Raw genomic sequence first — 57,671 nt, 5'->3', positions numbered from 1 at the left:
TCCTTGATGACTTCCATATGCGGTAGCGGGGTGATGGTGACCTCGCTTTTGCAATCTTCAATCGCGGTGGTGCAGGCTAGGCCATTCTTGCCATCGATGTTCATGGAACAAGATCCGCAAATGCCTTCGCGACATGACCGACGGAAGGTTAGCGATGAATCCTGTTCACCCTTCATCTTGATCAACGCGTCGAGGACCATTGGACCACAGTTATCGGTATCTACCTCAAACGTGTCGTACCGTGGGTTCTCCCCGCTATCGGGATCATAACGATAGACCTTGAACTTTTTAGTCTTGCCGCCGGTTTTAGCAGCGTGAACAGTGCCCTTCTGGACTTTACTGTTCTTAGGGAGAAAGAAATCGGCCATATCAATATCCTGTGGACTCTAACGACTTAGTATTCCGTGTGAGCAAGTGCCCTAACCAAGCGATTAAGCAATCACAAGCCCTCAACTGCGTCTTCTCTGATTGCCTTTTCTGCAAGTCGGACACGAAGCTTGTCAATTTTACGGCCGTCCATGTCGACAACTTCAAAGCGCCAGCCTTGATCGGTGAACGCCTCACCTTCAGCGGGGAGATGTCGCAATATATGCAAAACATGCCCTGCCGCCGTCGCGTAATCGCGGTCCTCAGGCAGGTCGATGGATAAAGCCTCGGCCATGGCGTCAGCCGACATCGATCCTGAAACCAGCATCGATCCGTCATCCAGCTTCACGATATTGGGCGCGCTGCCCTGCGCTTGGTCGGACGCAAATTCACCGGCAATGGCAGCCAAAAGATCATTCGGCGTCACAATGCCTTCGAAATGGCCATATTCATCATGTACCAAGAGCATGGGCACATCGGATGAACGTAAAATCTCCAGTGCGTCCATGGCGTCAAGCTGATCCGGAATAATCTCGGCACGGCGCATCAAACTGCGAATGTCCAGCACTTCACCACGAATTTGCGCCGCGACGATGTCGCGTGACTGAACGACCCCAATAATATCGTCGCCGTCTTCGCCTGTCACAGGCAAGCGGGTATGGAGTGAGTTTAAGAGCGAATCGCGCACCGCTTCTTCAGATGCATCGGCGGAAATGCGGTCCACATCGGTACGCGGCGTCATGACTTCACGCACTGGACGGTCGGCAAGGCGAACAACGCCCGCAATGACCTTATGCTCATGCTCCTCAATGATGCCCGCATGGGTTGCTTCAGCAAAGACCATGCGCAATTCTTCGGCGCTCAGCGCGTCGCGCGTGTCACGGCGAAGCCCAAGCGCGCGAAAGATGGTCGCGCTTGATTTGTCGAGAGTCCACACGATGGGCGCAGTGAGCCGCGCCAGCAACTCCATCGGGCCAGCCATGATAACGGCGATTCGCTCGGGCGCAATCAGTGCAAATTGCTTTGGAACCAGCTCGCCTACAACCAAAGACGCGTACGTGGTGACGCTGATCACGATGCCGAAACCCATGGTTTCTGACCATTCACGATCGACGCCCCATAAGGCAATCCGATCAGCAACTGGCCCTCCGAGCGTCGATCCTGAATAGGCACCGGCAATAATGCCGATGAGCGTTATGCCAATTTGCACAGTGGACAGGAATTTTCCGGGGTCGCGCCCAAGTCGTAACGCTGCCGAAGCGCCGCGTTTGCCGTCCTCCGCCATCGCTTTCAACTTGGCTGTTCGCGCCGAAACAATGGCAAGCTCCGACATTGCGAACACGCCATTTAGGGCAATGAGCGCTAATATAGTTGCGGCATCAAACCACGGGAAAGGATCAAGATGTTCCATAAGGACGTTTGCGCCATAAAGCGAAAATTTGGGTTTTGGCAACAAAATGCGTAAAAACAGGTTATGGGATATAGATGCAACCGTTTGAGATAATCATCGCAGGTTCATCATAGGTGTTGTTTAAGCGACGCCTTAGTTGAAAGGGACGATAATGAAAAAGAACCAAATGATTACACTGACATTATTGGCGGCGATGCTCCCGCTGTCCGCGTGTGTGACAGATCCCGAGACTGGAAATCGTACTATTTCGAAGGCAGCTATTGGCGGCATTGGCGGGGCATTGGGTGGTTATCTAATTGGCGATTTGGTGGGCGGCCGTCGTGACCGCAGCGAAAAGATCTTGGGCGCTGGTATTGGCGCATTGGCGGGTGCTGGCGTTGGTTATTATATGGACGAACAAGAACGCAAGCTGCGTCAGCAGACGGCGGGTACGGGCATCAATGTCATTCGTGACGGCGATAATCTCGTCCTTGATATGCCATCGGAAATTACTTTTGGTGTCGACAGTGCAAATATCGACCCGAGCTTTCGCAGCACGCTTGATGAGGTTGCGTCGACACTGATTCAATATGAGAAAACCTATGTTGACGTGTTAGGCCACACCGATTCCACCGGATCTGACGCTTATAATCAGGCCTTGTCAGAACGCCGTGCATCCTCGGTAGCCGATTATTTGTCGTCACGCGGTGTGCAGTCTGCGCGCTTGGCTACACGCGGTTATGGTGAAAGCCAGCCAAAGGCGAGCAATTTGGATGCGGCGGGGCGCTCGGCCAACCGACGCGTTGAAATCCGACTTGTTCCAGTAACCTAAGTGTGGGCGTACTTTAGACAGTAACACCCTGAAGCATTTTTGGCAGAGCGCCACTTTCGCCCCGTGCTTCGGCCATGAAAAAGGCCTTAGCCGGGGAAGCGCGCTGCACCATCGCCATCCCGAAACGCCGGACCGCAGATGCGGTTTTCCCAGGTATGGAAAACAAGCGGTTTAGTCCGTCTGTCGAAATGGCAATCAGCAACGTATCAATACTGCGCCACCGGCTGTAACGGTCAAGCAACTGCGCATCGCCAAAATCGAGACCAAGGCGCATACCGTCTACCAGAACTTCAGTTAGGGCTGCGACATCGCGGAGTCCCAAATTCAGACCCTGACCCGCGATTGGGTGAATGCCGTGTGCGCTATCCCCGATCAGGACCATACGCTCAGCCGTAATCGAAGCTGCATGGTGGAAGCCCAACTTGTAGGACGATAAAGGCGCAGATAACTCGACCTTGCCCAGCAACCCACCCATGCCCTTTTCAAGTTCCGCCGCGTAGCCGCGTGGCGATAATTTTAGGTAGGCAGCGGCATCTTTGGTTTCAACGGACCAGACAAGCGCCGAACGGTGGCGGCCTTGTTCATCATCCAACATTGGCAGTAAGGCAAAGGGTCCCGAGGGGTAAAAAATTTCATAGGCAATATTGTTATGTGGCCGCTCATGATAAATCGCGCCAACAATCGCGTGATGGTCATATTGCCACTGGGCGATATGGATTCCAGCTTCTTCCCGAGTTTCGCTCTTACGGCCTTCGGCAACAATCATCAGGCCTGCGGTCAACACTTTTCCGTCGTCAAGCGTCACTGTCACTGCGCCAGCATCCCGCGATTTTTCGATGATGTTTGCGGGCATATGTAGTTGGATTGCCGCATGTTCTTGCGCTGCTTTGTAAAGCACACCACGCAAATAACGGCTTTCAAACATTTGACCTAAAAATCCATCATCTTCGGCTGGCGCAAAATCAAGAGACCCTGGCTTTAAACCGTCACTCACCCAGATCTTTTCAATCGGGCAGCCTTTACCGACCAAAGCATCGCCAAGGCCCATCGCTTCGAATAATTTATAGCTTGAGCTTGAGATCGCAAAGGTCCTGCCGTCAAAGCCCGCCTTTAGCATGTTGGCTTGGTCTGCGCGGTCAATGACATGGCTGGTAATGCCTTGCGATGCGAGCGCCAGAGCTTGCGTGAGGCCAATGAGACCGCCACCAATGATGATTACATCTGCCTTGTTTTTCATATTGCCCTTATGGCGCAACAACGCTTGTGATTCAAAGCAGGATTTTGAACGTATAAACCTGTCCCTCGCCCTTTTGCCGTCTAATACTTGACGAGGAGTCCGCTGACGCCGAAAAGGGACGCAGTCGGTCCTTTGCGACTTCATCCAAAATACATATCGGCATTCGTAACATGGCCTTACACATTTCAAAATTTAGCCCGAAATCGAACCTTGGTAATTGGCGGCAGGTCATGCGTGCGTCATTGATCCGCAGTGGCGCATTGTTTGGTGCGGCAGCCTTGGGATTGGTTGCTATTTTTTACGGGCTCGCGGTGCTCAGTTATTCGGCAGGCGACGCGTCATATAATAGCGCGGCAGCCGATGTTCAGCACAATTGGATGGGGCAAAGCGGTGCTTATGTTGCTGATGCGGCGCTTTTCTTGTTCGGCGTACCAGCGATTTTTTTGTTTCCGCTGATGCTGGTGTTCGCGCGGCGTTTGTGGCGCGATGTCCCGCAGCCGCAATGGAAACGACAATTATCCTTGTGCCTGATTGGTATGTTGTTGCTCGGTTTTGGCATGGCTTATTGGCAACAGGGTAGTGACATTGGGCTTCCGGCTGGATGGGGCGGGTTGATTGCTCTGCTATTGGGCAATGCTGCCAGTGCACTCTTAAGCCAAGTTCAGGGTTTATTCGGAACATTGCTTCGGGTGTCCGTTATACTCGGTGCTTTGGTGGGCGGGTTAGCATTGGCTATCCGATCGCTTCAGCTAGAACGGCCATTGCTGCGTATCCCGACATTGACGATGCCTAAATTTGGAGCCGCAAATGTAGGCATTTCGGCCTTAGCGGGCGACGATATACCTGCACCCCAGATTATTGAACCCAAGCCACCACGCAAGGCTGTGGAGCCGGATCAACGCAAGCCGCCGGTGATTGAGGACCGCACGCTCGCGCCAAAAAAAGCCGCTTTTTCAACGGGTGCCCGGCAAGGTGATTTTTTTGGTAGCTTTACTTTGCCATCGCTCGAGTTGCTCGATCCTCCTCCCGCGATTTCAGTACCTAAGCTCGATAAGGCTGCGTTGGAGGCTAATGCACGGTTGCTCGAGTCGGTGCTTGATGACTTCCATGTGAAGGGGCAAATTGTCGCGGTTCGCCCTGGCCCTGTCGTCACGATGTACGAACTTGAACCAGCGGCGGGTATAAAGTCGAGCCGTGTCATTCAGTTGGCCGAAGACATTGCACGTAACATGTCCGCGCTCTCCGCGCGCGTTTCGACCATCCCCGGCAAGACGGTGATGGGCATCGAGCTTCCCAATGCGCACCGAGAGGCTGTTGTGTTTCAGGAAATGGTGGGCTCTGATGCTTTTGCGGAGCTAAAAGGCGCATTACCTATAATCTTGGGCAAGAATATTTCCGGCGACCCCGTTATTGCTGATCTAGCGCCTATGCCACATCTGCTGGTCGCAGGGACGACCGGGTCGGGTAAATCGGTTGGCTTGAACTGTATGATCTTGTCGCTGCTCTATCGCCTGACACCGGACCAATGCCGGATGATCATGATCGATCCCAAAATGCTCGAACTGAGCAGCTATGACGACATTCCGCATCTGCTGTCGCCCGTGGTGACCGAGCCTGCAAAGGCTATCCGCGCCCTGAAATGGGCAGTTGAGCAGATGGAGGAGCGATATCGTATGATGTCCTCGCTTGGCGTGCGTAACCTTGCGAACTTCAATGAAAAAGTGCGCAATGCAAAGGCGAAAGGTGCGCCATTGGGCCGCAAGGTGCAGATCGGTTATGACCCGATGACTGGCCAACCACAATATGAGGAAGAAAGCCTCGCTTACGAACCCATGCCGCAGATTGTTATCATCGTAGATGAGTTAGCCGACCTGATGATGACCGCAGGAAAGGAAGTCGAATTCCTGATACAGCGTCTGGCGCAAAAGGCGCGGGCGGCGGGGATTCACCTGATCATGGCAACCCAGCGTCCCTCAGTCGATGTTATCACGGGCGTTATCAAGGCAAATCTGCCAACCCGCATTTCCTTCCACGTCACGTCCAAAATCGACAGTCGGACTATTCTTGGGGAACAAGGCGCAGAACAGCTGCTGGGCAAGGGCGACATGCTTTATATGGCTGGTGGCCGCGGATTGATCCGTATTCACGGACCCTTTGTCTCCGACGATGAAGTGCGCCGCGTTGCCGACCATTGGCGTGGCCAGGGGCAGCCTGAATATATCCAGGCTGTGACGGAAGAGCCCGAAGACGGCGGTTTCGACTTTGGCGGCATAGGCGGTGACGACAGCGAAGAAGATTCACAATATCGTAAAGCGTGCCAAATAGTGTTCGAAAGCCAGAAGGCCTCAACAAGCTGGATCCAACGGCAATTGCGCATCGGTTACAACAGCGCTGCGCGGCTGATTGACCGGATGGAGGAAGATGGCTTCATCAGCGCGCCGAACCATATTGGCCGCCGGGAAGTACTGCGCGACCGCAACGGCGACCCAGCTTAGCCGTTAAGACGGGGTTCAAGGCAGCCTGAATAGTAATTGTTGCCACCCCATCCCTAGGAAACAAAGATGACTTTTTCAAAATTTGCCTTGTTGTTCGCGCCGGTTGCGCTCGTGGCAACGACACCTAGTATTGCGCAGTCCTCGTCCGAGCAGATGGCCCGGGTGGTTCAGCATATGAAAGCTGTGGCTACGATGTCAGCCACTTTTTCGCAGACAGATCGGAGCGGTGGAACGCTGACCGGCAAGTTGCTGTTGAAGCGGCCTGGGCAAGTGCGTTTTGAGTATCAAAAGGATGTACCCTTATTGATTGTCGCAGACGGCCGTGCGCTCACAATGGTGGATTATGAGGTCAAACAAGTGCAGCGTTGGCCGATCCGCAACAGTCCGCTGGCGGCCCTTCTTGACCCCGGTCAGGACCTTGCGCGCTTTGGCAAGATACTTCCAACGTCTACTAAGGAGGTTATTAGCGTCGAAGTCCGCGACCCAAATCGGCCCGAATATGGTACCATCACTATGATATTCGTGGACAAGCCCGGCGCGCCCGGTGGATTGACTTTAAATGGCTGGGTCGCGCTGGATTCCAAAAACAACCGCACCACCATTCGACTCAATAACATCACCTATAATGGCGCCATCGCAAAAAACGCCTTCACGTGGAAAGATCCACGACCCGTCAGGCGAAAATCGTAATATCTGGCGATGAACGGAAGCGCACCACCGACAAGCTGCGGCCTGCGCGTAAGTTGTTCATCTGAACGACAGGAAAGCCACAGTATAAACGACTCATCAGTGGATGTCCGTACGTGTGGATTTCCCCCTGTTGCCCGCGACTTAAAACACCGCTGATATCCGCGTGACGAACGCAAGCTTAGCCCTCATCCCCAATGCCCCCGGGATGGGGGCTTTGCTTTTTTGTCTGAAATGACTTCACCGGCTTGCCCCTGACGCTTCAGGCATCTAGGGCTTTTATCTTATGTCTCAGACCATACGCATCGCCTCGTGGAATATAAACTCAGTCCGCGCCCGCATCGACATTGTCGAACGCTATTTGAAGGAAGAGGCGCCTGACGTTTTGTGCCTTCAGGAAACAAAAGTCATCGACAGCCTGTTTCCCGAAGGATTGTTTCGGCAATTGGGTTACCGACATTTTGTCATTAACGGGATGCCTATGCACCATGGTGTTGCAATCGTCAGCAAGCTGCCGTTGATCAACCGCAGGGTTGAGGATTGGCAAGCCAATGGCGAGGCGCGCCATGTCGGTGCAGAGTTAAACATTGACGCAGCCAAGGGCGTACGGATCGACAATGTCTATATTCCTGCAGGTGGTGAGGTTCCGGACAGTGAGGTTAATTCCAAATTCGGCCAGAAACTAGCGTTTTTGAAGCGTATGGCGGAATGGTCGCGTAACGTTACGCAACCGACAATCCTCACGGGTGACTTCAATGTTGCGCCGCTTGAGAAAGATGTCTGGAGCCATAAACAATTGGTAAATGTCGTCAGCCATACCAAAATTGAAATTGAGCATTTGGCGGAAATTCAGGCCGCAGCAGACTGGGTGGATGTTGCGCGGCACTTTGTTGAGCCGTCGAAAAAATTATATACATGGTGGAGCTATCGCGCACAGGATTGGGAAACATCTGACCGTGGACGTAGGCTCGATCATATGTGGGTTACACCTGATCTGAAAGAAAAGGCAAAGGCGCATATCGTGCACAAACATGTGCGCGGCTGGGGCAAACCATCCGACCATGCACCGATAGTCACGGAATTCACCTTTTGATCGGGGGGAGCGCAGCGTTGGGAGACTCACGCCGCGCAGCAATGGCGATTGATGCCTTGCGCCGCGGATGGCCAGTCACCGTTGTGGATGTGGATAAAGCGCTGACTGTACTTGCGGTCGAAACGGCGCAGGATATTTCCGGCACGCATGCGATATTGCTATCAGCAAGTCGCGCGGCGACGTTGAAATTAAGCAACCAGAGTGCCGCGGCCGATGGCGACCTTCCGGTGCTCATTAAGGCCCCGTTCGACTTGGACCTCAGACTCGCATTGGCGGTAGCTGACCCAAGCCTCGACCTTGCCTATCCGATGAAGGGACCCTTTGCCGCGTTGCCATTGGATGATGGGCCATCGGCGACGGCCGCTATCGAACTTGCGCGTTTGGCTGGCTTGCTGCCCGCGTTTCTGGTGTTGGCGGATGCGGACGAAAACACCGTTAATGTCAGCCCGCAAGATGTTATTGCCTTTGACGATAGCGGCGCGTTGCGCATAGCTGCGCGGGCCAAACTTCCGGTTGCCGCCAATGCAGATGCCGAAATCGTCGCGTTCCGGACAGTCGTAGATGCGTCCGATCATGTTGCGTTGCTGATGGGTACGCGCGATACCTCGCCGCCAGTCGTCCGGCTGCACAGTGAATGCCTGACGGGCGATGTTCTCGGCAGCCTGAAATGCGATTGCGGACCGCAATTACATGAAGCGTTGCAACAAATTTCGGACGCAAGTTGGGGCATATTGTTATATTTGCGACAAGAAGGACGCGGCATTGGCTTGATCAACAAGCTGCGCGCCTATGCGCTGCAGGATCAGGGGTTTGATACGGTCGATGCCAATACCCGATTGGGCTTCGCCATTGATGCGCGCGACTTTTCTGTCGCTGCACGGATGCTCGAATTGCTTGGTGTGGAACGGGTGCGCCTGTTAACTAACAATCCCGAAAAAGTGGATGGCTTGCAAAAAGCGGGCATTGCGGTCACGGAACGGCTGCCGCTTCAAATCGCCGCGAACCCACACAATGCCCATTATCTTGAAACCAAAAAAAGCCGGACTGGTCACGCACTTTAAGTTTTTCAGGACGCAAGCTGTCAATGCGGATTGCCCTGCGCGTCTTCCGGCGTGAGTTATTAATCGCGTCGACCGTTTAAGGCCCTTTCGATAAACGCATCATCCAGAGGCTCCGGCCCCGGTTCTGGCGCATCATTGGGGTCTTCCATTAGGGGTGCGCCTTCAATCGGCATCCCGTTTTCGTCGAATAGCAGCATTTCTTCCCCGTCGAGTAATGTCTCCTCGCCTTCAAGAGCTTCTGGGAACGTCACCTCTGTTGCAAATTTCTCCACGGGACGATCGGATACCGCGACACGCATATATGCTGCCCAGGCTTGCGCAGGGGCGCGGCCGCCTTCAAGGCCACCAATTCGCCTAGCGTCGTCGCGACCCATCCACACGCCGGTTGTAAGACCGCTGGAGAAGCCCAGGAACCATCCGTCCTTGTTGCTTGAAGTCGTCCCCGTTTTGCCCGCAACGGGTCGGCCGATATTTGCAGCCCGCCCGGTGCCCGTAGCAACAGCGCTTTGCAACAAATCGGTCATTGCGCCTGCAACCCAATCGTCAACCAACTGCACAGAGCTCGATGGCTTCGCCGCATATAGAAGCTCACCATCAATCGTGGTGACCTTTGTAATGCCATAAGGCATGACACTTCGCCCACCTGCTGCGACTGCTGCGAACGCCTGGGTCATATCGATAACGCGGGTATCCGATGTGCCCAGAACCATCGACGGTTCCGTGTTGACAGGGGTGGAGATTCCGAACCTGCGCGCCATATTGGCGATGCTACTGGTGCCAACATCTTGCCCAATTTGAGCGGCGACTGTGTTTTTGGAATAAGCAAAGGCGGTACGAAGTGAAATCGGGCCCGCAAATTTGCCGTTACTATTCTTGGGTTGCCAGCCTTCAATTTCGACTGGCTTGTCTTCTACCATGTCTTCGGGGCGATAGCCCGCTTCCAACGCGGCGAGATACACGAATAATTTCCAAGCCGACCCTGGTTGGCGCACAGCGGTAACCGCGCGATTATAAATGCTGCTATTATAATCGGTGCCGCCGACCATCGCCTTCACAGCGCCGTCGCGGTCAATCGACACCAATGCGCCTTGAGACCCGCGGGGTGCATTCGCCGCGATTGCTGCGGTTGCGGCGCGCTGCATTTTAAGATCCAGCGTCGTCCAGACATCAATGGGCTTTTCGGTTTCGTCAATCAGGCCGTCTAACTGCGGCAAAACCCAATCCGTGAAGTAACGCACGCTGTCTTGAGGCGTTTCAGCTGCCAATCGGACTCCGGCTAACTCAACATTTGCGGCCTCAGCTGGGGTAATCATCCCGGCATCTTGCATGACTTCAACCACTACCTTCGCGCGGTCCAAAGCGGCCTGCGCGTCGGCCGTAGGCGCATAGCGTGAGGGTGCCTTTACTAGACCTGCGATAATAGCTGCCTCAGCAAGGTTGATGTCTTCGGCGCCATGGTCAAAGAAACGGCGACTTGCCGCATCCACCCCATAAGCGCCGCCACCAAAATATACTTTATTCAAATAGAGCTCAAGGATCTGGTCCTTGGAGAATTTGGTTTCCATCGCCAACGCAAGGATGACCTCGCGAATTTTACGGCCAAACTCCTTGTTGCTATTAAGATAGATGTTGCGCGCCAATTGTTGCGTGATGGTCGAGCCACCTTGCGTCCAGCGACCTTCAACGGTCCGAACATACACGGACCGTGTAATGCCAATAGGGTCGACACCGGGATGCATATAATATCGGCGATCTTCAACCGCGACCATCGCATCCTTCATCTCGGACGGCAATTGGTCGATGGTTAGCCAGCGTCCGAAGCTCGGGCCAAGCGATTGAATAACAGTGCCATCTGCGGCACGTATACGGATCATCTGCCCGTTGGGGGACGCTTTCAGATCTTCGAAACTGTCAATTTCGCTGCGTGCAATCGCGACGAAAATGCCAAGGACCATGACGCCCAGCAACGCTGCGATGACGCCCGCTTTGGCGATGCGGAATATCCATGTTCCCATTGGGCCACGTTCTTTCGAAATCTTGCCTGCGCGTGCCATGCTTTGCGTGTTACCCAGTCCCGTAACCGCCGACAAGCGCCTTGTTATTCAGGATCGAATGCAAGCGCTGCGCTGTTGATGCAGTAACGCAGGCCTGTTGGTCCCGGCCCATCGGGAAAGACATGACCCAAATGCCCGTCACATGCAGCGCAGCGCACTTCGATGCGGACCATACCGTGCGATGCATCGCGATGTTCTTCGACGGCATCATTGTCTGCAGGCGCGGTAAAGCTTGGCCAACCTGAACCGCTGTCAAATTTCGTGTCTGAAGCAAACAGGGTAGTCCCACAGCCAGCGCAGCGAAATTCGCCTTCGCGCTTTTCATCGGTTAGAGCGCCGGCAAAAGCACGTTCTGTGCCAGCCTCACGCAGGACATGATATTGAATGGGGTCCAATTCTGCCCGCCACTCCGCGTCGGATTTGATTATTTTTTCCATGAAAAGGGACCTTTCGTGCGTTTGATGTGGGAGTAAAAACAAAATGGTTCAAGGTACTAACGCAAGAGTGGCGCCTTGGAACTGTGTAAGTCGCATTATTGATTAACCGCGGCGTGCTGCGGCACGGGCAATGCGGACAAGCTCTTCTTCCAATATGGTCACGGCAAGCCCGTCGCGGACATGCATCAATTTTGACTCCACCTCAAGCAAATGGCCGTTGAGACCAGCAAGCCGGACCGATGGCCAGCGCATCAATTGCTGTGCGTAGCTGTCTGCATCTTTCCAAAATATCGAACGCGTTGCCTTAACCACCGCGCCGGGATTGGCACCATTGTCGACTTTTGCCCGCATCGCGGCGAGCATTGTCACGCGGCGTTGCATGGCGCGGATGATGCGAATGGCATCCACACCCATGTCGCGTGCGGCGGATAGCTCGCGACCTGTGCCACGCAAGTCGCCGCCCATCACGACATGGACGAGGCCGTTAATATTTTCCTCACCGGTTTCCGCTGATAACGCTTCAAATATAGCAATTTCCACCGTGGCGGGACGCTGCGGTGACGCATCATAATATAGAGACAGCTTGTCGATTTCTGCCTGCGCCAGCTTGCGGTCTTGCCCGGTGTAACGCGCGATACGGACGGCAAGTGGTCGATCGATTTTTAAACCTGTGGTGGCAGCATAGGCCATGACTGCTGCTGCGGCGTCGCCTTCCTCAGGTAAATAACAAATATGGGCCATGGCGCGGGGATGCGCCTCTAGCAACTTTCGTAATTTGCTAGCCTTGGTCAGATTGCCGGCGGTGGCAATAACCGGGCTAAGGTCCCCTTCCAACTCCAGCAGATTTTCTACTGCGGCGAGCCCCTCTTCGCGCCGGAAATTAAGACGAATATGCCTTTTGTCGCCGAACAGCGATAGGGCAGATGCCTCATCTACCAATAAAGCCGGGTCATTGCGGATACGGTCGCTGTCGATTTCAATGCGTTCTGAGCCTGCTAACTGAGCCGACATTTGCCCGGCAATATCAGCCACAGCCGATTCATCCTGCCCAAATATGAAAAACAACCGAACATCAGGGCGGGCGCTGATGGCATTGATAAAGCTACGTTCTTTTGCGCTACTCATTCGCCGCGCGCGTAAATGGAAAGCCGCGTGACAATCTGATCCGCAACCTTTTGGGTCAAGTTCTCAAGTGCGCTGTTTTCGCCAGCGATCGTTGCATATTCCGAACTGACCACGTCAATGCCCGCGTCCGATCCGGCTGTGGTATCCAGCACAGTCTCGCCCGTCGCGACCGAAACAAGCTGATAGCGCGCACGCAATGTCCGGCGTTCCCGCGTGACCGTATCATCGGCGCGCACGCCAAAACCTTCAATTTGGTCATCCAGGACAACAATCAGCCGGAATTGCGCAGAATTGCTGTCTTGAGTGCCAAGCCGGTCGGTCAATGCATTGCGCATCAGCCAACCATTTTTGCCCTCGATTGGCACAACACTGATGGTTCCCAATGTTTGCGCCACCACCCCATTTGACCCACCGCTATACAAGGGTTGCAAACTGCACGCAGGCAGCAGGAAAGCAAGCATCAAGGGGGCGATGAAACGGTTCATAGGACGATGTTGACCAGCCTGTCGGGAACGACGATGATTTTCTTTATATCACCGCCGTCAATGGCATGCTGAACCTTTTCGCTGGCCAGCGCAAGCGCCTCCATTTCGGCTTGCGGTAAGCCCTTGGCGACCGTGAGCGTGTCACGCAATTTGCCCCTGACCTGAATGGCGATGGTAACCTCGTCTTCCTCAAGAAGGGTCGGGTCTACTTCTGGCCATGCGGCGTCGGCAATCAAGCCGCCGCCCATGTCCGCGCCAAGCTGAGTCCAAGCCTCTTCAGCCAAATGCGGCACCATGGGTGATGACAGCAAGAGAATTGTGCGAATGGCAGAATCGCGGCTGGCTGAAGGCGCGGCTTTTTCAATGGCGTTGGCCAAGTCATAAATCTTGGCGACGGCCTTGTTAAAGGCCAGCGCCTCAATATCTGCACCGACGCCAGCAATTATCTGATGCGTTTTGCGGTCCAAGGCTTTGTCCGCGCCATCAGCACCGCTGACCTGCGAAGTTAGGCGCCACAGACGCTGCACAAAGCGCCAGCAGCCTTCTATGCCAGCTTCCGACCATTCCAGATCGCGTTCGGGCGGGCTGTCGGATAGCATGAACCAGCGCACGGCATCGGCGCCATATTGATCCACAATGTCATCGGGATCGACGACATTCTTTTTCGACTTGGACATCTTCTCGATACGGCCAGCAACTGCAGGTGCGCCGCTGTCGATGATGGTCCAGACGTCGCCCTCGCGTCGCACCTGATCAGGGCTTAGCCAGGTTCCTTTTGCGTCTTGATAGGTTTGGTGCGTGACCATGCCTTGCGTGAACAAAGATGCAAATGGCTCCTTCACATCAATCAAGCCGATATGGCTCAATGCGCGCGTCCAGAAACGGGCATAAAGCAAGTGCAGAATGGCATGTTCTACGCCACCAATATATTGGTCCACCGGAAGCCATTTTTCCGCAACTGCGCGATCAAATGGCTTGTCATGTGGTTGGCTCGCAAAGCGGATGAAGTACCAGCTGGAATCGACAAAAGTATCGAGAGTATCGGTTTCCCGACGCGCTGGAATGCCGCAGCTTGGGCAATCGACTTTGCTCCACGTAGGGTGTCGGTCGAGCGGGTTTCCTGGGATGTCGAAGCTGACATCTTCGGGTAAAGTCACGGGCAATTGGTCATCCGGCACCGGCACCGCGCCGCAGGTCTGGCAATGAATGATCGGGATCGGAGTACCCCAGTAGCGTTGACGCGAAACGCCCCAGTCGCGCAGACGATATTGCGTCTGGCCCATGCCCCAGCCTTCAGCCTGCGCACGTGCGATGACATCGGCTTTGGCCTGATCAATCGTCATGCCATTCATCCAGTGTGAATTGACGATTGTGCCGGGGCCAGTGAAAGCAATATCACCGACAAAGACGCTATCGGTCACATCGCCATCGGCGACAACGCGAGTGACGGGCAAATCATATTTGCGAGCAAAATCAAGGTCGCGTTGGTCATGCGCGGGGCAGCCAAATACGGCGCCCGTGCCATAGTCCATCAATACGAAATTCGCGACATAGACGGGCAAATGCCAGCTTGGATCCAGTGGATGCTCGACGGTTAGACCTGTATTAAACCCACGTTTTTCTGCGGTTTCAATGTCGGCAGCGGTCGTGCCGCCTTTGCGACATTCTTCGATAAAGGCCTGCAAATCGGGTGCGTTACTCGCCAATTTTTGTGCAACGGGGTGGTCCGCGGCAATGGCGACAAAGCTAGCACCGAACATGGTATCTGGCCGCGTTGTAAACACATCAATGCCGTCATCGCCACCTGGGAAACGGAAGGTGCATTTTAAGCCTTGCGATTTGCCGATCCAGTTTTCCTGCATCAACCGAACCTTGTCAGGCCATTGGTCCAGCGAACCAAGGCCGATCAGCAATTCATCGGCAAAGTCCGTGATTTTGAGGAACCATTGACTCAGCTTGCGGCGCTCGACAGGCGCGCCGGAGCGCCAGCCTTTACCATCTATGACTTGTTCATTGGCCAGCACGGTCATGTCGACCGGATCCCAGTTTACCGCAGATTCCTTGCGATACACCAAGCCAGCAGCGTATAATTTTAGGAACAGGGCCTGCTCATGGCCATAATATTCGGGCTCGCAGGTCGCCAGCTCGCGTGTCCAGTCAATCGCAAAACCAAGCCGTTTCAGCTGTGCTTTCATGTTCGCGATGTTGTCGCGCGTCCAGCCACCGGGGTGGACGTTCTTTTCCATCGCCGCATTTTCGGCTGGCATGCCAAAGGCGTCCCAGCCCATGGGATGCAACACCTCATGACCCGTCATCCGTTTGTAGCGCGCTAATACATCGCCCATCGTATAATTGCGGACATGGCCAATATGGATGCGGCCCGACGGATAGGGAAACATCTCAAGGACATAAGCGCGGGGCTTGGGCGAATTGTCATCCGCAACGAAGCTGCTGCGTTCTTCCCAAATATTTTGCCACCGCGCGTCGGCGACGTGCGGGTTAAAGCGCTCTACATTGGACATAGAAATTACCCGGAGATGGATGACCGGCGAAGGTCACGCGCCTTAGTGAGAATCACAGCTTCCAGCTTTTGCACTGTAGCAGCGCGCAATGGCGCCGCGACCCACTGGCCATTTTGCGAGACTTCGCGACTACCGGCCACGCGCAAAGCGTCAGCACGAAGGTCTTGGTCAAGGATCGAAATCGTCAACTTCACGCGCTCGCCAGGGCTTTGCGGATTTACATACCAATCGGTGACAATGACGCCGCCGGAGGAATCGGTTTGCAGCAACGGCATGAAGGACAAGGCATCAAGCGATGCGCGCCACAAATAGCTGTTGACGCCAATGGTTGTAACTTGGCTGGCCGCGAGGTCCGCCTTTGGACGCTCCCTGCCGCCGCAGCCAGAAAGCATGCTTAAGCTAATTAAGCTGCTTGTCGCAACGATGAGTGCCAGGCGAGTGGTGCGCATAAAAAATCCTTGAACAATGGAATATCGGAAACCTCTATAGTGGCTTGCTGTCGGGAGCAAGCTTTCTGGCGGCTGAACGGCGCGCAATTAATGCTGCAGTCAGTTTTCCTGCGCTATCCGATTGTGGACATCATGCAACAACTCGTGACAAAACGTGTTATTGGCATGATTCTGAAATTACGCCTCTTTTGAATCTCTAAAATCAGGCGTATATCGACAATGAAGAAAAAGAATCGCTGAAAATAAGGCTATGATCGTGAAGCGGGTACAGAAAGGAAAATATGCGACCTTTGCAGCAGTGATGCTGGCAACGGGCTCGCTCGTCCTTTCGCCGATGATTGTCCCTGCCTTTGCAGCAAAGGCATCTGGCCTTGAACAAAATGCTACACCTTCGTGGATAGCGATGTTCACGCCTGCTGGCGGCGATAGCGTTCTGGCCCAGAAATTTTCCGCCACGCAAATTGCACCCAATGTGCGGTTCCCATTTACGCCCGCTAGCGCTGGTGAAGGGCGCAGCCGCACGATTACCGTTGCAGCACGGGCGAACTCGCGCCTGACGGCTGGCGCTGTATCGATACGCAATGTCATCGCACCGGGCGCAGTCGGCGCAGGCAAGGGACTTCGTCTGGCCGCGGTCGATTATCGTTTGACTGCCTCGAAAGGTTGGCAGGACTTTGCTTTGCCCAAGGCACAGGCACGTGCTGTAACAGCACCTTTGAGCGAGCTTGGAAAAGGCGGCTTCCGGCTTGATGAGCGGGCGCAGAAGCCAAGCAAATTCAGCACCAATATTAAGCTCGACCAGAATAAAGAAATGGCGCCGCCCGCACGTGGTAGTGCAGCTTCGGGCGATTATAAGCTGGACGTTGGCGGCAGCTTCTCGATCAGCCACAAGATCGACGTTACCGCAGGCGTTCGGTACGCCAGTGAGAATGATCGCGTCATTCCTTTGGCGGACAATCGCAAGGACAGCGAAGCTGTCTATGTTGGAACCAAAATCCGCTTCTAAGCGGGCTTTTTTCTGAAAGCATCAATTGCCGCCCAACCATGGACGATCCGTGGACCGAGCATATGCGCGCTTTGACGGGTCATGCCGCCTAAGGCGACGATGCGCTTTGGGCCACCAAGCTTTGCGAGTCGTTGAAACATTAAGGGGCCGAGCGGTCGTGCGCCTGGGTGGCTTTTGGTATTGAAAAGCGGGGAGAGAAATAAGAGGTCGGGATTGTCGCGCTTTACCTCTGCGATTTCCCGCGCATTGTGCACAGGCGCGCTGTGTAGCAAGCCTGGGTGGCCACGTCCGCGTTGATGAAAACCGTCGGCATGCCAGCGTAAAGCGGTCCGCGCATCACCCGCCAACAGCAGGATATGCCCGCGCCGACGACAAATACGCAGCACTTGGGCGAACAATGCGCGACGTTGTAGAGTAGCCAAATGATAATGGCGGAAAACCACGCCTGATCGCGCAGGCAGCTGTTGAATAGCGCGCAGTTGCTCATCACCGAAACGCGCATCGGTCATGAGCCAGATTTTCGGCAAGGGGTGGCTTCGCGGCATGCAAGTGCCTATAGCGATCCGCTATGCAGGAAGCGACAAGAGAAACATCCGCCGACCGTTTGACGGCCATCCGCACGCGCATGGCCGCCGCCGCCAAATTGGCGCGACGTCCGGCGGAGGACATTCACCTTATTGCCGTATCGAAAACGCGGTCGGCGCAAGACATTGAACCGCTCATCTTAGAAGGCCAAAGACTGTTCGGGGAGAATCGCGTTCAGGAGGCGGCCAGCAAATGGCCCGCACTGAAGGCACAACATCCGGAGGTTGAGCTGCACCTCATTGGTCAGTTGCAATCCAACAAAGCCGAAGAGGCGGTCGCGTTGTTTGACGTGATACATTCGGTTGATCGGTTGTCGCTTGTGACGGCGCTGGGCAAGGCGATGGAGAAACTGGGGCGCGCGGTGCCGTGCTTCCTTCAAGTCAATATTGGCGCGGAAGAGCAAAAAGGCGGCTGCTCGGTGGCGGATCTCCCCGACCTGTTGAAGGCTGCGCAGGATGCGGGCCTTCCGGTGGCGGGCCTCATGTGCATTCCGCCTGCGGAACTGGAGGCCGCGCCCTTCTTTGCGCTTTTGGCCGAATTGTCCGCGCGGCATGGCCTAATGCAATTGAGCATGGGTATGTCCGATGATTTCGAAACTGCCATCATGCTGGGCGCAACATATGTCCGCGTCGGCACCGCCTTATTTGGCAAGCGTCCCAGTTTTGTTTAAGGCAAAACGCGCATAGCCGCTTTGCATGGGGACCAAGGCCTCAACCCCCTCGCCATCGGCGAGGTCGCATGCCTTTATGATTGCAACATCCTGCACATCTAACCCACCGGTCAGCGCGCCAAAGGCTGGCATGATCATCTTGCGCGGGGTTTTTACAAAACAACGCCGTTTTACCATCCGCCCGCGCAACACCTGCCGGAACTTAGGATGGAAATGTCCGGAGATTTCGGGATTGGGATCGCCGCCTAACGCTTCGTGGCGAAGGGTGATGCCGGACAGCGTCAATTCGTCAAACGCCTTGCCACCCCATTTCCCTGACACTGTCCTGTCATGGTTTCCCGTAATCCAAATCCATTCGGTATCGCGGGTCAAATCGACCAACAATGCCGCAGCCGATTTCGCCAGCCGCTGCTCCCCATCATCGTCATGAAAATTGTCACCCAGTGATATGATTTTGACTGGGCTATATTTGCTGCACAGCGCCGCAATATCCTGCAGCGTCGATACGCTGTCATAAGGCGGCAGCATTTGGCCGTATAAGGCAAAGGCGCTCGCCTTTTCCAGATGCAGGTCGGACACCAATAACGCATCTTGCGCGCGCCAATATAATGCTGCCTCTCCGGCTATCTCAAATTGCTGCCCGCCAAATTCGAAGCTTTGTGTCATGGCCGCAGGCTATGCGGATTGTGATGCACGACTGCAAGCGGATGTGCGCAGTTGCCTTTGGCCTAATCTTTAGGCGTTCACGGCGTCATCGCTATACTCGCCAAACTCTCTGCCTCCATCAACAACGCGTCGTCCACAGACCCTTGCGCCACACTCTCGCGGCCAATCATCACCAGCAACGGCACGGCCAGCGGGCTGACACGCTCCAGATCGACGTGCAGCATCGTATCGGCGGCGCGGTCCAGTAAGTCGCCGAGCCGTCCGACATCGGTCAATCGCGCCCGCGCATCGGCCCATGCCGCCTCTAGCAATAGATGGTCGGGTTCATATTTACGCAGCACGTCGTAAATCAGGTCGGTGGAAAAGGTGACTTGCCGGCCCGTCTTGCGCTTGCCGGGATGTTGCCGTTCGACAAGCCCGCTGATCACCGCCACTTCGCGAAAGGCGCGTTTAAGCAAGTAGCTCTGCTCCACCCAGTCCACAAATTCATCGGCCAATATGTCGGCAGAAAATAAGGGCCGCGGATCTGTGATGGGTTTGAGGCTCCACACGCCCAAGGCATAATCGCTCGCCACAAAACCCATGGGCATCAGGCCACGGCTCTCCATCCGCCGCGTGATGAGCATGCCAAGCGACTGGTGCGCGTTCCATCCTTCAAACGGATAGGCCACCATATAATATCGTTTGTCGTGCGGGAAGGTTTCGACCAGCAATTGTCCAGCCTTCGGGATTTGGCTACGATAGGCTTGCATCTCCAACCATTCGCGCACTTCATCGGGAAAGCGGGCCCAGCCTGGCCTGTCGGTCAACATCTGCCGCACGCGGCCCGCGAGATGCGTGGTCAGCGGCAGGCGTGCCCCCATGTAGCTTGGGATATTATTTGCAGGCTTGGTCGCCGCGCGGACGATGAGGTCGAGGTCCTTGATCGATTCGACCTCCAGCGCCATGCCGGCAAAGGTGAAGCAGTTGCCGGGGCTAAGCGTTGCGGCGAAAGTTTCCTCTACCTTGCCCAATTTGCGGCCATTGCGGAACCGGATTTCCAGCATCGGCGCATCGACAATGATGCCCGCGTTAAATCTATGCTGCGCAGCAAATTGCGGGTGTGATAACCGCCAACGACCATCGGGGTCTTTGACCAATTTCTTAAAGCGGTCATAGGCTTTGAGTGCATATCCACCCGTTGCAATAAAGGCGATGACGCGCGCAAAGCTTGCCGCATCAACGCCCGAATAAGGCAAAGCCGATTGAATCTCCGCCAGTAATTCAGCTTCGTCAAATGGACCTGCGCAGGCTAGCCCCATGACATGTTGTGCCAAGACATCATAGCTTCCGGGGCGGAAGGTTTCACCATCGCGGACGCCTTCGGTCACCGCGTCAAAGGCGGCCTGCGCCTCCAGATATTCGAAGCGATTGCCGGGGACGAGAATGGCCTTACTGGGTTCGTCCATGCGGTGGTTCGACCGGCCAATACGTTGCAGCAAGCGCGACGAACCCTTGGGCGCGCCCATTTGAATGACGCAGTCGACATTGCCCCAGTCAACGCCCAGATCAAGGCTGGCGGTGCAGACTAAGGCGCGCAATTTGCCTTCGGCCATCGCGCCCTCGACCTTGCGTCGCGCCTCCACTGATAGCGACCCGTGGTGAATGCCGATGGCAAATTTCTGTTCATTCGCGTCCCATAATTTCTGGAAGATAAATTCGGCAAGGAAGCGGGTGTTGCAGAATATCAAAGTGATTTTGTTGCGGCCGATTTCATCCATCAACTGCGGTATCGCATGATGCCCGCTATGCCCCGCCCATGGCACGCGGCCCTCGGGCAAAAGAATCGTCAGGTCAGGCGCCGCCGCTGTTTCCCCTTCCACCAAGCGGACCTGATCCATGTCGCCATAAGGCGCGAGCCATGCGCGATAGTCATCTGGATCGGCCACGGTCGCCGAAAGCGCCACACGTTGCAGTTTGGGCGCAAGCGTTTGCAATCGCGCGAGCGAGAGGCTGAGCAAATCGCCCCGTTTGCCATTGGCGAAAGCATGGACCTCATCGACAATGACCCTTTTTAGCGTGGCTAACATGTGCACGCTGTCTTCATGGCTGAGCAGCAACGATAAAGATTCAGGTGTGGTCAACAATATATGTGGTGGCTTGACCCGCTGCCGTGCCTTGCGGTCCGACGGCGTATCGCCCGTCCGCGCCTCAACGCGGATAGGCAGGCCCATTTCCTCGATAGGGATCAGCAGATTGCGGCGCACGTCGGTCGCGAGTGCTTTGAGCGGGGAGATATAGAGTGTGTGAAGGCCGTCTGACGGAGCGTCAATCAAATCCTTGAGGCTCGGCAAAAATCCAGCCAACGTTTTACCTGCACCCGTCGCGGCCACCAAAAGGGCATGCCGGCCATCGCGTGCCGCCTCAATCATCTCCAACTGATGCCGTCGCGGTTGCCACCCGCGCGCGGCGAACCAGTCGAGAATGATGGGCGGTAAGTTCACGATGGGCTTAGGGTCAGGGTCACTTAAATGCACCTGCGCGGTTTGAGGCCATTATGTTCAGTGCAAGGCGGTAAGCGCAGGGCTTAGTGGTTCTAAGTCCAAGCTTGCCAACGTGGCAATGGACATAATGGGTCAAATCCGAAGGACGCCAAAATGGCTTCGATCTCAAAGCAAAATGCCCTTGCAGGTAGAATAACTGCCTGCGGCGGACATTTTCTTTCGATATCTTTGCCATTTTGACGCCGCGAAGGTGCATTTAAGTGACCCTGACCCTAATGCCCGACAGTCTCTCCGCGTTCCAGTCCCGATGCCGCCAATTGCGCATCAATTTGCGCCATTAGTCGTTCGAGACCTTCTTCGGACGATGCCTCGGCGCGGGCGACGAGCACGTCTTGTGTGTTCGATGCGCGCAACAGCCACCAGCCATCGGGCGTATTCACACGCGCACCGTCAGTGTTGTTCACATCCGCGCCATCTGCCGACAACCGGGCAAGCACTTCGTCAATCACGGCAAATTTGCGGCTCTCATCGACTTGGAAACGCATTTCGGGGGTGTTGATCATCTCGGGCATTTCACTGCGCAACGCGGTCACGCTTTTGCCGAGCTTGGCCGATGCCGACATCAGCCGGACGGCAGCATAAATCGCATCGTCAAAACCATAATATTCATGCTTGAAGAAAATATGCCCGCTCATTTCACCGGCAAGTGGAGAGCCCGTTTCTTTCATTTTGGACTTAATCAGGCTGTGGCCAGTTTTCCACATCATGGGCTGACCACACAATGCGCTGACACGATCAAACAAGGCCTGTGAAGCCTTTACATCGGCGATAATAGTGGCTCCCGGGATTTCGCCCAGCACATCTGCGGCATAGATTTGTAGCAATTGGTCGCCCCAGATTACGCGGCCCTCGCCATCAATAGCACCGATTCGGTCACCATCTCCGTCAAAAGCCACTCCAAAATCGAGTTTCTTTTCCGCGACAAGCCGCTGCAAATCGACCAGATTCGCTGGGTCGGTGGGATCCGGGTGATGATTGGGAAATTGGCCATCCACTTCCACGAACAAGAGATGGTGCTCTCCGGGTAACATCTTGACCAGCTTTTCAATCGCCGGTCCCGCCGCGCCGTTACCCGCATCCCAACCGATGCGAAATGCCTTTTGTGGTGCAGCCTGTGCCACGCGGGCTACATATTGGTCGAGGATGTCGCGTTGTTCCGAAGTGCCATTACCGTTTACCCACTCCTTGGCCGACGCCATGCGGCCAATTTTTTGAATATCTGCTCCAAAAAATGGTTTGCCCATAAGGACCATTTTGAAGCCATTATAATTGGCGGGGTTATGACTGCCGGTTATTTCTATGCCGCCATCGACATCATCCAATACGGCCTCAGCATAATATAGCATGGGCGTTGGCCCCATGCCGATGCGCACCACATCTACGCCGCTGTCGTTGAGACCCTTGACCAAAGCTTCCTCAAGCATGGGCGAACTTACCCGTCCGTCATAGCCTACCACTGCCTTTTTACCGCCAGCGTGCACGAGGCAGGTGCCGAACCCCCGACCAATGGCATAAGCATCATCCGCGCCCAAAGTTTCGCCAATAATGCCGCGAATGTCATATTCACGAAGTGAGGTCGGGTGGAAATGATGGGCCATATAGTGTCCTGTAACTGCGGGAGAGAAGTTGGGCGTTAAAGCCGCTTATTATTCAAGTCATCCAATAAAAGATCGCGCGCCTTGTTCAATGCGGCGGCGCGTTCGGCGCTGCCGCCCGTGTCTGGATGGTTTTGCGCAATCAGGATGCGGTGACGTTCGCGTATCCGTTCAGCATTGTCAAAACGTGACACGCCCAGCAGGAAGCGGGCATCGTCTATATCCGACGCCTTACCCTGTTTGGTGCGTGAACCGAACAGCCGCAAAGTCAGGCCACGATACCAGATGACGGCTATCACTATCGCCGGCATACCTATCAGCAGGCTTCCCCGCGCCGCCAGAAATGCTCCGGCTAGTCCCAGCAAAATGGGGAGCAATTGTTGCTTTTGTAGCTTGCCCCTCCACACGGCCCAGCCAAGGGCAAGAGAAACCAAGATTGCCAGAAACGCCATTATGCCAGTGCCAGCTGACCGACGTCGGGCAGGGCAAGCCCAGTGACCAGTTCACGCAATTCCTGTCGCGCGACAATATGTGCGGTCGCCAACTGGCCCAGATGGCCCTTGTCGATCAATGTCAGGCCGGACGGGAACAGCTCACGATAAATGACGCGTTCATTCAGGCCCGGCACCGAACGGAAACCAACGCGCTTGGATAATTCGGTCAGTGCGTCGGTCATGCGCTGCTGATTGCGCGCTTCCATATTGTGTAGGCGGTTGCGAACCACGACCCAGTCGATGGTGACGCCATCGGCCTTGGCGCGCTGCTTGCGTGCGTCCCAGATAAGCTCCGCATAGAAGCTTAACTTTCGCACCTTGAAATTTTCGGCGTCCACTTGGCCAATCAGGTCAAAATCAACAAAGCTGTCGTTGATGGGGGTGACCAATGTATTGGCGCGCGTCGCAACAAAGCGGGCATAAGGATCATCGCGTCCCGGCGTGTCGAACACCAGGAAATCATTTTCGGCGCCCAGGCGCTCCACCTGACGTTCCAACGTGGCCTGCGAATCATGTTCGAAAACTTCGAACACGGGCATTGGCAAAGTGACCTTGCGCCGTATCATAGTGTCGCGCCGGTTTTCCAGATAGCGGTATAAGGTGCGCTGGCGCGAATCCAAATCGATGCACGCCACCCGCGCGCCGCGTGACGCCAAAGCTATGGCGACATGGACTGCGGTGGTTGATTTGCCCGTCCCGCCCTTTTCATTCGCAAAAACGATGTGATGTGCCTTGGCCATAATCCCCCAAATTTGCCTCAAATACGATGCGCGGCGACATTTGCCTTGAATTGTCGCTGTACCCTCCCGCATAGGCGAGTTCAACAAAGGCCAATAAACAAGGCGACGTGGACGTGCAAACCATCAATCAGCTTGACGCATTGCGGCAGCACATTTCAGCGCTGCGTGATGCCAAGGGGCGCGTCGCCTTGGTCCCGACCATGGGTGCATTGCATGACGGTCACATGATGCTGGTCAAAGAGGCGCGGCGGCATGCCGATGCGGTGGTCGTGTCGATCTTCGTTAACCCGACGCAATTTGGGCCGAATGAAGACCTCGACGCCTATCCCCGCACGATGGCGCGGGACGCTGAATTGTTGCGCGCGGCGGGGGTCGACATTTTATGGGCGCCGCATGCGCACATTGTCTATCCGCCGGGCTTTGCAACGCATGTTCATGTCGATGGCCCAAGCAATGCCTATTGCGGCGCCGCGCGGCCCGGGCATTTTGACGGCGTTGCTTTGGTGGTCGCCAAATTGTTTAATCAGGTTCAGCCCGATGTTGCGTTATTTGGGGAAAAGGATTTCCAACAACTGGCGGTCATCCGGCAAATGGCCCGCGACCTGGACTTCGCTTTGGAGATATTGGGCGTACCAATTGTGCGGGACGCAGATGGCCTCGCTCTGTCATCGCGCAATACGTATCTGACGGTTGAAGAACGGGCGGCGGCTTTGGCTTTACCATATGCATTGGGCCAGGCCGCGGCGCAGATCCGCGCTGGCGACGATGTCGGGCAAACGCTTGCCAAGGCCTCAGCAGATATCCTTGCTGCCGGCTTTGCGCGGGTGGATTATTTTGCCCTTGCGGATGCGGCAACCTTAGAGGAACTGCACCATTTCGACGGCAGGCCCGCACGTCTTTTGGTGGCCGCCAAAATGGGCAATACGCGGTTGATCGATAATGTGGCGATTTAGGCGCTAATACAGTTCTTCGCAGGCTACGGCTTTGCGCGGATTTTGCTTTTTTAGCTGAGGATAGTGTTTGATATGTCGACTCCCATCCTTGTAACTGGTGCTGCAGGCTTTATCGGCCACGCGGTGGCGCACCGGCTTCTCGCGCGCGGCGAGCGCGTCATTGGCGTCGACATCGTGAATGACTATTATGACCCCGCCTTGAAAGAATCGCGGCTCGCGACCTTTGCCGGGATAAACAGCTTCGCCTTTGAACGCCTCGACATCGCCGATGCCGACAAGATGAAAGCACTAATTCGCGACAATAAAATCGTGCGCGTTGTCCATCTCGCGGCGCAGGCGGGCGTCCGCTATAGCATAGAGAACCCCTTTGCCTATGAGCGCTCGAACTTGGCGGGTCACTTATCGGTGATGGAGGCGTGTCGGCACGCTGAGGGCTTTGAACATCTCGTCTACGCCTCTTCGAGTTCGGTCTATGGCGACAAGCCGATGGGTGGCGCAGGCTTTAAAGAAGATGAGCCCGCCAATGACCCTGTATCGCTTTATGCTGCGACCAAGCGCGCATGTGAGTTGATGAGCCAGTCTTATGCCAAGCTCTATGGCTTTCCACAGACTGGCCTGCGCTTCTTCACCGTCTACGGGCCATGGGGGCGGCCCGACATGGCCTATTTCAGCTTCACGCAGAAAATCCTGCGCGGCGAGGCGATTGAGGTTTACGGCAATGGGCAAATGGCGCGCGATTTCACCTATATTGATGACATTGTTGACGGGATTATCGGGTCACTCGACCATCCGCCCGCACGCGGGGAGCACAGGGTCCTCAACATTGGCGACAGCCATCCGGTTGGCCTGATGGACATGATTGAGACTCTCGAAAAGGTGATTGGACGAGAGGCAGTGAAGATTATGCGCCCCATGCAACTGGGCGATGTCACCGCGACCTATGCCGATGTATCGAAGCTACATGCGCTCACGGGGTACAAGCCAAAGGTCATGCTGGCCGAAGGCCTGCAAAAGTTTGCCGACTGGTATCGGCAATATTACGGAACCCCAGCCTAAGGCTTTAACTGCGCCTGCATCTCATCGAATGCAGCCGCCAGCTTTCGGCCAGCAATCTGTCGTCCCGCTGCGCGCGGCAAGCCAAGTGCCGCCGACAATGGCCCGCCCAATAACGCATCGCCGAGCGCCATCAACACCATCTCAAGCGTCAGCTCATGCAGCGACGTGTCGGCGTGGCCGTCTTCGGCAATTTCATCCACCAGCTTGTGGATCGCCTCGACAATCGGGTCGAGCGCGTCTTCATTTCCGGATAGCAGCATCCACGAGGCGAGCGCGCCCGCACCCTCGCGGTCGAATTGGTCAAAGATTAAATCGGCTAACTCGTGCGGCGTCACCACCCCACCACGCATTTGGGCAACGGCCTCAGCGACCTTGCTACAGATATTTTCGCCCATATACGCGGCCAGCGCGCGCTGGAGCCCAGATGCGGACCCAAAATGATGCAGCAAATTGGCATGGGTTCGACCGATTTGTCCGGCGACGGCTTTTAACGTGACGGCTTGCGGCCCTGCCTCAAGCAACAAGTCGCGCGCCGCCTCAAGCGCCGCCATACGGCTCGCCTCCGGACTTAATCGGCGCGGTATGCCGATATCTTTGAAATCGATAATCTTAGGCGCCTGTGTTGCCATATTCTTCGCTACCCCCCGATAGTTTTACAACGCTACGCCAATTTACGGACATATCCAAGTGTGTTGCAAAATACAGGGATGGTATCGGTAACTTCGTGCACTCGACGCATACAATAATAGCCCACTAAGCTGCCTGTAGCCCCTCCATTTGCGCGCGGATATTGCGCATGGGTGCTCGTTGCTTGATGGCGGGTTCTGCGCCTGCGCGATCCAGTGCCTTTTCATATAAAGCGCATGTCATGGCTGCGCTGCGGCCGTTGCTGTGCCGTACGGACGTCTTGCCGGTGTTTTGAAAGCCGAGCTTACGCAGCACATTGCCTGACGCGGGATTGTCGGTGAAGTGGCTGGCGATAAGCTTTTTATGGCCAATGGCTTTGGCGATACTGATCACGGCGCGGCTGGCCTCGGTTGCAAAGCCAAGGCCCCAATAAGGCCGTGATATCCAATAACCCAATTCGGTACCACCGTCATAATTGCCAAGACCACACGCACCGATGAGGCGAGGGGCGCCATGGGTACGCAGCATGAGTAAAAAGCTAGGATAAAGTGCGTCATGCGCCTGCGTCGCAAATTGCGCCGCATCGTCGGCAGTATAGGGCCAAGGCGCGCGCGCAAGGTTGCGGACGATGGCTTCATCGGCAATCGCCCGATGCAATTCGGCTGCATCCTCGGGCCAGCTTGGCCGTAACAATAATCTTTCCGTTCTCGCGAACATCTCTTCTCTCCGGTTCTGCGCCGCCCCTCGCACGACAACGCGACAGCTATGTTACAGTTCCTCCGCAGGAGGCTGAGAACAGGGAGAATGAGACAAAAAGAAAGGGAGATCGGTTGACCCGTCTCCCTGTTCAAAGGTGGAAACCACCTGAGATGATTTCCGGGTCATCCGTCTGGACAACCCGGTATCGATTGTCCTGTTTATTCGGCAGCCATCGCTGGCATATCGACCGACACATATTTGCGGCCAAGTTTACCAGCATGGAATCGCACGCGGCCTTCGACGAGCGCGAACAATGTGTGGTCTTTGCCAAGGCCAACGCCCGAACCAGGATATACCTTGGTACCGCGCTGACGAACGATGATGTTACCGCCAATGACGCTTTCGCCACCGAACTTCTTCACGCCAAGACGACGGCCTGCTGAATCGCGACCGTTGCGTGACGAACCACCTGCTTTTTTATGTGCCATGGTCTAAACTCCTACGTCAGAGCGTTGCCGCTCAAGCTTCCTTAGGGGCTGCAGCCTTTTTGGGCGCAGCGGCTTTCTTGGGTGCGGCTTCCTTTGCAGGAGCAGCAGTTGCAGCAGCCTTCTTATCTTCCTTACCAACGGCGAGGATGCGCAGAAGTGTCAACGACTGGCGATGACCTTGCTTGCGGCGATAATTGTGGCGGCGACGCTTTTTAAAGACGATAACCTTTTCACCGCGCTCTTGCGCAATGATTTCGGCTGAAACGGTCAAGCCGTTCACGTCCTGCGCCTTGTCACCGTCACCGGCAAGAAGGATGTCACCAAGCGAGATCTTGTCACCCGCTTCACCAGACAGTTTCTCAACTGCGATTTTATCTCCGGCGGCGACGCGATATTGCTTGCCGCCTGTGCGCACGATTGCGAACATGGCTTTAACTCATCCGTTTCTACAGCTTAGCGCCTTATAAGGGCGGGTTGCTCAGGCGCGTGACATAGCGAAGACGAATCTCAACAGGGTCACGCAAGAATGGGCGCAGCTAGTGCAAGCAAATATCTATGTCAACGTATAATCCAGCGTTTTGGCGCTTATGATGCCGCCTGCACCGCCATTGAGATGCGCTTGCATGCGCCTTCGAGCAGGCTTAGACGGCGGATATGTTGAATTTCAAGCCTGCATCGCCGTTGCTTCTGCTCTTTATCCTTGCCGCATGTGGCACGAAAGAGGGCGGATTTCCCTCGCTTGAGCGCCGGAGTTACGAATCGGCTGCGCCCATCGAGGCAGCGATTGAGCCGGCAGTTGCGCCATCTATTTTATCGGGTGAACTCGCGGCAAAAGCCGATGCGCTGCACGTACGACACACAGCGGCGCATGGCGCTTATCTGCGCGGCTTGCCAGCGGTGCAGGCGACGGTGGCAAAGGCGGCAGGCACGGCTCCGGGTAGCGAGGCGTGGGTGAACGCGCATCTTATGCTGTCACGGCTCGACCAAATGCGCTCCGATTCGGTGGCTGCCTTGCGTGACTTTGACGGGATGATTGCTGAGGCCGGCGCGACCGACGTGGGCCTTGCCGCGCTTCTGACTAAGGCGCAGCGACCCATTATGGATGAGGTCGCAGAACAAAATGCAGAAATCGCAAGGCTTTCGAAGGTGATTGGGGAATAGCTATTCACCCATGAAGGCGTGTGGATTGGCTTGCGCCTGGGATGCCCATGTGCACTAATCGGCGCATGAACGGTCAAAACACACAAGCCATTTCGCAAAATCCCGACATCCGCTTTCTCGGCAAGATGCTGGGGGATGTCATTCGCGCTTATGGCGGTGAACAATTATTCCGGCAGACTGAATATATCCGATCCACCAGCGTTGACCGCTTTCGCAAAATAGAGGGCGCCGATTCGAGCGATCGTGGACTGGGGGCGCTGAGCCTTGATGACACGCTTAATTTCGTGCGCGGCTTCATGCTATTCTCGCTTCTGGCGAATTTGGCGGAGGACCGGCAAGGCCTTGCGCATGAAGATGGCGCAACGGTTTCCGAAGCCTGCGCAAGGCTTGTGGCCGAGGGTGTGCCGCTGACAGAAATTAGGGAGATGCTTGCGCACAGCCTGATTGTTCCTGTGCTCACCGCGCATCCGACCGAAGTGCGGCGCAAAAGCATCATTGATCATAAGAACCGCATCGCACGGTTGATGACGTTGCGGGACCAAGGACAAAAGGTCACCGAGGATGGCGATGATGTGGACGCCGCGATCTACCGGCAAATTGCCCTACTGTGGCAGACGCGGCCCTTGCGGCGGGAGAAGCTGTTCGTCGCCGATGAGATTGAAAATGCCCGCGCCACCATGCAGGAAGTATTCCTGACGGCGTTGCCCAAATTATATGCCGGCTGGGAAAAGGCGCTTGGCAGCAGGCCGCCCGGTTTTGTTAAGCTCGGCAGTTGGATTGGCGGCGATCGCGACGGCAATCCGTTTGTTGATGCCGAAACACTGCAATATGCGGTCGCGCGTAATGGCGGCACCGCAATCCGGCACTATCTTGAAAGCATCCACAGTCTTGGCGCGGAGATTTCGATTTCTTCGTTCATGAGCGATACGCCCGAAGCTGTGCGCGTGCTTGCTGAGGCCAGTGGCGATACCGCAGCAAGCCGTGCGGACGAACCATACAGGCGTGCGCTGTCGGGCATATATGCGCGGCTGGCTGCTACGCATGTCAAATTACTGGGCGACCAGCCCCCGCGCCCATCCAAGCTGTCTGGCGCGGCTTATAGCACCCCTGAAGAGCTGCGGAGAGACCTTGTTACGGTGGCGTCTGGTCTTGCCAGTGATGGCGACGGCGCACTGTCCACCGGCGGCGCGCTATCGCGGCTGATCCGGTCGGTCGAAATATTTGGTTTCCATTTGGCGACACTCGATTTGCGCCAAAATAGTGACGTGCATGAGCGTGTCATTGCCGAGCTGTTCCGCACTGCGCGGGTCGCGCCTGACTATCTGAAGCTTGATGAGGCAGCGCGCGTGGATTTGCTCGTGGCGGAACTCTCGCATAATCGCCCGTTGGCCGGCGCGTGGACGCAATATAGTGAAGAGACCGCAAAAGAACTGGCAATCATCCGCGCCGCGGCAAAGGCGCAAGGCGATTTTGGACGGGCGGCGATCACCACCTATAATATCAGCAAGACGACCAGCGTGTCCGACATGCTGGAGGTCTATGTCCTGCTGAAACAGGCGGGGCTATATCATGTGGAAGACGACGGCACACCGCAGGCGACGATCATGTCCGTGCCCTTGTTCGAAACCATCGCCGATTTGCAGGCCGCGCCTGAAACGATGCGCGCATTTTTCAAAATCCCGTTGATGCGCGCATTGGCTCAGGCGCGCGGGCATCAGGAAGTGATGATTGGCTATTCCGATTCGAATAAGGATGGTGGTTACCTGACCTCTACATGGGAGCTATATGAAGCATCACGCGCGCTTGCAGCCATTTTTGCTGAGGCCAATATCGCCATGCAATTGTTTCACGGGCGCGGCGGCGCGGTGGGTCGGGGCGGCGGTTCGGCCTTTGGCGCGATCCTCGCGCAGCCCAAGGGCACGGTGCAGGGACGCATCCGCATTACTGAACAAGGCGAAGTCATCGCCGCCAAATATGGCACAGTCGATAATGCCGTCACCAGCCTTGAAACCATGGCGTCCGCCGCGATGTTGGCAACATTATCCAGCGATCCGATTGCCGATGCGGATGTGAAGCGGTTCAAGGCGGCGATGGCAGAGCTTTCGGCCAGCGCCTTTCAACATTATCGCGGGCTTGTGTATGACACGCTGGGTTTCCGGACATTTTTCAGGCAAATGACACCGATTAACGAGATTGCGACGTTGAAAATCGGGTCGCGCCCGTCAAGCCGCACGGCGTCGGACGCGATTGAAGATTTGCGCGCCATCCCCTGGGTGTTTTCATGGGCGCAGGCGCGCGTCATGCTGCCTGGCTGGTATGGCACGGGGCAAGCGCTGGTCGGTTTTGCGGACAAAGGCTTGCTGCGTGCGATGGCGGAGGAATGGTCCTATTTCCAGACGATCCTTGCCAATATGGAAATGGTGCTGGCCAAATCCGACATGGGTATCGCCGCGCATTATGCTGGCTTAGTTGAAGATCAGGCGCTGGCGCGCGATATATTCGGTCGCATCAAAGGCGGCTGGCAGGCGTCACGCGACAGCTTGCTCGATGCCACAGGGCAAGGCTATGTGCTTGAGGCCAACCCTGCGCTCAACAATTCGATACGCCTGCGCTTGCCTTATATTGAACCGCTCAACCTGCTGCAGATTGAACTGATGAAACGCCACCGCGCGGGTGAAGGCGATGAACGGATTGGTGAAGGCATTCAGTTGACGATTAACGCCATTGCAACCGCGCTGCGTAACAGCGGCTAGCGGCTTCACGTGTCAAAACCATCGACAAAGACCGTTGCCGTTTCGACAAGCCACGAAAACATAGCTTCCCCTTGCCCGTCCTGCTGATATGACGTTGCGATACAGATATTCAGGAGAGTTTCGAATGCGCATTACCAAAACCGCGATTTCTGCCTTTGCCATTGCCTTGGTACAATTGGGCACGCCTGCGATGGCTCAGACTATGGCACCTGCACCCGCTGCTGTAGCCGAAGTCGACCAGAATGCCGCGATCAAGGCCTTTTTCGAAGAATATGATGCGCAGCAATTGGCGCTTTCGCCGCTTGGCAAAGCCTATCGCGGTATCAAGGACAGCGATTATGGTCGCTGGGGTGATTTTTCTACTGCCGGCGAGATGCGCGCGCAGGCGGCCGAACGTTCGGCGCTGAAAGAAATGCGCGCCCGTTTTGACCCTGCCAAGCTTTCGCCCGAAAATCGCTTATCTTTCCGCCTGTTTGAAAAGCGCGCGGAACGCAGCGAAGCGGCCTTTAAATATAATGATTATGGCTATGTCTTTGACCAGATGAATGGCGCGCAAAGTCAGCTGCCAGCCTTTCTCATCAACATTCACCGTGTCGACACTAAGTCCGACGCGCGCGCGTATGTAAGCCGTCTTTATGGCCTTGGCCCCGGCATGATGGAGGCCATCGCCCAAGCCAAGGCACGCGCCGCGCAAGGCATTATGCCACCCAAATGGGTCTATCCTTATGTCATCAATGACGCGCGCAATGTCATCACTGGTGCGCCCTTTGGCGATGGTCCCGATGCGCCTTTATATGCAGATTTCAAGGCCAAGGTGGCGAAGCTCAACATCAGCCAGATTGAAAAAGACCTGTTGATTGCCGACGCGGCGCAGGCGCTGAACGCTTCGGTAAAGCCTGCTTATGAGGCATTGATTGCCGAAATGACGGCGCAGGAAAAGGTCGCCGGAACCGATGACGGTGTCTGGCGCTTCAAGGATGGCGCAGGCTATTATGCCGAGCGTCTGGCCAATTATACCACGACCAATATGACGCCGGACCAGATTCATAATCTAGGCCTCGCACAAGTCGCGCGCATTCATAAGGAAATGGGCGTCGTACAGAAAAAAATGGGCGTGAAGGGCGATCTTCAAGCTTTCTTCAATTATATGCGCACCGAACCCAAATTCTACGCACCCGAAACCGCCGAAGGGCGCGCGCTGTATCTTTCGGAAACGCAAAAGGCGCAGGACGCCGTAACCCCCTTGCTGCCCAAATGGTTTGGCGTTTTGCCCAAGGCACCTTTGGTTGTGAAACCCGTTGAGGCATTCCGCGAAAAGTCTGCGGGTAAGGCATTTTACCAAAGCCCAAGCCCTGACGGATCACGCCCCGGCACTTATTATGCCAATTTGTACAAGATGGCGGATATGCCGCTGACCGAGGTTGAAGCGCTGTTCTATCACGAAGGTGTTCCTGGCCACCATATGCAGCGCGCTATCCAGACCGAGTTGAAAGACGTGCCCGCCTTCCGCCAATTTGGCGGCGTTACGGCTTATTCAGAAGGTTGGGGCCTCTATGCAGAAAAACTAGGCAAGGACATGGGCCTATACACTGATCCGGCGCGTGACTTTGGCCGGTTGCAACTGGAACTGCACCGCGCCATTCGCTTGGTGGTCGATAGCGGCTTGCACCACAAGCGCTGGACCCGCGAAAAAGCGATTAAGTATGTCGAAGATAATAGCGCCGATGCACCAGGCGGCATCGTAAAGGCAATTGAACGCTACATCATCTATCCCGGCCAAGCGACCGCCTATATGGTTGGCCGCCTGAAAATCAGTGAACTGCGTGACAAAGCGCAAAAGGCGCTTGGGAAGAAATTCGATATTCGCGGGTTCCACGACACGGTGCTGAAATCAGGTCCGGTGCCATTGGATATACTCGAAGAGCAAGTCGACGCTTGGATTGCGTCGCGGAAGTGATGGAGGGGCATACCCCCCCCTTCGTTCACCCGTTATCTCGCTAACCGTGCCGTTGTTCTAGCCTGCGCTGGGACAACGGTGGTTTTATCTGTGAGATAATCACTCGGCCGGAACCCCGCCGCCTTCAACATTCCTGCCCCTAAAATCGAAACGAATGCGCACCCATACGCCCAATTGTGGCTTGTTATCGATGCGCGGGGGCTTGACCAAAAATTGCCAGGCGGCGAGGCGTAATGCCTTGGCCAGGCCGGTGCCACGGGGGTTTTCGCCAATTATCTGGCAATTTTCCACGCGGTTACGTTCAATCATGCGGCAGGCGATTTCTGCTGACGCGTCAGGCGGGATGCGTTTGACCGTAGCCAGATAGGGCGCAAGTTCGCTGTCATACGGTTCGCGCAGCCACGCCACAGGATATAGCTGCGCCCCGCCGGGTCCAAGACCGGGGCCCATCATTCCCTTTGCACCCTGACCACTGCTTTTGCTGTCACCCGCACCCGCGCCTCCGCCTGCTGGCAATTTTGACAGGTCCATCGCATCAAAATCTGACTTGCTGACCTTGATGAAATCGGGGTTGGGCGGTGGTGCTTGGACTGGATTGACGGGCGGCAGCAACGGTTTCGGGATGGGCGGTGTGGCCGTGCTTTTCTGCTCTGTAGTGATGGGTGTCTGCGTTTCGCTGTTTTTAGCGGAAGACGCAGGTTCTGCCTCTAGGGAAAATGTGCTGAGGCCGCGTGTGCCTATATCGGGTCCGGTCGCGCGCATGCTCAGGCTCAGTATCGCCAATATGATGACGACCTCAAGCAGCAGTGCGATCGCGAGGCCAAGCCCGCGCCGCCGCAGCTCGTCACGGCTCCAATCTGTCTGTTCTGAATAAGCCATGCGTGCAGCGCGCAGCTTTAGTGCGGTAGGCGCTGCTGGCAATCCCGCATTATAAAGGCGTGAACCGGACCTTCAGTCCATCCTTGGGTTTGGGGATTGGCCAGGCTTGCCAATCGGGCGCATAGCCGTCGGCAATTTCGATCTTAACCGATGTCAGCAAATGGTGCATGAACAGCTTTGTCTGCATATACGCAAAGTGCAGGCCAAGGCACATATGCGCGCCGCCGCCAAAGGGCACCCACGCATATTTATGCCGCGCTTTCACCTTGTCGGCCGTGAAACGCATGGGGTCAAATTCGTTCGGATTTGGCCAATATTCTTCCATCATATGGACATAAGATGGGCTGATGCTGACCGACGTGCCTTTAGGGATATGATAGCCCATAAATTCAAAATCACGCAACGCACGGCGCGGGATCGACGGCACGGGCGCAATCAGGCGCAGCGACTCTTTAAACGCATATTCGGTCAGTTCGAACTTATCGAGATCGGCAAAGGCGATATCCGATCCGGCAGGCCCAATTGCGAGGCACTCTTCGCGCAGTTTCTCCTGCCATTCGGGATGCTTTGCGAGATACCAGATCATGGATGTCACCGACGATGTGATCGTGTCATGCGCTGCCATCATCAGGAAGTTCATGTGGTCGATCAACTCGCCATCGGACATATATTCGCCGTCTTCACGCTTTGACCGGCAAAATTGGCTGAACATATCTTGCCGGTTTTCATTGCGGCGGCGTTCGGCAATTTGCGGACCGAAATAATCGATAAGATATTTGCGGCCGGCAACGCCTTTGCCCATCGGCGTAAAGGGCAAGGGTGCGCGGATCGGCGCGACGGATGCTTGCACCATGTCGACAAAGGCCTTGTTAATCTTGTCTGCCTCAGGCCCCAATGGAATACCCAAGAAACTGCTCGCCGCGACATCAAGTGTCAGTTGCTTGATCGCTGGATAGAACAACATATCGCCGCGCCAGTCCTTCAACTGCTCGGCAAAGATGCGGTTCATGTCCCGTGTGTAGGCGCGCATCGGTTCCGGCTTGAACGCAATGCCCAATGCGCGGCGGTCCATGCGGTGATGGTCGAAATCCATCAGCATCAATCCGCGCGGGAACAAAAGGTTCAGAACCGGGCCCCAGCCTTGTTCCGATGAAAACAGCTTTTCACGGTCAAATAGCAACAGCTCATTTGCCTCAGCGCCGACCAGTGACACCGTTGGATTGCCAAAGGCGTTGGTGCGGAACACCTTGCCATAGGTTTGGACCATGCGCGCGCCATAAGCAGGGGGGTCGCGCAACACGCGGAACGTCGTGCCAATGATAGGGGGACCATTTTCGCCGGGAATATGGGCAAGCTCATGTATTTTCTTGCGCGGAACCCAATGCGGGTTCGCAGCTTCGCTATGGGCAAGGGCCATGGGCGTGATTCCTCATTTAATTGCGCGGTTAAGGCTTACTGCCATGGATGTTAATAACGCGCAAGTGGGTGTGGGCGCACGGAGTAGAGATGACGCTAAACATTTGGGTTGGTCAGCCTTACCGTAACCTGCCCACAAATTTTTTACCTTCAATTGTTGGCGCGGCCACTATAAATGGATCCCATGAGTTCAATGAAATTCTTCTTCTTTATAGCTTTGGCGCTGCAGCTTTCAGAGGCTGCCTTTGCGAAGGCTGCGGGTCGAGATGCAAAGCATTATGAAAATAGTTTTTCCAAAGACTTGGCCAACGATTTTGGCGAGATTTTCTATCGGTGGAAAAAAGCGAACGAGAGCATAACGCCCCTCGAGGAGGATTCTTTTGATGCCCCCTCTGTAGACAAAAATATAAATGGCTCGGAACGCAAAGGGGATGCAGCAACACACAAGTCCCAGCATGCTGAAGGATTTTTTCAAATCTTTTCTATTTGGCAAGAGCAATCCGCTCTAAAAACCCTTGCGTCGACCAGGGTGAAACCAAAGCGCAGGGGCTCTGATTACTCAGGCCGCAGAATGCCTTACATTTCTAGCGATTTTGGATTGCGGTGGGATCCAATGAGAAAGGAGCACCGGCTTCACAAAGGGTTGGATATACCTGGTGCATTTGGAAGCTCAATTTATGCTACGGCAAGTGGCGTTGTGAAAGAGGCGGGATGGCGAGGCAGTTACGGGCTTTTTGTAGAAATTGAACACTCAAAACGGGTCCGAACACGCTATGCTCATCTGTCGCGTATCAATGTTGCGCTAGGACAAAAGGTTCGCCGTAACGATACTGTTGGCTTCATGGGGTCAACAGGCCGTTCGACCGGAAGCCATTTGCATTTTGAAATATATTTAGACGGCATTGCTGTGGATCCTGAGCCATTTTTCAAGAAACCGAATTCGAGCTTTTTTCCTTAGCCTATTCAGAAATATTTGGTCGTTGACAAAAATTAACTAAATTTCTACCTCCCCCACCCACAGAAAAGACGTCATTTTTGATTTGGATGCACTCATGAAAGCAGTAATTCTGGCGGGGGGACTTGGGACCCGCTTAGGCGAAGAGACGTCTACCCGTCCTAAGCCTATGGTTGAAGTGGGAGGCATGCCAATTATTTGGCACATAATGAAGATTTACTCCACTTATGGGATAAACGAATTTATTATCTGCCTTGGTTACAAAGGCTACATGATTAAAGAATTTTTTGCCAATTATCATCTGCATACGGCTGACATCACCATAGATCTCTCTAGCAATCGTTCAGAGGTCCACGAGAATTGGAGTGAGCCATGGAAGATTACGTTGGTAGAGACGGGCGCTGAAACTATGACCGGAGGTCGTCTTAAGGCGGTCGGGCAATATTTGGATAAGGATAAGCCGTTTTGTATGACATATGGCGACGGTGTTGCCGATGTGGATATTGCGGCCCTCATCGCTTGCCATGAAGCGCATGGCAAAAAAGCGACCATCACTGCTGTTACCCCGCCCGGGCGCTTTGGCGCTCTAGAGTTTCAAGGCGACCGCGTAAAATCTTTTGCCGAAAAACCAGATGGTGACGGCGGGATGATTAATGGCGGCTTCTTTGTGCTTGATACATCGGTGCTTGACCTGATCGATGGTCCCGAAACGATTTGGGAGCAGGGGCCGTTGGAAGCTCTTGCGGCAGATGATGAATTGGTAGCTTATCGCCATAACGGCTTTTGGCAACCGATGGACACTCTTCGAGACAAGTTGCATCTTGAATCATTGTGGGCGAAATCCCCCCCGTGGAAGTCATGGTAAACGCTTCGTTTTGGCGGGACCGTCGCGTGCTCATTACCGGGCACACAGGCTTTAAGGGTAGCTGGCTCTCTGTTTGGCTTTCGCAAATGGGTGCGCGCGTTACGGGGTTTTCGCTTCCGGCGGATGAAACAAGCCTGTTTCGACAGGCGCGAATAGCCGATATCGTCGAACATATCGAGGGCGACATTCGAGATATGCACGCTCTTGAATCGGCGGTTCAGGCTTCTCGCGCGGAAGTTGTTTTCCATCTCGCGGCACAGCCGTTGGTTCGTAAATCTTATGAGGAGCCGGTGGAGACCTATGCCACGAATGTGCAGGGAACGGTTCACCTACTTGACTGTTGCCGGCGGCTCCCTTCTCTTCGGAGCATTGTCTGTGTAACAAGCGATAAGTGCTACGAAAATCGTGATTGGGTATGGCCGTATCGCGAAAGCGATCCAATGGGTGGTTATGACCCTTATAGCAGCAGTAAGGGCGCGGCTGAACTAGTTGTTTCAGCCTACCGGCGCAGCTATTTTAATTCGGGGCCCTACCTTGCATCTGTGCGTGCTGGTAATGTTATCGGTGGAGGAGATTGGGCGGAATCACGACTGATTCCAGACATAGTGCGTGCTATGATTGCTGGAGAAAAGCCGTTAATTCGGTATCCAACCGCCGTGCGCCCCTGGCAACATGTTCTAGAGGCCTTGGGCGGATATATTATGATCGCCGAGCGCCTTTTTGCAGGTGACCAAGACGTTGCCTGTGGATGGAATTTTGGGCCTCGCGACGAAGATGCTAAGCCGGTTGACTGGATTGCTAACCGCCTTACCGCTTCTTGGGGCGCGCCCGGCTGGCAAGGTGAGGATGGTCCTAAGCCCCATGAGGCAAGGTATCTAAAGCTGGACTGTACTAAAGCTCGGAGCGAGTTGGGTTGGAATCCCGTGCTTTCACTCGATGCGGCACTGACGCTAATTGTAGAATGGCATAAATTTGTAGAAAGTGGGGGGGACCCACTCGAAATTTGTTCCAAACAATTGGATCTCTATCGAGGTCAATTGGCAGAAAAATTATTGGAGTTTCAATCTCATGCCTGACCATATAACACCAACACAATTGCTCTCGTCCTCAAAAATGCAGATTTCGTTACAATCAATACCTCTGGGATAGGCCTTTGCCGCGGGATCAGCAACTACAACATCTCATTCGTGGCTGACAGTGTGCGGGATTTTCTCGCCGTCATTCGCGATTGATTACACCGGAGTGACCAAATGAATCTCTCACGAATAATCTCATTGAAAGGTGAGTTCGAAGCCGAAGGTCTAACGCGCGACTCAGTTGCCGCTGAAGCCGCTTGGGCAGCGCGCCATGGCTTGCCCTATCTCGTAAAGATCGGCGGTTGCGAGGCCAAGTCCGATATGCGTTTTCTGATGATGCAGGGGATCGAGAGTATCGTCGCCCCGATGATCGAGAGCCCCTTCGCAATGCAAAAGTATCAGGAAATGCTCCCCGATGGCGCGTTCAAGCACGTCGGCGTGACCATTGAGACAATCACAGCCGTTGAACGTATCGAAGCTATTCTTGACGCAGGTATCAAGCTTACCGAGGTTACCGTTGGACGCAGCGATCTGACCGCTAGCTTCGGCGGATCGGGCGTGAATTCTCCGGAAACAATCTCCATGGTTAAAACCGTTGCCCGTGCGGCAAAAGCGCGGGGGCTGAAGACTACAATGGGAGGTACAGTCAACGCAGAAACGTTAAGCCTGCTGCAAGAAGACGGCGAGTTGCGCGATCTCATCGCATCTGTCGAAACGCGTAAATGCGTCATGCCGGTCGTAAGGTTCCTTGAACCGGACGCTCTGATGGATGCTTTCGCTGTGGAAACGGTGCTGCTGGATATGCAAATCGCGTCTTATGGCGAAATCGGCAGTGCAGCCCAAGCGCGCGCATCGGTCTTGCGGGAACGGCTGTGATGGAAATCAAGTTTGTCCTCGATTTTGACGGCGTGCTGTTCAACAGTGCATTTGAGGCGTTTAGTGTGGCAAATCATGCCACCAAAGGGCGGGTCGGTTTTCGTCAGGACGTCAATTACGAGGAATTCTTGGCATTCCGCAGCGTTGTGACCGACGCCTGGCAGTATAATCGACTTTACGGTGCAACCAGTTCGGTTTTGCCGAACACACTGCACATGATCACTCCTGATGAAGGCGATTGGAGCTTCTCGCGTGACTTCTTCGAAGCACGACGTACCATCATGGAGGATCCCGAATGGCCAAAGGTCATGCCGGCATATGATTTTTTCTTCCTGCTAAAGCCGATTCTGCTGCAATGCCCCGACCGTTTCGCGATTCTATCGACACGCAATGTGAGCTCAATTCATGAGGCCTTGGCGTTCAACGGTGTCGATGGAATTCAGATTTTCGGACAAGAGGACATTCGCAAGCTGGGTAGCAAGTTAAACGTCGCGAAATCACAAAATTGGCTCGACCCGAAAAAATATATGATTGTCTATGTCGATGACATGAATAGTCATCTCGAGCCGTTTCAGGGCCAAGTTCACCTACCCCTTCATGCCAACTGGGGCTATGACCGCGAGACATCATCCAGCCTGAGCCAAAGTCAGGTTCATACCATCATCTCTTCGCTGCTCTCTATTGCGGATGGGACACGTACATGAAGTATAGTGATCAGATAGGCGCCTGGCTCAAAGCAGCTGGCTACACACATTATTTTTACGTCGGCGGGGGCAATATTATGCACTTGACCGAGAGCCTCGACCGTTTTCTGACCGGGGTGCCAGTGGTGCATGAAGTCGCTGCCGGCATTGGTGCAGAGTATTTCAACCTGATTGCCGCACCGGCCAGGGCGCTAGCGCTGGTTACAGCTGGTCCAGGGCAGACCAACATCGTTACCGCCGTGAGCGGCGCCTGGCTGGAAAGCCGGGAGCTGCTGGTTATCGGCGGCCAGGTAAAGACGTCCGATCTTGCCCGGGGACAGGTGCGCTCACGTGGCATACAGGAGATCGACGGTGTCGCGCTTATGGAGTCGATGACAAAAGTGTCGACGCGGCTCGAGCAGCCAGCTTCAGCTGCCGAGTTTCTGGCCATTATTGAGCCGAGTTGGACACCACGAAAAGGTCCGGTGTTTCTCGAATTCCCGCTTGATGTGCAGGCTGCCCATCGCGACGAAGAACCCTTTCCGGAAATGTCCGCACCGGTGCTGCAGATAGCAGAGGAAGACAGGGTGTCAGAGGTCGTAAGGCTCTGGAACAATGCGGATCGACCAATGCTGCTGATCGGCGGCGGTGTCGATATCGGCACAGTCGATGCCGTTCGCGATACCCTCGACAAGCTCTCACTGCCAACTATGACAACTTATAATGGCGCTGACCGCATCGATGGTAATGCGCCTTATTATCTCGGTCGACCAAATACTTGGGGTCAGCGCAGCTCCAACATCATTATCCAGCAGTCCGACCTTATCGTCGCGCTGGGAACACGGCTTGGGCTGCAGCAGACCGGGTTCAACTGGCAGGAATTCGGCCGCGGAGCGAAAATCGTACAGGTCGAAATCGATCCGGCGGAATTGGCCAAGGGCCATCCGCGCACTGACATTGCCGTGAACGCCGATGCGAATAACTTCCTGCGCCGTATGCTGGCTCAAGGACTGGAATCAAAACCCGAATGGCTGACCCGCGCCAAGCAGATCCGTGCGGCCATTCCACGGGTCGAAGAGGTCAATCAAACTGGCGCTGGGTACCTCTCTCCTTATGATTTCATTGTAAACCTAGAGACGCTGACCCGCGATGACGATCTTGTAATCCCCTGCTCCAGCGGCAGCGCATTCACCCTGTCCATGCAGCTCTACAATCAGAAACTGGGGCAGCGCCTTATTACAAACAAGTCGCTCGCCTCAATGGGATACGGTCTGTCAGGCGCGATCGGGGCAGCCATTGCGGCTCCTGGGCGCCGCACCATACTGATTGAGGGTGATGGCGGTTTCGCTCAGAATTTACAGGAGCTGGGTACTGCACGGGTCAATGATCTCAACCTCAAGATTTTCATCTTCGATGATCAGGGGCACGCCTCGATCCGGATGACCCAGAGAAACTATTTTGGCGGAAAGTACCTCGGATGCGATACGCGTTCGGGTCTGGGTCTGCCAACGTGGGATAAGCTTTTCGCCGCTTGGGATATCCCGGTCATGCGTTTGCCGGTAGCGTTTACGGAAGATCCCGATTTCCTTGCGGCAATGGCGAGTGATGGCCTACATGCATTCATTGTGCCGGTGGATCCAGAGCAGACTTACCTTCCCAAGATCAGCAGTCGGGTAACGGAAAGCGGTTCGATGGAATCGAACCCGATTGACCGGATGACGCCTGAAATCGACTACCTAACTCCCGCCGGTATTGGGTAAGCTTCATGCAACCCCTTCCTACTCTGACCTCGGCAACGGCGCTTGCACCTTCCTCTGTGTCTGAGCTTTTGATGGACACACGGCGTATAGTCGTGGTGGGAGCCGGTGGCTGGGTCGGCCGAGGTCTGCTGCGCGGTCTACATTCCGCCTTGGGCGTTGATGCATTTTCTGAACGCGTATTCGCTTTCGGCTCTTCGTCGAGAATGATTGACCTTGGTGACGCAATCACCATCGCGCAGCGTCCGCTTGACGAACTTGCCGGCTTGCACCCACAGCCGACAGCTTTGTTCCATCTTGCCTTTCTGACAAAGGACAAGGTTGCGGTTATTGATCGTGACGAATATCGCGAATCTAATCGAGCGCTTTCAAGCACTGTTCTCGAGGCGCTCAGTGCAATCGGTGCTGACCGGCTTTTCGTTGCCTCCTCAGGTGCTGCGGCCTTCGCGGATGTTTCTTCTGCGAGCGAAGATCTGAGAATCTATGGCGGGCTCAAGCGGGAGGACGAGGATCGCTTCGTTGCTTGGGCAGAGGCCGATACAGGACGGCGTGCTGTCATTACGCGAATCTACAATCTGACCGGGCCCTTCATTAACAAATATGACACTTATGCTCTTGCAAGCTTCATCATTGATGCGCTGGCTTGCCGTCCGATTTCTGTACGCGCACCAATGCGGGTGATACGCAGCTATGTTGCGATAAGCGAACTGGTGTCGCTTGTTTTATTCCAATTATTGGGATCCGGCGGCGTGTCAGTATATCGCTATGACAGTGGCGGGGAGGTTCTAGAACTGCGGGAGGTTGCTGCCGAAGTTGCCCGTGTACTGGGCGGAAATGTAGTGCGTGCCCCGATTACGGAGAGCGTCGACAATAATTACACTGGGGATGCTGGAATCTATGCTTCTCTGTTAGAAGCCGCTGGTATTGCATCTGTGCCGTTGGGCCAACAAATTCAAAATACTGCCATAACGATAGCACCTGAGCTCCATTTAAGGTAATAACAATGACAGAATCACAAACATTCCGCCCGAGATGGCAGGAACAAAACCGAACTCCTCAGTTGTCAGCCGAACCTTCTACTATCTTTCGTTTTTTGGACATTTACGAAACATCTATGCTCCGCTCTATCCTTACCGTTTCCGCATCGTTTCTGGCGCTGGTGGCTCAGCCTATTTCGCTGAATGCACAAACTTTCCCTGTTTCAAGCTCGACTGATGAGGAACGTAGCTCACGTGATGATCGTCAGTCGGACAGCCGTCAAGACAGCCAAGACGAATATGACAGCGAGCAATCAGACGGAATTGAACCTACGCGGGTCACAGACGAGGCGTCGCGCAACAGAACTCAGTCGCGTGAAAAAAGTGAGAAGTCCAAGTCTCTGTTTGACCGTGATCCGGCAGACACTCGCAAAGCGGAACCGAACGAGTTCGAGACTTACGTCACCCGCATGCTTGGGCGCCCCTTGCAGCGTTTCGGGGCCGATCTTGTTTTGCCAGACGGGCGCGACTTTGAAAGGTCTGCCGACGCAACTATCCCCCCCGACTACCGCATCAACGTAGGCGATACGATCTCGATCTCGCTAACTGGTTCAGCAGAAGGCAGCGTGGAGCGGACTGTCGATAATAACGGTCGGATTTTCTTATCCTCTGTTGGTGAAATTACACTTGCAGGTGTGCGTCAAGGCGACCTCAAGGCCGTTCTGACGCGTGCGATAGGAACCCAGTTCCGCAATTTCCGGGTCGGTGTGCGGACTACCGAACTACGCGGCGTGCGCGTGTTCGTAACGGGCTACGCGGTCAACCCAGGTGCGTTCTCGGTTAACAGTCTAACGACTGCGTTCAATGCGATTCTTCAAGCGGGCGGACCCGCTGCAGGCGGTAGTTGGCGAAATGCTAAGCTTGTGCGTGACGGGGTCGAGATTGCTGACATCGATCTGTATGATATCTTGATCAACGGGAACCGCGCGAAGGATGTGACGCTTGAGAATGAAGATGTCATAGTCATTCCCCCAGCAGCGCCGCAGATTGCGGTCGCGGGTAGCGTTCGGCGTGAAGCAATTTTCGAATTGCGCGGTTCTGAAACGATCGAAGATGCGCTGCGCTATGCCGGTGGAAAAGATGAACTTGCCGAAATTAGCCGCGTTATGATCTACAGTACTGACATGACCGGAGTACCTGGGCCCCGTGAAATATTGGCTAAAGAATTTGGTAGCACAGTTGTTCGTGCAGGAGACGTGATCCAGGTTCTTGCAGAAGGCAACCTTATGCGTCCTACGGACCGACAGTCTGTTGTTGTTCGGGTAGAGGGGGAAGTGGTCAATCCAGGCAACTATTATGTAGAACCTAATAAGCCGCTAGATGAAGTGATAAAACTCGCTGGCGGGTATAGCCAACGGGCTTTTGTGTATGGCGCAGGTCTAACACGCCAGACGGTTATGGTTCAACAGAAGCGCAGCTTCGAAGAAGCGCTTGACCTGTTTGAAATAGCTTTAGCCTCTTCACCGCTCCAGTCTACCAACGGCTTAGACCAACGCCGCTCCGAGGTCCAACTACTTGCAGCTAAAGCGACCCTCGCGAAACTGCGGGAGGCAAAGCCGGATGGACGTTTGGTATTGGAAACTAAGCCCGATTCGCAGAGCCTGCCCCGCGGTATCCTACTGGAGAATGGTGACCGGATAGTAATTCCCCCCCGACCGACCAGCATTGGGGTATTTGGCGCGGTTTATCGCCCGGCCTCGTTTCAAATTGATGAGACTAATCCACGAAAAATACGGGACTATCTGGAGCTAGCCGGAGGTACACTACAAGCGGCCAATCGGGGTGACATTTTTGTGGTACGTGCCAACGGCAGCGTACTTACCCGTTCCCAAGGCGCATTTAACCAAAAAGCATTGCCTGGTGACGTAGTATTCGTGCCTATTCGCACACAGTCGAGTGATATATTCACTAAGATCGCTCAGATATCCTCCATAGTGTTCCAGTTAGGCCTTGCGGCCGCGACTGTTGCGGCGATCAACTGATGACGCCGCGTCACTCTTTCACCGGCAGCCTTGCTGGACTAAAATCGCTCGATCGCCTGTGGAAGCGCGCCCTACTTTTCGGCGTCCCAATAGCTGCTCTGGTTGGCTTTGCAGCCTTTCCCGAGAATTTTCGTGTGGAGGCATCTCTGACCCCGACCGATCCCGGTTCGCTTGGCCTGTCCAATACACTTGAGCAGTTTGGTGCCCTGAATTCGGTGTTTGGGAAGCAAGCCGCTGTCGAAGTAGCGCTGCGAATTGGGAACAGTATTTATACACGCGATAGGGTGATCCGCGATCTATCGCTTGAGTCGCGGCTTGATATGTCAAAAATAGAACTGCATCGATGGCTCCAAAATAAGGTCGAAATTCGCGCTCTGCGTGGCGGAATAATATTGATCCAGATGGACGAAACTGACAAAAAAATTGCTCAGGACGTCGTTGCCGCCTTTACCGATGCCACCCGTGATGAGTTGGCAAAAATTATGCAGCGCCAGACGAAATACAAAAAGGAGCTTTTAGAAAGGCTCGTTGCGGAATCTGGTCTTCGCCTTTCCAAGGCCCAGAGTGAATTCGATGCTTTCCGGCTGCAGAACGGCTATGCTGATCCTGGGGCCTCGATTGGAACAATCAGTGGACGCATTCCGGGGTTGCGTGCCTCAATTGCAGACGTTGATCGGCGTATTGCGGCCGCCAGTAGGTTCTTCACGCCAGAGAATATGGCGATAGTCCAGCTTCAGGCTGAGCGCGATGCGCTTACAGAACAACTGAATGAGGCGCTCGATAAACGTCCAGGTGTGCGCGCGGGGACAGTAGGCGAAGTAGTGGATGCCTCGACGAAGGTATATGAACTCGACCGCGAATTAAAAATCGCCCGTTCTCTGTATACCAATTATGTCCGTTATCTTGAGGGCACGGCTGTCGAGGATCTTACCTCAAAAGCTAATATTCGTTTGCTTGAAAAGCCATATGTTTCGACCGAGCGGCAATATCGTTCGTCACTGTTGGCGGCGGCGGCAGCTCTATTTCTGTTGTGGTTGGCCATCGAATTCTACCGCCTGCGTCCGCCATTAGGTGCCCCAATCGGTTCCCAACGGACGCCTCGCCATGCTGTAGACAGACTGGGTGAGCAGAATGAGTCATATTGATCGTGAATTGGTGTCTAACCCTGAGGTGACGGTGTGCATCGCCTGCCGCAACGAGGAACAGAATGTTGAGGCTATCGCCGCAGCCGTAATTGCAGAGATGGAAAGCGTCGCGGCGCGTTTTGACATCATCTTTATCGACAATGAGTCCAATGATCGCACGGTTGAGATCGTAACGCAGATGTGTGACCGCGATCCGCGAATCAAGTTGATCGTAAACACCCGCAACTTTGGACAGATGCGCTCACCTACCCATGCTATCTACGCAGCTCAGGGCAGCGGCGTTATTTCTATGTGTGCCGACTTTCAGGATTCCCCTGCGCTTCTTCCCGAATTCGTGCGCCGCTGGCGCGCGGGCACACCCATTGTGCTGGGCGTGCGGAAGGTCGAAAAGAACTCGCTACTGTTAAAATTCTTCCGCAACCTGTCGTATAGCCTTCAGCGTCGTTTCGGCGATTATCCGGTGATTCCGAACGCTACAGGGTTCGGTATCTACGACCGCAAGGTCGTCACTGCCCTGAAACGGCTCAACGAGCCTGAACCCTTCGTGCGCGGGATGCTGGTGGAAACGGGCTACAGGATCGAAACGATTCCCTTCGACCGTCCGCCGCGCGCAGGCGGGCGCTCTAAAAATAATTTCTTTACGTTGCTGGACTTCGCGCTCAACGGGCTCGCTGGATCATCGAGGGGCCTGCTGCGCGCGCCGCTCTATGCTGCATTTTTATTCGGCCTCCTAACGCTGGTCTGCCTCGCTGGCGCGGTGCTGTCGCCGCTGTGGGACGGCTCGTGGCAGTTGTGGTTGTTTGCTGCCCTCCTCGAGGGGCAGATGACGCTGATGTTCTTATTCTTTGGCCTGCTGGGCGTGCAGATCGGACTGATTTCCGAGCGGACACGCAACCAGCCGCTGGTGCTCGAGCGCGAACGGATCAATTTTCCGCCCGATTATACCTGCGAGAGCTGAGATGTCTGAGGCGCCTTCAGAAAAGCCGCTGCGCGGACGGACACATATGCAGTTCGACTGGCGGCAGCTGCTGCGCTATTATCAGGCCGGCTTGGTCAACACGCTTTTTGGCTATGGCTGCTACGCCGCGCTGCTGTGGTTGGGGATGGACATGTTCATTGCCCAGCTCATCAGCCATACGACAGGAACGCTGTTTAACTATTTCACCTTCAGCCGCTATGCCTTTGTAGGCGAGGCCGGATCGCCGATGCGCTTCGTGGCGTCCTATGCGGGGAATTATCTCCTCAGCCTTGCGGTGCTGTGGGCGCTGTCGCAGGCGATTGCCTCGCCCTATCTTGCAGGGCTCGTGGCGGTGGTGATCGTCTCGGCGATCAACTTCCTGATTCTCAAACGCTTCGTGTTCCGGCCAGCAGCGGGGAGCCGTTGATGTTCCGCCGTAACTGGCAAAGCGGGGTGCTTATCGAATGGGTGCTGGCGGGCCTGATCCTCGTTAGCCTTGTGCACGCCACATGGTTCTTGTTCACATTCAAATATTTGCCGCCCCCGTTTTTCTATGAGCCGGGCGATATCTTCGCCGACTGGTTCAACTCCGCCTACTGGGCTTATAATCCCGAGGGCGCATTCGAAACATGGACCACGCTTTACCCACCGCTTTCCTTCGTCATCCTTCGGGCGCTTAGCGTCAGCGACTGTTATCAGCTGGCGAGTGGCCTGGATTCCAGCCCCGGCTATATGGCCCGCGGTTGCGACTGGATCGGCCATGTGTCGATCTTCGGCTTCTGGGCGCTTGGCGTCGTGCTGATGTTCCTTGCGCTGCGAAAGTTCGATCCGCGCACCGCGATCCCGCGTACGATCTGTATGGGGCTAGGCTGGCCGATGCTGAACGGCATCGAGCGCGGTAACCTCGTGCTGATCGCCTTTCCAATGTTCCTGCTTGCTATCATGCCGCTGCTGCGTTCGGCGCGGGCGCGCTGGGTCTTCGCGGCCTTATCGATCAACATGAAGCTCTACCTGATTGCCCCCTTCATGGCGCAACTGATCATGCGGCGCTGGCGGTGGGTTGAATCCGTGCTGATCGCCACTGCGCTGGTTTACTTGGTCAGCTACGCCTTGTTAGGCGCTGGAACCCTTAGCCAAATCGTGCAGAACATCACCGCCTGGGCACAGAACACCATGGCCAACCCGCTCGATTTCTGGCCGGCTACCACCTACCAAGGCATCACTTCTTTTTTCGAGAGCAAGGACGATATCTTCCCTACGATGCTGGTGCTCGGGTCGGATGCAATCGAGTTGGTGCCTCTGGCCATCGCGGTGCTGCTGCGCTCGACGCAGGCCCTCTTACTAATGGCGATGGCCGCCACTTGGCTCAGGCCCGAGGCTATCTCGCGCTATCGCATCTACCTGTTGGCGATAATGTTCGCTCTGATCACAAGTGAGGGTGGGGGCTACACCCCGATCTTCTGGACTGCGCTGGTGCTGACGGAGCGTTGGCAAGGCTGGGGCCCGCGTTTCGCGATCATTTGCTGTTATCTCATGGGCTGTTCCTATGACCTTGTCGTATCCAACATCGATACCATTGACCGCTATGGCTACATATTTGATACGGACATAATCGTGGAAATGAACCTGACGCTCTGGCCCCTGGTGCGGCCACTCGTAATCCAATTGATCGCTATCGCGCTCGCCTGCAGCACGATCCGCACCGTCTGGATTGACGTATATGAGCAAGGCTGGGCTGACCGCTGGCGGATGCGGCGTGACGCGCCTTTATTGCCTTGGGTCGCGCGGCCGGAGCGGCAGATCGGCGAATGAGACTGCGCTTGCCCGTAAACGGGCCCCGACTTTTCTCGGCACAAATGCCGCGCGTCGACTGTCTGCTCGCTATCATCTTGCTGGCGGCGCTAGTGATCCGGCTTTATTCGGTTGCCTTCGGCCTGCCGGCGCTGACCGATCCGGATGAGCTGATGTTTGAGCTGGGCGCCTACCGGATGATCGACGGCGGGCAGCTTAACCCGGAGTGGTTCGGCCATCCGGCCACTACCACCATGTACATGCTCGCGCTGATTGATGTCGCGGTGCTGGGTTTGGGTCTTGCGACCGGGCGTTTCACAAGCGTCGAGAATTTCGCAGCAGCAATCTATGCCGATCCGAGTATCCTCGTGCTGCCGCACCGCATTGCCATTGTGCTGATTGCTGTCGTTGGTATCGCGCTCGCTTACCGCCTTGCTACCTTGCTGTTTGGCCGCCCCACCGGGCTGGTGACGGCGGCAGTCCTCGCTGTGAGCCCAGTGCACATCACTTATTCGCAGCTGGTGCGATCCGACATGATGGCGACCGTATTCATGCTGTTGGCGATGCTTTGCGCGCTGGCCTATGCCCGTCACGGCAGCATTCGAGCGCTCGTGGTGACCGGCTTCTGCATAGCGTTGGCGATTACTACCAAATGGCCCTTTGTAGTGATTTTCCTGTCGCTTGCCGGCGCGGTGGTGCTGCGCTGGCGCAACGGGCTGGAGAGCGGACGGCGCACTCTCGTGTTGATTACGGCCGCTGCGGCAGGGACGATGGCGGCAATGGTATTAATTTCACCCTTCCTGATCATCGAGTGGAATACGGTCATCGCCAATCTCCGTGGCGAGGTGCAGCCCCATCACCTGGGTGCGACCGGTGGCAGCCTTATCGACAATGCGTTCTGGTATATGCGCGAACCGTTTGTGCGCGCGTTCGGCATCACCGGGCTCACACTTGCCGCAATCGGAGCGGTGTTTGCCGTGCGGAGCCGCGAATTCGTTGCTGTCGCGTTGGTAACGGGAATCGCTATGCTTGTGCTCGCCAGTAGCCAGTACATAGTATGGGAACGCTGGATCCTCGCGACGGTACCGTTGCTGGCTATGCTCGTGGCGCTGGCGCTAATGCGGGTCGCAGCGATGGCTGGCACTCGGCTTAAATTCCATGCTGCGCCGCTTGCGGCGGGTGCGCTAATGGCCGCGACGCTCGTCCCTCTGCTCTTCGCTGCACTTGCGGACGGGCGTGAGCGGATGAATGACACGCGGCTGATGGCCTCGGCTTGGCTGCGCGCGAACGCAGCGCCGGGCAGCACGGTCTTCGTTGAGCACTTCGCCTTTGATCTTGTTGAGAGCGAATTCGACTTCGTCTTCCCGCTGGGCATTATGGGCTGCCAGGACGTGCGCGGACTGCTCGACGGAAGAATCGATAACTCTCTGATCGCATCCGCGCGCGGTGGACGCAGCAACATTGATTACGGGACGGTCGTGCCCGAAAAAATTGATACCTGCCGCGCAGATTATGCGGTGCTAAGCCAGTACGCACGATATGCCGTCGAGAAGGAGCGCTTTCCGGGCGCATGGTCGCAATATAGCGACCTCATTGCGCGCGGCGAGAAGGTCGCCGAATTCCGCCCCGAGCGCGGAGTGGCAGGTGGCTGGCCGGTAATGATCCTGCGCTTTCCTGACAACGAGTGAGCGTGCTGCCGCCGGGCTTTGGTCCAGTTAATGCTCTACTTAGAGCATATTCCATAATACTTCCGCGACAATCTGCCGTTCACCAGCCGACATGGACAACAATAACGTCGAGGCCCTACTGTAACTGGATGATAGTTGGCCGTTATGACAGTGGGTATGTCGCAGGTAATTCTTTGCAGATAAATTCGGCGCGGCCTGCAAAAAGAAAACGCCGGCTGTGCAAACCATCCCATTCCTGACCAACTTAGTCTATATTGGGATTGAGAGCACGAGCCGGCAGATAAGGCTAGAATGCTATTCAGCTATGTCTCAAAAATTCACGCCAAAGAACTCTTCTAATTTAGAGGCAATGTAGTCCAGATGTTCTTCATTCAACCCCGGATAAGTGCCAACCCAGAACGTCTGGTTCATTACAATATCGGTGTTGGTCAAATCACCGCTAACTCGGAAATTGCGCCCAGCCATATAAGGCTGTTTGGTTAAATTACCTGCAAATAAAAGGCGCGTGCCAATTTTGTTTTGATCCAAAAAGTTAATAAGGTCAGAGCGTTGAACGCCGCTATTTTCTTTCACCACCAACGGAAAGCCGAACCATGATGGCTCTGAGTTAGGCGTGGCTTCAGGGAGGTGCAAAAATTCGCTACAACTAGCTAACCGGTTTCTTAGGTAGGCATAGTTAGCACGGCGCCTTGCTATAAAATCTTCTAGTCGGTCCATTTGGCCAAGAGCACAGGCCGCTTGCATATCCGTAATCTTGAGATTGTACCCCAAGTGGCTGTAAGTATATTTGTGATCATAGCCATCTGGCAAATCTCCGCCAATATCCTTCTTCGTCCAGCAGAAACGTTTATCACATGTATTGTCTTTACCTGTCGGGCAATAGCAGTCACGTCCCCAGTCCCTGAAAGACTCTGCGATCATTTTGAGTTCGGCGCTATTTGTGAATACCGCGCCGCCTTCACCCATGGTGATGTGATGTGCAGGGTAAAAGCTAAGGGTCCCGATGTCACCAAAAGTTCCGACCATTTGGCCGCCATAGGTCGCACCCAACGCGTCGCAGGTGTCTTCAATCAACCACAAATTATATTTTTTACACAGAGCAGTTACAGCTTCAACGTTGAAGGGGTTTCCGAGACTATGCGCCAACATAATGGCCTTTGTTTTGGAACTTATTGCCGCTTCAATTTTGCTTGCGTCGATATTATGGGTAGATAATTCCACATCCACAAAAACAGGGACGGCTCCAAACTGCAAGATGGGGTTAACGGTGGTCGGGAAACCCGCGGCGACACCAATGACTTCATCGCCAGGCTTAATTGCGCGATCACCCAGTTTAGAACTGGTGAGAGTTGAGAAAGCAACCAAATTAGCAGATGAACCGGAGTTAACCGTCATCAGGTATTTGACACCTAAAAATTTGGCCAGCCGTTCTTCGAACATTTTATTGAAGCGCCCCGTGGTCAACCAGCCGTCTAAAGACGCATCAACCATAAGCTGTAGCTCTTTTGCGCCAATAACCTTGCCAGATACTGGCACAGCCGTTTCGCCAGGGATGAAGGCGTTAGGTGTGTAAACAATATCTGCGTATTGTTGTACTAGGTCCATTATCTGACCGCGAATTATGTCAGTTTGTGGATCTAACGCAATGGTTTCGACGGGCATACTTAGTTCCTATATAAAGTGATTTTTTTACTTAAAAAGATAGCATATCAGGGCCTGACATCTATTCTTGGTGTGAAGCGTTAACGATGGCCAAAGCAGTTTGCAATGGCAATCGTGGCGACCATTTCAAACGCTTACCTGATGGAGCCGTACCTAACTTCAGATAGTTGGCTATGCGGTAGCTTCTTCATTTAAGCGTGCTCCCAATCCAACTGTAAATATGAAGTCTTTCATAAAGTTCCTCCAACCGTTAACTGGCTGCGGAGCTTACAAAAGCATCCGAATAAAATCGGTTAGAAGGTAAGCCAGCCTCAACAATTGCAAGCCGAGCGCTATGTATCATTGCGTCAGAACCGCAGGCATATACAGCTGCCTTACTTAAGTCCTGCTGAACCTCTAGCAATGCTTGTTGTACGTAACCGCGTGCCCCTGACCAAGAAGAACTCGCGCGAGACAAAACGGGAATAAAAATGTGATTTCCTGGCATGGCAGCAACATCGAAGTACATGTCATCCTGGGCCCGTCCGCCCCACACGATAGTGACTGAACGAGGTAGCTTGTCCGCAGCGAGCTGTGGCATGGCTTCGATCATCGCTTTGACCGGCGCTATGCCAGTGCCTGTGGCAAGAAACACTAAATCCAAACCAGCCGTTTCTCGCAAAAAAAAGGACCCCAGCGGTCCATTAATGCGAACGAGATCATCAGTCTTAGCTTCGCTGAACCAATAGTTACTCATTACACCTCCAGCTACGGCACGAATGTGCAACTCAAGCTGGCCGTCTGCCGATGGCGCGTTAGCTACAGAGTAGCTTCGCCGAACGCCGCCCGTACCAATCACGTTAACGTATTGGCCGGGTAAATAATTCAAAACACTATTAGGCGGGACCCTTAGGATTACGCGCAAAACATCAGGTGCTAGCTTTTGGAGGCTGTTTATTCGGGCTGGGAGGGTTTTAACCGCTGGAATGACAAATCCACTAATATCTTCTACTTCAATTAACAAATCCGACGCAGCCGTTCGAGCGCAACTGAGAATCCAACCGTCTTCTTTTTCTGCAGGTGTCAAACCGAGTTCGTCAACTAACGGCCGACTTTGCCCACTTAGGACTTTGCATTTACAAGAGCTACAACGACCAGTTTTGCAACTGTAGGGAAGCGCGATTTGGGCTTTTTCTGCAGACTCTAGTATCGAAATTCCGTCCAAACAGTCAAAATGCAAACCTGAGGTAAGATTAACTCGTATCATACTAAAATAACATTCCTAAAATGTAAAATTTTTATTCAAAATGTCATAAAAAATGGCTATTAAACTATCCTTATTATGCCTGCATTAAACAAATACGAATATTGGGAAGGGGAAGTCAATTTGGTATTTGTGACAGCGTTACATACATATGTGCAGATTTTTTCTGATAAAATTAGATAATCAATATTCAAAGGACCTTTAAGAGGCAAGAGCTTAAGGCAAAGCAACATCAAAAATTATATTATTCATAGTTTCACCAAATTTACCTTTCAAAGCTTATGTGTGGATTTGGCGCATTCGGGTTTCGCGCGGCGGGCGGCTATCACTGTTGCGGCTTAGAATGTGTGTAACGCCAGCGTTAGAGATTTTCATGCCGTTATAACGCGATAGTCATCAGGCGGACCTCATTGAGCCGAGGCCATATTTGCTTTATAGCAAAAAGACCTTTTCGACGAGCTCAGGTGGCGTGTGGTCGGCGGGGCTTTTTGGAATGGGTTTTTTGTCTGATCAGCCTAGCTTCGTTGTGCTGTTCGCAATAGGCCTTCCCGCGGTAGAAGTTGGAACGATCTACATCGAAGTATCGACAGGCTCGGGCCGCATCACCAATCTTCTCTGCATGTCGCAGTACCCTGAGTTTGCGCTAAATATCCCGGCCTTCCTTGACTATGAGCTTGACCTTTGTCGTCTCAACCTCTCGATCGATTGCTTTGCATCGGTAAATACCTCAGAGTAGCGGCGCCATATCATCTCCGCGCCAAGCAAGCCACTCCCCACCAATTGCGCCGACCGGCGCGAGGTGAACCTAATGTGCCCATTTCCAATGGGTCAGTCTTGCCGCGCCGGATAGCTGCCCGTAGTGTGCCGCCGTCTCTTAATTTAATTTCGTTCGTCATCAGCGATGCGATTTCCGAGCGACAGCATGGCGCGATTGCGCAAACCACAAGGACTATCGGGCTGGACGGCGAGGCATTGCTCAAGATGATCGCGCGTCATGTCCTTGGCCTGCCGCGGGCAATTCAGTTTCGTCCGCTTTAGTCTCCGCAAGGCCCAGTTGACATCCTCTTACGTTGTCGGGTCGGGTATGCGAAGGAGGTGGTGGATTATATGTTGAGCGCACATGCGGGCGGACAGAGCTCGGGGCCCAGACCCATGCCCTGCGCGGTAATAAAATCGAACAGTGTATCTGCACTGCAGTGCAGATACACTTGCTATGTATGCAGGTGTTGCTTCAAAAACGCTGCGGTGTCTCGAAGTTGAGCAGGGGGTTCCACAAACCACGACTGCGAAATAAACAATATTAAAGTTGCCCTCGAGGCGGCCGGCATTGAGTTCATCGGTACGCTTAACGATGGTCCCGGCTCTGCATCCGCCCCGCGCGCTAGGCGCAACAGGTGGGCCCGGAATTAGTGGAGTGCCTTGCGCGCCGGACTTTGTTCTAGCTCGGCTTCAGTCAGCCATTCAGGGAATGAGGTTCGTGCCCAGTCCATTGCGGTGTATTTCGCAGCGAATACATCAAGCGTGGCACGCAGGTTCGAATTTGACAAAAACATGCGCGCCTCCTCGCCGCCGCTGCCCTTGAGTATCCACACAATGGCGTTGTCCTGCAACTTGAACTGCATTGCGATACACAGCCAAGGTTGAACTCCGTCATCAAGGCGGACGGGCGGGACCGGATTTGCCCGCCGCTCTTGGCGCAGGCTTTGTTGTGCGATGGGCAGCGCCAAATTAGCTGGGATCGGGCCTGCCGCCAGTTTTTCAGCCTCCTCTGCCATTTTAGGAATAGCTCGGTCCATTAAGCGGCGAGTGAGCATAATGGCCTGCGTTACATCTTCTGTACCGCGCACTTCCATTCGTAGACGGTCTTCGTCAAAATCTGATACAAGCGTGAAGGTTCGGATGGCAAACACAGAGCGGCACCTGAAGCTATGGTAAGTTGGATATCTAGGCTAACACGCTCTCTCGTATCGAGCAACTATATCGCTTGGGATGATCCTTTGAAATAATGGGTGCCATTATTTAATGCTCGTCAACCACAACAAACATTAATGAATAAAAGCCTAAATGCTCGGCGTTGGTTGAAAGATTTACTCGGCGGTAATTGGCGGGCTGCAGGCCACTGATGCGAAAGAGCCGTCATGTAAGTAACGGCAAGTGTGATGCTGCGTCAGCCTATGAATTTTTAGACATACTCTTAACTTTATTACGCTACCGATTGGGAGGGTGCTTTAGAAAACCGCGACCTTGTGGCTTGATTTTAAAGGAATTCAAGTCGCAATTTGCGGATCTGCGCGCGACCCTTACGGCCAGTCAGTTTCACACATCTATAAATGAAGAGGCCTGCCATTGGAAGTTGAACGAACATCTACTGACCGTGGCCAACATCATTGGATGTACTGCCCCTGCAGGCCAAATTCTTGGCAGAACTAATAGTGCCAAAATGGCTGTATAAACTCTCACTTCGGCAGCGATATCCCGTGCATTAGCCATTAGCGGGCCTATTAATGCGAAATAGTATAGTTGTAACAGTATGTATCGTCATGTAGCGACGGTTTCGATACTAAGATATTGCGTTCTTACAGGGTAGAAAAAATGGCCAAAAAACTAGTAAAAAAACCTTCCGACACAGCCGCAAATAAGCCGAAAAAGGGACGCTTTACACGCACTGACGAAGCGAGTGTTGCCAATAGTGCCGCTGCCGCTGAAGAAAATGTTGAGAGCGGGGAGCCTGGTAAGAATGCCCCAGAAATATCTGTTGAGAGTGTTGCGGCATCGTCTGGCGGCGGCATTGGTGTCGGGGGAATTGCCATCGGCGTTCTTGGTCTTGCCGGCATTGGTGCTGCAGTTGGCGGCGGCGGCGGTTCTGGGGGCAACCCTCCCCCTGCGGTCGATGGTGAGGCAACCGGAACCCTCAGTGTCACAGGTGTTGCCGCCGAAGGTCGCTCACTGACTGCTTTGCTATCTAACGCGACAGATACTGACGGCAGCATTGCCTCCATTTCCTACCAATGGCAGAGGCAAGTTTCGGGAGCCTGGACTAATATTGTGGGCGGCGATAGTGCTACACTTACTATCCCCGCCGATCAGTCCTTTGTAGGCGCAACCGTTCGTGTGGTTGCGACAACAACGGACGCTAAGTCCAACACCACCACTTTTACGGGTTCCGAGCAGGTCATTGCCAATGTCGATGACGTTGCCACTGGCTCGCTTGCTGTAACCGGCGCGGCGCTCGAGGGCGGTAGCCTGACAGCTGCTCTGACTGGTGTTTCGGATGCGGATGGCGCAACGACCACTGCCTATCAGTGGCAGAAGTTTGAGGGCGGCGCTTGGGTTGCCATTTCTGGCGGCAATAGTGCGACGCTTTCGATCCCATCGGATCAGTCGCTTGTTGATGTTCCTGTGCGCGTTGTTGCAACGACCACCGATGCCCTT

At 54.6% G+C, this 57,671-nt stretch carries 50 protein-coding genes (1 of these 50 running past the window's edge); 26 read left to right on the top strand and 24 right to left on the bottom strand.

What is annotated here, in order from left to right; all coding sequences use genetic code 11:
- A protein-coding gene (locus tag D7D48_RS10340) for a succinate dehydrogenase iron-sulfur subunit (protein ID WP_125231358.1) crosses the window boundary here: on the bottom strand, positions 1–368 show its start. Its footprint begins 412 nt before the window's first position; 368 of the gene's 780 nt are visible here — the first part of the coding sequence; the start codon lies at positions 366–368; the stop codon falls past the left edge of the window.
- A 71-nt stretch (positions 369–439) separates the two neighbouring features.
- Entirely contained in the window at positions 440–1,777 is a 1,338-nt protein-coding gene (locus D7D48_RS10335) for a hemolysin family protein (RefSeq protein ID WP_125231357.1), read from the bottom strand.
- A 151-nt stretch (positions 1,778–1,928) separates the two neighbouring features.
- Here D7D48_RS10335 and D7D48_RS10630 point away from each other — a divergent pair, with 151 nt between their 5' ends.
- Positions 1,929–2,588, top strand: coding sequence for a YiaD family glycine zipper/OmpA-like lipoprotein (locus tag D7D48_RS10630; RefSeq protein WP_125231356.1), 660 nt, complete (start codon positions 1,929–1,931; stop codon positions 2,586–2,588).
- A 13-nt stretch (positions 2,589–2,601) separates the two neighbouring features.
- Here D7D48_RS10630 and D7D48_RS10325 read toward each other — a convergent pair whose 3' ends face one another.
- On the bottom strand, positions 2,602–3,825 hold the full coding sequence (locus D7D48_RS10325; RefSeq protein ID WP_125231355.1) for an FAD-dependent monooxygenase: 1,224 nt from the start codon (positions 3,823–3,825) through the stop codon (positions 2,602–2,604).
- A gap of 170 nt (positions 3,826–3,995) precedes the next feature.
- Between D7D48_RS10325 and D7D48_RS10320 the strand changes: the two genes are divergently transcribed.
- The 4 genes from D7D48_RS10320 to ribA all read left to right on the top strand — a co-directional run bounded on the left by D7D48_RS10320 (position 3,996) and on the right by ribA (position 9,161).
- Positions 3,996–6,320: a DNA translocase FtsK gene (locus D7D48_RS10320; protein ID WP_125231354.1), complete on the top strand. Its 2,325-nt coding sequence runs from the start codon at positions 3,996–3,998 to the stop codon at positions 6,318–6,320.
- Positions 6,321–6,386: 66 nt separating this feature from the next.
- Complete coding sequence (locus D7D48_RS10315) at positions 6,387–7,010, top strand: LolA family protein (RefSeq protein ID WP_125231353.1); 624 nt, start codon at positions 6,387–6,389, stop codon at positions 7,008–7,010.
- A gap of 283 nt (positions 7,011–7,293) precedes the next feature.
- Complete coding sequence (xth, locus tag D7D48_RS10310; protein ID WP_125231352.1) at positions 7,294–8,100, top strand: exodeoxyribonuclease III; 807 nt, start codon at positions 7,294–7,296, stop codon at positions 8,098–8,100.
- A 41-nt stretch (positions 8,101–8,141) separates the two neighbouring features.
- Complete coding sequence (gene ribA, locus D7D48_RS10305; RefSeq protein WP_125231374.1) at positions 8,142–9,161, top strand: GTP cyclohydrolase II; 1,020 nt, start codon at positions 8,142–8,144, stop codon at positions 9,159–9,161.
- A 59-nt stretch (positions 9,162–9,220) separates the two neighbouring features.
- Here ribA and D7D48_RS10300 read toward each other — a convergent pair whose 3' ends face one another.
- The 6 genes from D7D48_RS10300 to D7D48_RS10275 form a co-directional block, all read right to left on the bottom strand.
- Positions 9,221–11,215, bottom strand: a complete 1,995-nt coding sequence (locus D7D48_RS10300; RefSeq protein ID WP_125231373.1) for a transglycosylase domain-containing protein — start codon at positions 11,213–11,215, stop codon at positions 9,221–9,223.
- Between the two features lie 44 nt (positions 11,216–11,259).
- The gene (gene msrB, locus D7D48_RS10295) at positions 11,260–11,652 is read right to left on the bottom strand and encodes a peptide-methionine (R)-S-oxide reductase MsrB (RefSeq protein ID WP_125231351.1); all 393 of its coding nucleotides are present in this window, start codon (positions 11,650–11,652) and stop codon (positions 11,260–11,262) included.
- Between the two features lie 102 nt (positions 11,653–11,754).
- Positions 11,755–12,777, bottom strand: coding sequence for a DNA polymerase III subunit delta (gene holA, locus D7D48_RS10290; protein WP_125231350.1), 1,023 nt, complete (start codon positions 12,775–12,777; stop codon positions 11,755–11,757).
- Positions 12,774–13,262, bottom strand: coding sequence for an LPS assembly lipoprotein LptE (lptE, locus tag D7D48_RS10285; protein WP_125231349.1), 489 nt, complete (start codon positions 13,260–13,262; stop codon positions 12,774–12,776). The genes holA and lptE overlap by 4 nt, the downstream gene beginning before the upstream one ends.
- Positions 13,259–15,784: a leucine--tRNA ligase gene (gene leuS, locus D7D48_RS10280; RefSeq protein ID WP_125231348.1), complete on the bottom strand. Its 2,526-nt coding sequence runs from the start codon at positions 15,782–15,784 to the stop codon at positions 13,259–13,261. The genes lptE and leuS overlap by 4 nt, the downstream gene beginning before the upstream one ends.
- Positions 15,785–15,789: 5 nt before the next feature.
- Positions 15,790–16,233 (bottom strand): DUF3576 domain-containing protein, encoded by a 444-nt coding sequence (locus D7D48_RS10275; RefSeq protein ID WP_125231347.1) that lies wholly within the window; start codon positions 16,231–16,233, stop codon positions 15,790–15,792.
- A gap of 256 nt (positions 16,234–16,489) precedes the next feature.
- On the opposite strand from D7D48_RS10275, the gene D7D48_RS10270 reads away from it, so the two are divergent.
- Positions 16,490–17,239, top strand: coding sequence for a hypothetical protein (locus D7D48_RS10270; RefSeq protein ID WP_125231346.1), 750 nt, complete (start codon positions 16,490–16,492; stop codon positions 17,237–17,239).
- On the opposite strand, the gene D7D48_RS10265 is transcribed toward D7D48_RS10270, so the two are convergent.
- Positions 17,236–17,784, bottom strand: coding sequence for a thiamine phosphate synthase (locus D7D48_RS10265; protein ID WP_125231345.1), 549 nt, complete (start codon positions 17,782–17,784; stop codon positions 17,236–17,238). The two genes, D7D48_RS10270 and D7D48_RS10265, sit on opposite strands and share 4 nt — an antisense overlap.
- Positions 17,785–17,807: 23 nt before the next feature.
- Here D7D48_RS10265 and D7D48_RS10260 point away from each other — a divergent pair, with 23 nt between their 5' ends.
- Positions 17,808–18,494, top strand: a complete 687-nt coding sequence (locus D7D48_RS10260) for a YggS family pyridoxal phosphate-dependent enzyme (RefSeq protein WP_125231344.1) — start codon at positions 17,808–17,810, stop codon at positions 18,492–18,494.
- Here the strand turns inward: D7D48_RS10260 and pdeM are convergent.
- From pdeM to D7D48_RS10235, 5 genes are all read right to left on the bottom strand, one after another.
- Positions 18,465–19,160 carry a ligase-associated DNA damage response endonuclease PdeM gene (pdeM, locus tag D7D48_RS10255; RefSeq protein WP_125231343.1) on the bottom strand — a complete coding sequence of 232 codons (696 nt, stop codon included), beginning with the start codon at positions 19,158–19,160 and terminating at the stop codon, positions 18,465–18,467. The two genes, D7D48_RS10260 and pdeM, sit on opposite strands and share 30 nt — an antisense overlap.
- A gap of 77 nt (positions 19,161–19,237) precedes the next feature.
- Entirely contained in the window at positions 19,238–21,676 is a 2,439-nt protein-coding gene (locus tag D7D48_RS10250) for a ligase-associated DNA damage response DEXH box helicase (protein WP_245964448.1), read from the bottom strand.
- 239 nt (positions 21,677–21,915) lie between these two features.
- A complete protein-coding gene (pgmG, locus tag D7D48_RS10245) occupies positions 21,916–23,301 on the bottom strand; it encodes a phosphoglucomutase/phosphomannomutase PgmG (protein WP_125231342.1) in 1,386 nt (461 codons plus the stop codon).
- Between the two features lie 35 nt (positions 23,302–23,336).
- On the bottom strand, positions 23,337–23,750 hold the full coding sequence (locus D7D48_RS10240; protein ID WP_125231341.1) for a J domain-containing protein: 414 nt from the start codon (positions 23,748–23,750) through the stop codon (positions 23,337–23,339).
- Positions 23,750–24,532, bottom strand: coding sequence for a division plane positioning ATPase MipZ (locus D7D48_RS10235; protein WP_125231340.1), 783 nt, complete (start codon positions 24,530–24,532; stop codon positions 23,750–23,752). The genes D7D48_RS10240 and D7D48_RS10235 overlap by 1 nt, the downstream gene beginning before the upstream one ends.
- 113 nt (positions 24,533–24,645) lie before the next feature.
- Here D7D48_RS10235 and panC point away from each other — a divergent pair, with 113 nt between their 5' ends.
- Both panC and D7D48_RS10225 read left to right on the top strand, forming a co-directional pair.
- Positions 24,646–25,485 (top strand): pantoate--beta-alanine ligase, encoded by an 840-nt coding sequence (panC, locus tag D7D48_RS10230; RefSeq protein ID WP_125231339.1) that lies wholly within the window; start codon positions 24,646–24,648, stop codon positions 25,483–25,485.
- A 72-nt stretch (positions 25,486–25,557) separates the two neighbouring features.
- Positions 25,558–26,541: an SDR family NAD(P)-dependent oxidoreductase gene (locus tag D7D48_RS10225; protein ID WP_125231338.1), complete on the top strand. Its 984-nt coding sequence runs from the start codon at positions 25,558–25,560 to the stop codon at positions 26,539–26,541.
- Here the strand turns inward: D7D48_RS10225 and D7D48_RS10220 are convergent.
- The 4 genes from D7D48_RS10220 to rplU form a co-directional block, all read right to left on the bottom strand.
- Complete coding sequence (locus D7D48_RS10220) at positions 26,538–27,170, bottom strand: TetR/AcrR family transcriptional regulator (RefSeq protein WP_125231337.1); 633 nt, start codon at positions 27,168–27,170, stop codon at positions 26,538–26,540. The genes D7D48_RS10225 and D7D48_RS10220 overlap by 4 nt on opposite strands.
- 124 nt (positions 27,171–27,294) lie before the next feature.
- Positions 27,295–27,885, bottom strand: coding sequence for a GNAT family N-acetyltransferase (locus D7D48_RS10215; protein WP_125231336.1), 591 nt, complete (start codon positions 27,883–27,885; stop codon positions 27,295–27,297).
- A gap of 200 nt (positions 27,886–28,085) precedes the next feature.
- Positions 28,086–28,355, bottom strand: coding sequence for a 50S ribosomal protein L27 (rpmA, locus tag D7D48_RS10210; protein WP_068846053.1), 270 nt, complete (start codon positions 28,353–28,355; stop codon positions 28,086–28,088).
- A 31-nt stretch (positions 28,356–28,386) separates the two neighbouring features.
- Positions 28,387–28,782 carry a 50S ribosomal protein L21 gene (gene rplU / locus D7D48_RS10205; protein ID WP_125231335.1) on the bottom strand — a complete coding sequence of 132 codons (396 nt, stop codon included), beginning with the start codon at positions 28,780–28,782 and terminating at the stop codon, positions 28,387–28,389.
- A gap of 227 nt (positions 28,783–29,009) precedes the next feature.
- On the opposite strand from rplU, the gene D7D48_RS10200 reads away from it, so the two are divergent.
- The 3 genes from D7D48_RS10200 to D7D48_RS10190 all read left to right on the top strand — a co-directional run bounded on the left by D7D48_RS10200 (position 29,010) and on the right by D7D48_RS10190 (position 34,226).
- Positions 29,010–29,516, top strand: a complete 507-nt coding sequence (locus tag D7D48_RS10200; RefSeq protein WP_125231334.1) for a hypothetical protein — start codon at positions 29,010–29,012, stop codon at positions 29,514–29,516.
- 65 nt (positions 29,517–29,581) lie between these two features.
- The gene (ppc, locus tag D7D48_RS10195; protein ID WP_125231333.1) at positions 29,582–32,269 is read left to right on the top strand and encodes a phosphoenolpyruvate carboxylase; all 2,688 of its coding nucleotides are present in this window, start codon (positions 29,582–29,584) and stop codon (positions 32,267–32,269) included.
- Between the two features lie 124 nt (positions 32,270–32,393).
- Positions 32,394–34,226, top strand: a complete 1,833-nt coding sequence (locus D7D48_RS10190; protein ID WP_125231332.1) for a DUF885 domain-containing protein — start codon at positions 32,394–32,396, stop codon at positions 34,224–34,226.
- A gap of 99 nt (positions 34,227–34,325) precedes the next feature.
- On the opposite strand, the gene D7D48_RS10185 is transcribed toward D7D48_RS10190, so the two are convergent.
- Together D7D48_RS10185 and D7D48_RS10180 are read right to left on the bottom strand one after the other, a co-directional pair.
- Positions 34,326–35,105, bottom strand: coding sequence for a hypothetical protein (locus tag D7D48_RS10185; protein WP_125231331.1), 780 nt, complete (start codon positions 35,103–35,105; stop codon positions 34,326–34,328).
- A 49-nt stretch (positions 35,106–35,154) separates the two neighbouring features.
- Positions 35,155–36,522 carry a cytochrome P450 gene (locus D7D48_RS10180; RefSeq protein ID WP_125231330.1) on the bottom strand — a complete coding sequence of 456 codons (1,368 nt, stop codon included), beginning with the start codon at positions 36,520–36,522 and terminating at the stop codon, positions 35,155–35,157.
- A gap of 174 nt (positions 36,523–36,696) precedes the next feature.
- On the opposite strand from D7D48_RS10180, the gene D7D48_RS10175 reads away from it, so the two are divergent.
- The 13 genes from D7D48_RS10175 to D7D48_RS10115 all read left to right on the top strand — a co-directional run bounded on the left by D7D48_RS10175 (position 36,697) and on the right by D7D48_RS10115 (position 51,334).
- On the top strand, positions 36,697–37,479 hold the full coding sequence (locus D7D48_RS10175) for a M23 family metallopeptidase (RefSeq protein ID WP_125231329.1): 783 nt from the start codon (positions 36,697–36,699) through the stop codon (positions 37,477–37,479).
- 94 nt (positions 37,480–37,573) lie between these two features.
- A complete protein-coding gene (gene rfbF, locus D7D48_RS10170; protein WP_125231328.1) occupies positions 37,574–38,341 on the top strand; it encodes a glucose-1-phosphate cytidylyltransferase in 768 nt (255 codons plus the stop codon).
- Positions 38,335–39,417: a CDP-glucose 4,6-dehydratase gene (rfbG, locus tag D7D48_RS10165; RefSeq protein WP_125231371.1), complete on the top strand. Its 1,083-nt coding sequence runs from the start codon at positions 38,335–38,337 to the stop codon at positions 39,415–39,417. The genes rfbF and rfbG overlap by 7 nt, the downstream gene beginning before the upstream one ends.
- A 174-nt stretch (positions 39,418–39,591) precedes the next feature.
- A complete protein-coding gene (locus tag D7D48_RS10160; protein ID WP_125231327.1) occupies positions 39,592–40,293 on the top strand; it encodes an aldolase/citrate lyase family protein in 702 nt (233 codons plus the stop codon).
- Positions 40,293–40,997 (top strand): hypothetical protein, encoded by a 705-nt coding sequence (locus D7D48_RS10155; RefSeq protein WP_125231326.1) that lies wholly within the window; start codon positions 40,293–40,295, stop codon positions 40,995–40,997. Before D7D48_RS10160 ends, D7D48_RS10155 begins: the two co-directional genes overlap by 1 nt.
- Positions 40,994–42,736, top strand: coding sequence for a thiamine pyrophosphate-binding protein (locus tag D7D48_RS10150; RefSeq protein ID WP_125231325.1), 1,743 nt, complete (start codon positions 40,994–40,996; stop codon positions 42,734–42,736). The genes D7D48_RS10155 and D7D48_RS10150 overlap by 4 nt, the downstream gene beginning before the upstream one ends.
- A 5-nt stretch (positions 42,737–42,741) precedes the next feature.
- Positions 42,742–43,731 carry an NAD-dependent epimerase/dehydratase family protein gene (locus D7D48_RS10145; protein WP_125231324.1) on the top strand — a complete coding sequence of 330 codons (990 nt, stop codon included), beginning with the start codon at positions 42,742–42,744 and terminating at the stop codon, positions 43,729–43,731.
- 5 nt (positions 43,732–43,736) lie between these two features.
- Entirely contained in the window at positions 43,737–45,752 is a 2,016-nt protein-coding gene (locus tag D7D48_RS10140; protein WP_125231323.1) for an SLBB domain-containing protein, read from the top strand.
- Positions 45,752–46,897, top strand: a complete 1,146-nt coding sequence (locus tag D7D48_RS10135) for a GumC domain-containing protein (RefSeq protein WP_148097089.1) — start codon at positions 45,752–45,754, stop codon at positions 46,895–46,897. The genes D7D48_RS10140 and D7D48_RS10135 overlap by 1 nt, the downstream gene beginning before the upstream one ends.
- Complete coding sequence (locus D7D48_RS10130; RefSeq protein WP_125231321.1) at positions 46,884–47,855, top strand: glycosyltransferase family 2 protein; 972 nt, start codon at positions 46,884–46,886, stop codon at positions 47,853–47,855. Before D7D48_RS10135 ends, D7D48_RS10130 begins: the two co-directional genes overlap by 14 nt.
- Before the next feature lies 1 nt (position 47,856).
- Positions 47,857–48,282 (top strand): GtrA family protein, encoded by a 426-nt coding sequence (locus D7D48_RS10125; RefSeq protein WP_125231320.1) that lies wholly within the window; start codon positions 47,857–47,859, stop codon positions 48,280–48,282.
- On the top strand, positions 48,282–49,667 hold the full coding sequence (locus D7D48_RS10120; RefSeq protein WP_125231319.1) for a hypothetical protein: 1,386 nt from the start codon (positions 48,282–48,284) through the stop codon (positions 49,665–49,667). Before D7D48_RS10125 ends, D7D48_RS10120 begins: the two co-directional genes overlap by 1 nt.
- A gap of 44 nt (positions 49,668–49,711) precedes the next feature.
- On the top strand, positions 49,712–51,334 hold the full coding sequence (locus tag D7D48_RS10115) for an ArnT family glycosyltransferase (RefSeq protein ID WP_185739843.1): 1,623 nt from the start codon (positions 49,712–49,714) through the stop codon (positions 51,332–51,334).
- A gap of 309 nt (positions 51,335–51,643) precedes the next feature.
- Here D7D48_RS10115 and rfbH read toward each other — a convergent pair whose 3' ends face one another.
- From rfbH to D7D48_RS10095, 3 genes are all read right to left on the bottom strand, one after another.
- A complete protein-coding gene (gene rfbH / locus D7D48_RS10110) occupies positions 51,644–52,996 on the bottom strand; it encodes a lipopolysaccharide biosynthesis protein RfbH (protein ID WP_125231317.1) in 1,353 nt (450 codons plus the stop codon).
- Positions 52,997–53,246: 250 nt separating this feature from the next.
- Positions 53,247–54,242 (bottom strand): FAD-binding oxidoreductase, encoded by a 996-nt coding sequence (locus D7D48_RS10105; protein WP_125231316.1) that lies wholly within the window; start codon positions 54,240–54,242, stop codon positions 53,247–53,249.
- A gap of 1,403 nt (positions 54,243–55,645) precedes the next feature.
- A complete protein-coding gene (locus D7D48_RS10095; protein ID WP_125231314.1) occupies positions 55,646–56,149 on the bottom strand; it encodes a hypothetical protein in 504 nt (167 codons plus the stop codon).
- A gap of 682 nt (positions 56,150–56,831) precedes the next feature.
- On the opposite strand from D7D48_RS10095, the gene D7D48_RS10090 reads away from it, so the two are divergent.
- On the top strand, positions 56,832–57,671 hold an 840-nt coding region (locus tag D7D48_RS10090), incomplete at its 3' end, for a hypothetical protein (RefSeq protein ID WP_221738640.1).

The sequence above is a fragment of the Sphingorhabdus wooponensis genome, from assembly GCF_003933235.1.
In the GTDB taxonomy this organism is placed as follows: Bacteria; Pseudomonadota; Alphaproteobacteria; order Sphingomonadales; family Sphingomonadaceae; genus Sphingorhabdus_B; species Sphingorhabdus_B wooponensis.
Note: the sequence above shows the minus strand (reverse complement) of the source record. Positions and strands in the feature narration are given on the sequence as shown.

Coding starts and splice junctions, on each gene's coding strand:
- D7D48_RS10335 (WP_125231357.1), bottom strand. CDS start 1,777: ATGGAACATCTTGATCCTTTCCCGTGGTTTGATGCCGCAACTATATTA.
- D7D48_RS10630 (WP_125231356.1), top strand. CDS start 1,929: ATGAAAAAGAACCAAATGATTACACTGACATTATTGGCGGCGATGCTC.
- D7D48_RS10325 (WP_125231355.1), bottom strand. CDS start 3,825: ATGAAAAACAAGGCAGATGTAATCATCATTGGTGGCGGTCTCATTGGC.
- D7D48_RS10320 (WP_125231354.1), top strand. CDS start 3,996: ATGGCCTTACACATTTCAAAATTTAGCCCGAAATCGAACCTTGGTAAT.
- D7D48_RS10315 (WP_125231353.1), top strand. CDS start 6,387: ATGACTTTTTCAAAATTTGCCTTGTTGTTCGCGCCGGTTGCGCTCGTG.
- xth (WP_125231352.1), top strand. CDS start 7,294: ATGTCTCAGACCATACGCATCGCCTCGTGGAATATAAACTCAGTCCGC.
- ribA (WP_125231374.1), top strand. CDS start 8,142: ATGGCGATTGATGCCTTGCGCCGCGGATGGCCAGTCACCGTTGTGGAT.
- D7D48_RS10300 (WP_125231373.1), bottom strand. CDS start 11,215: ATGGCACGCGCAGGCAAGATTTCGAAAGAACGTGGCCCAATGGGAACA.
- msrB (WP_125231351.1), bottom strand. CDS start 11,652: ATGGAAAAAATAATCAAATCCGACGCGGAGTGGCGGGCAGAATTGGAC.
- holA (WP_125231350.1), bottom strand. CDS start 12,777: ATGAGTAGCGCAAAAGAACGTAGCTTTATCAATGCCATCAGCGCCCGC.
- lptE (WP_125231349.1), bottom strand. CDS start 13,262: ATGAACCGTTTCATCGCCCCCTTGATGCTTGCTTTCCTGCTGCCTGCG.
- leuS (WP_125231348.1), bottom strand. CDS start 15,784: ATGTCCAATGTAGAGCGCTTTAACCCGCACGTCGCCGACGCGCGGTGG.
- D7D48_RS10275 (WP_125231347.1), bottom strand. CDS start 16,233: ATGCGCACCACTCGCCTGGCACTCATCGTTGCGACAAGCAGCTTAATT.
- D7D48_RS10265 (WP_125231345.1), bottom strand. CDS start 17,784: ATGCCGCGAAGCCACCCCTTGCCGAAAATCTGGCTCATGACCGATGCG.
- D7D48_RS10260 (WP_125231344.1), top strand. CDS start 17,808: ATGCAGGAAGCGACAAGAGAAACATCCGCCGACCGTTTGACGGCCATC.
- pdeM (WP_125231343.1), bottom strand. CDS start 19,160: ATGACACAAAGCTTCGAATTTGGCGGGCAGCAATTTGAGATAGCCGGA.
- pgmG (WP_125231342.1), bottom strand. CDS start 23,301: ATGGCCCATCATTTCCACCCGACCTCACTTCGTGAATATGACATTCGC.
- D7D48_RS10240 (WP_125231341.1), bottom strand. CDS start 23,750: ATGGCGTTTCTGGCAATCTTGGTTTCTCTTGCCCTTGGCTGGGCCGTG.
- D7D48_RS10235 (WP_125231340.1), bottom strand. CDS start 24,532: ATGGCCAAGGCACATCACATCGTTTTTGCGAATGAAAAGGGCGGGACG.
- D7D48_RS10225 (WP_125231338.1), top strand. CDS start 25,558: ATGTCGACTCCCATCCTTGTAACTGGTGCTGCAGGCTTTATCGGCCAC.
- D7D48_RS10220 (WP_125231337.1), bottom strand. CDS start 27,170: ATGGCAACACAGGCGCCTAAGATTATCGATTTCAAAGATATCGGCATA.
- D7D48_RS10215 (WP_125231336.1), bottom strand. CDS start 27,885: ATGTTCGCGAGAACGGAAAGATTATTGTTACGGCCAAGCTGGCCCGAG.
- rpmA (WP_068846053.1), bottom strand. CDS start 28,355: ATGGCACATAAAAAAGCAGGTGGTTCGTCACGCAACGGTCGCGATTCA.
- rplU (WP_125231335.1), bottom strand. CDS start 28,782: ATGTTCGCAATCGTGCGCACAGGCGGCAAGCAATATCGCGTCGCCGCC.
- D7D48_RS10200 (WP_125231334.1), top strand. CDS start 29,010: ATGTTGAATTTCAAGCCTGCATCGCCGTTGCTTCTGCTCTTTATCCTT.
- ppc (WP_125231333.1), top strand. CDS start 29,582: ATGAACGGTCAAAACACACAAGCCATTTCGCAAAATCCCGACATCCGC.
- D7D48_RS10190 (WP_125231332.1), top strand. CDS start 32,394: ATGCGCATTACCAAAACCGCGATTTCTGCCTTTGCCATTGCCTTGGTA.
- D7D48_RS10185 (WP_125231331.1), bottom strand. CDS start 35,105: ATGGCTTATTCAGAACAGACAGATTGGAGCCGTGACGAGCTGCGGCGG.
- D7D48_RS10180 (WP_125231330.1), bottom strand. CDS start 36,522: ATGGCCCTTGCCCATAGCGAAGCTGCGAACCCGCATTGGGTTCCGCGC.
- D7D48_RS10175 (WP_125231329.1), top strand. CDS start 36,697: ATGGATCCCATGAGTTCAATGAAATTCTTCTTCTTTATAGCTTTGGCG.
- rfbF (WP_125231328.1), top strand. CDS start 37,574: ATGAAAGCAGTAATTCTGGCGGGGGGACTTGGGACCCGCTTAGGCGAA.
- rfbG (WP_125231371.1), top strand. CDS start 38,335: ATGGTAAACGCTTCGTTTTGGCGGGACCGTCGCGTGCTCATTACCGGG.
- D7D48_RS10160 (WP_125231327.1), top strand. CDS start 39,592: ATGAATCTCTCACGAATAATCTCATTGAAAGGTGAGTTCGAAGCCGAA.
- D7D48_RS10155 (WP_125231326.1), top strand. CDS start 40,293: ATGGAAATCAAGTTTGTCCTCGATTTTGACGGCGTGCTGTTCAACAGT.
- D7D48_RS10150 (WP_125231325.1), top strand. CDS start 40,994: ATGAAGTATAGTGATCAGATAGGCGCCTGGCTCAAAGCAGCTGGCTAC.
- D7D48_RS10145 (WP_125231324.1), top strand. CDS start 42,742: ATGCAACCCCTTCCTACTCTGACCTCGGCAACGGCGCTTGCACCTTCC.
- D7D48_RS10140 (WP_125231323.1), top strand. CDS start 43,737: ATGACAGAATCACAAACATTCCGCCCGAGATGGCAGGAACAAAACCGA.
- D7D48_RS10135 (WP_148097089.1), top strand. CDS start 45,752: ATGACGCCGCGTCACTCTTTCACCGGCAGCCTTGCTGGACTAAAATCG.
- D7D48_RS10130 (WP_125231321.1), top strand. CDS start 46,884: ATGAGTCATATTGATCGTGAATTGGTGTCTAACCCTGAGGTGACGGTG.
- D7D48_RS10125 (WP_125231320.1), top strand. CDS start 47,857: ATGTCTGAGGCGCCTTCAGAAAAGCCGCTGCGCGGACGGACACATATG.
- D7D48_RS10120 (WP_125231319.1), top strand. CDS start 48,282: ATGTTCCGCCGTAACTGGCAAAGCGGGGTGCTTATCGAATGGGTGCTG.
- D7D48_RS10115 (WP_185739843.1), top strand. CDS start 49,712: ATGCCGCGCGTCGACTGTCTGCTCGCTATCATCTTGCTGGCGGCGCTA.
- rfbH (WP_125231317.1), bottom strand. CDS start 52,996: ATGCCCGTCGAAACCATTGCGTTAGATCCACAAACTGACATAATTCGC.
- D7D48_RS10105 (WP_125231316.1), bottom strand. CDS start 54,242: ATGATACGAGTTAATCTTACCTCAGGTTTGCATTTTGACTGTTTGGAC.